The sequence below is a fragment of the Pseudomonas sp. NPDC096950 genome, from assembly GCF_044762525.1.
Classification (GTDB): domain Bacteria; phylum Pseudomonadota; class Gammaproteobacteria; order Pseudomonadales; family Pseudomonadaceae; genus Aquipseudomonas.
Genome location: NZ_JBIWEL010000019.1, coordinates 19234 through 76904, shown reverse-complemented (window position 1 = coordinate 76904; position 57671 = coordinate 19234). Strand labels below are relative to the sequence as shown.

39 protein-coding genes are annotated in these 57671 nt (G+C 61.6%); 9 read left to right on the top strand and 30 right to left on the bottom strand.

The window, feature by feature from the left end; translation table 11 throughout:
* Nucleotides 1-176: 176 nt before the first annotated feature.
* The 6 genes from ACIQY3_RS24730 to ACIQY3_RS24705 form a co-directional block, all read right to left on the bottom strand.
* Nucleotides 177-812, bottom strand: coding sequence for a hypothetical protein (locus ACIQY3_RS24730; RefSeq protein ID WP_054050265.1), 636 nt, complete (start codon nt 810-812; stop codon nt 177-179).
* Nucleotides 813-894: 82 nt separating this feature from the next.
* Nucleotides 895-2343, bottom strand: coding sequence for an efflux transporter outer membrane subunit (locus ACIQY3_RS24725; protein ID WP_403024842.1), 1449 nt, complete (start codon nt 2341-2343; stop codon nt 895-897).
* Nucleotides 2340-3227 carry an HlyD family secretion protein gene (locus ACIQY3_RS24720; protein WP_123516005.1) on the bottom strand — a complete coding sequence of 296 codons (888 nt, stop codon included), beginning with the start codon at nt 3225-3227 and terminating at the stop codon, nt 2340-2342. The genes ACIQY3_RS24725 and ACIQY3_RS24720 overlap by 4 nt, the downstream gene beginning before the upstream one ends.
* Entirely contained in the window at nt 3224-3433 is a 210-nt protein-coding gene (locus ACIQY3_RS24715) for a DUF1656 domain-containing protein (protein ID WP_054050271.1), read from the bottom strand. The genes ACIQY3_RS24720 and ACIQY3_RS24715 overlap by 4 nt, the downstream gene beginning before the upstream one ends.
* A complete protein-coding gene (locus ACIQY3_RS24710) occupies nt 3430-5502 on the bottom strand; it encodes an FUSC family protein (RefSeq protein ID WP_403024837.1) in 2073 nt (690 codons plus the stop codon). The genes ACIQY3_RS24715 and ACIQY3_RS24710 overlap by 4 nt, the downstream gene beginning before the upstream one ends.
* On the bottom strand, nt 5499-5927 hold the full coding sequence (locus ACIQY3_RS24705; protein ID WP_403024835.1) for a MarR family winged helix-turn-helix transcriptional regulator: 429 nt from the start codon (nt 5925-5927) through the stop codon (nt 5499-5501). The genes ACIQY3_RS24710 and ACIQY3_RS24705 overlap by 4 nt, the downstream gene beginning before the upstream one ends.
* A 171-nt stretch (nt 5928-6098) precedes the next feature.
* On the opposite strand from ACIQY3_RS24705, the gene ACIQY3_RS24700 reads away from it, so the two are divergent.
* From ACIQY3_RS24700 to ACIQY3_RS24690, 3 genes are all read left to right on the top strand, one after another.
* Nucleotides 6099-6275 carry a transcriptional regulator gene (locus tag ACIQY3_RS24700; RefSeq protein WP_403024831.1) on the top strand — a complete coding sequence of 59 codons (177 nt, stop codon included), beginning with the start codon at nt 6099-6101 and terminating at the stop codon, nt 6273-6275.
* 91 nt (nt 6276-6366) lie between these two features.
* Nucleotides 6367-6642, top strand: a complete 276-nt coding sequence (locus ACIQY3_RS24695) for a CopG family ribbon-helix-helix protein (RefSeq protein WP_403024826.1) — start codon at nt 6367-6369, stop codon at nt 6640-6642.
* Nucleotides 6639-6920 (top strand): type II toxin-antitoxin system RelE/ParE family toxin, encoded by a 282-nt coding sequence (locus ACIQY3_RS24690; RefSeq protein ID WP_163907664.1) that lies wholly within the window; start codon nt 6639-6641, stop codon nt 6918-6920. The genes ACIQY3_RS24695 and ACIQY3_RS24690 overlap by 4 nt, the downstream gene beginning before the upstream one ends.
* Nucleotides 6921-6934: 14 nt before the next feature.
* On the opposite strand, the gene ACIQY3_RS24685 is transcribed toward ACIQY3_RS24690, so the two are convergent.
* On the bottom strand, nt 6935-7180 hold the full coding sequence (locus tag ACIQY3_RS24685) for a DUF2789 domain-containing protein (RefSeq protein WP_403024822.1): 246 nt from the start codon (nt 7178-7180) through the stop codon (nt 6935-6937).
* A gap of 118 nt (nt 7181-7298) precedes the next feature.
* The gene (locus ACIQY3_RS24680) at nt 7299-7760 is read right to left on the bottom strand and encodes an aminoacyl-tRNA deacylase (RefSeq protein ID WP_403024819.1); all 462 of its coding nucleotides are present in this window, start codon (nt 7758-7760) and stop codon (nt 7299-7301) included.
* Between the two features lie 197 nt (nt 7761-7957).
* On the opposite strand from ACIQY3_RS24680, the gene ACIQY3_RS24675 reads away from it, so the two are divergent.
* From ACIQY3_RS24675 to ACIQY3_RS24665, 3 genes are all read left to right on the top strand, one after another.
* A complete protein-coding gene (locus ACIQY3_RS24675; protein WP_403024817.1) occupies nt 7958-8491 on the top strand; it encodes an NfeD family protein in 534 nt (177 codons plus the stop codon).
* A gap of 2 nt (nt 8492-8493) precedes the next feature.
* Nucleotides 8494-9252, top strand: a complete 759-nt coding sequence (locus ACIQY3_RS24670; protein WP_403024814.1) for a slipin family protein — start codon at nt 8494-8496, stop codon at nt 9250-9252.
* 446 nt (nt 9253-9698) lie between these two features.
* Nucleotides 9699-10073 carry a DUF6124 family protein gene (locus ACIQY3_RS24665; RefSeq protein WP_403024811.1) on the top strand — a complete coding sequence of 125 codons (375 nt, stop codon included), beginning with the start codon at nt 9699-9701 and terminating at the stop codon, nt 10071-10073.
* Between the two features lie 238 nt (nt 10074-10311).
* Here the strand turns inward: ACIQY3_RS24665 and ACIQY3_RS24660 are convergent, their stop codons facing one another.
* From ACIQY3_RS24660 to ACIQY3_RS24630, 7 genes are all read right to left on the bottom strand, one after another.
* The gene (locus ACIQY3_RS24660) at nt 10312-11256 is read right to left on the bottom strand and encodes a sulfotransferase family protein (protein ID WP_403024808.1); all 945 of its coding nucleotides are present in this window, start codon (nt 11254-11256) and stop codon (nt 10312-10314) included.
* The gene (locus tag ACIQY3_RS24655; protein ID WP_403024805.1) at nt 11244-12029 is read right to left on the bottom strand and encodes an aspartyl/asparaginyl beta-hydroxylase domain-containing protein; all 786 of its coding nucleotides are present in this window, start codon (nt 12027-12029) and stop codon (nt 11244-11246) included. The genes ACIQY3_RS24660 and ACIQY3_RS24655 overlap by 13 nt, the downstream gene beginning before the upstream one ends.
* Entirely contained in the window at nt 12026-12631 is a 606-nt protein-coding gene (gene cysC, locus ACIQY3_RS24650) for an adenylyl-sulfate kinase (protein ID WP_403024802.1), read from the bottom strand. The genes ACIQY3_RS24655 and cysC overlap by 4 nt, the downstream gene beginning before the upstream one ends.
* Nucleotides 12615-14132, bottom strand: coding sequence for a TolC family protein (locus tag ACIQY3_RS24645; protein WP_403024799.1), 1518 nt, complete (start codon nt 14130-14132; stop codon nt 12615-12617). The genes cysC and ACIQY3_RS24645 overlap by 17 nt, the downstream gene beginning before the upstream one ends.
* 43 nt (nt 14133-14175) lie before the next feature.
* A complete protein-coding gene (locus ACIQY3_RS24640) occupies nt 14176-21810 on the bottom strand; it encodes an Ig-like domain-containing protein (RefSeq protein WP_403024796.1) in 7635 nt (2544 codons plus the stop codon).
* 53 nt (nt 21811-21863) lie between these two features.
* Nucleotides 21864-22709, bottom strand: coding sequence for a sulfotransferase family protein (locus tag ACIQY3_RS24635; RefSeq protein WP_403024793.1), 846 nt, complete (start codon nt 22707-22709; stop codon nt 21864-21866).
* Between the two features lie 178 nt (nt 22710-22887).
* The gene (locus tag ACIQY3_RS24630) at nt 22888-24480 is read right to left on the bottom strand and encodes a glycosyltransferase family 39 protein (RefSeq protein ID WP_403024791.1); all 1593 of its coding nucleotides are present in this window, start codon (nt 24478-24480) and stop codon (nt 22888-22890) included.
* 194 nt (nt 24481-24674) lie between these two features.
* Between ACIQY3_RS24630 and ACIQY3_RS24625 the strand changes: the two genes are divergently transcribed.
* Both ACIQY3_RS24625 and ACIQY3_RS24620 read left to right on the top strand, forming a co-directional pair.
* Nucleotides 24675-25298, top strand: a complete 624-nt coding sequence (locus tag ACIQY3_RS24625; protein ID WP_403024788.1) for a phage tail protein — start codon at nt 24675-24677, stop codon at nt 25296-25298.
* A 54-nt stretch (nt 25299-25352) separates the two neighbouring features.
* A complete protein-coding gene (locus tag ACIQY3_RS24620) occupies nt 25353-25664 on the top strand; it encodes a hypothetical protein (RefSeq protein WP_403024786.1) in 312 nt (103 codons plus the stop codon).
* Here ACIQY3_RS24620 and ACIQY3_RS24615 read toward each other — a convergent pair.
* From ACIQY3_RS24615 to ACIQY3_RS24545, 15 genes are all read right to left on the bottom strand, one after another.
* Nucleotides 25657-26175, bottom strand: a complete 519-nt coding sequence (locus ACIQY3_RS24615) for a GNAT family N-acetyltransferase (protein ID WP_403024783.1) — start codon at nt 26173-26175, stop codon at nt 25657-25659. The two genes, ACIQY3_RS24620 and ACIQY3_RS24615, sit on opposite strands and share 8 nt — an antisense overlap.
* A gap of 17 nt (nt 26176-26192) precedes the next feature.
* The gene (locus tag ACIQY3_RS24610) at nt 26193-28289 is read right to left on the bottom strand and encodes a biotin/lipoyl-binding protein (RefSeq protein ID WP_403024780.1); all 2097 of its coding nucleotides are present in this window, start codon (nt 28287-28289) and stop codon (nt 26193-26195) included.
* Nucleotides 28290-29609 (bottom strand): efflux RND transporter periplasmic adaptor subunit, encoded by a 1320-nt coding sequence (locus ACIQY3_RS24605; RefSeq protein ID WP_403024778.1) that lies wholly within the window; start codon nt 29607-29609, stop codon nt 28290-28292.
* Nucleotides 29606-30388 carry an efflux RND transporter periplasmic adaptor subunit gene (locus ACIQY3_RS24600; protein WP_403024775.1) on the bottom strand — a complete coding sequence of 261 codons (783 nt, stop codon included), beginning with the start codon at nt 30386-30388 and terminating at the stop codon, nt 29606-29608. The genes ACIQY3_RS24605 and ACIQY3_RS24600 overlap by 4 nt, the downstream gene beginning before the upstream one ends.
* A gap of 273 nt (nt 30389-30661) precedes the next feature.
* Nucleotides 30662-32200 carry an efflux transporter outer membrane subunit gene (locus tag ACIQY3_RS24595; RefSeq protein WP_403024772.1) on the bottom strand — a complete coding sequence of 513 codons (1539 nt, stop codon included), beginning with the start codon at nt 32198-32200 and terminating at the stop codon, nt 30662-30664.
* The gene (locus ACIQY3_RS24590; RefSeq protein ID WP_403024769.1) at nt 32197-33261 is read right to left on the bottom strand and encodes an HlyD family secretion protein; all 1065 of its coding nucleotides are present in this window, start codon (nt 33259-33261) and stop codon (nt 32197-32199) included. Before ACIQY3_RS24590 ends, ACIQY3_RS24595 begins: the two co-directional genes overlap by 4 nt.
* Before the next feature lie 26 nt (nt 33262-33287).
* A complete protein-coding gene (locus ACIQY3_RS24585) occupies nt 33288-34823 on the bottom strand; it encodes an MFS transporter (RefSeq protein WP_403024766.1) in 1536 nt (511 codons plus the stop codon).
* A 219-nt stretch (nt 34824-35042) separates the two neighbouring features.
* Nucleotides 35043-35963: a LysR family transcriptional regulator gene (locus tag ACIQY3_RS24580; protein WP_403024763.1), complete on the bottom strand. Its 921-nt coding sequence runs from the start codon at nt 35961-35963 to the stop codon at nt 35043-35045.
* 200 nt (nt 35964-36163) lie between these two features.
* Nucleotides 36164-37030: an ABC transporter permease gene (locus ACIQY3_RS24575; RefSeq protein WP_403024760.1), complete on the bottom strand. Its 867-nt coding sequence runs from the start codon at nt 37028-37030 to the stop codon at nt 36164-36166.
* Between the two features lie 20 nt (nt 37031-37050).
* Nucleotides 37051-37914 carry an ABC transporter ATP-binding protein gene (locus ACIQY3_RS24570; protein ID WP_403024757.1) on the bottom strand — a complete coding sequence of 288 codons (864 nt, stop codon included), beginning with the start codon at nt 37912-37914 and terminating at the stop codon, nt 37051-37053.
* Between the two features lie 5 nt (nt 37915-37919).
* Nucleotides 37920-38945 (bottom strand): ABC transporter substrate-binding protein, encoded by a 1026-nt coding sequence (locus ACIQY3_RS24565; protein WP_403024754.1) that lies wholly within the window; start codon nt 38943-38945, stop codon nt 37920-37922.
* Between the two features lie 17 nt (nt 38946-38962).
* Nucleotides 38963-39850 (bottom strand): TauD/TfdA dioxygenase family protein, encoded by an 888-nt coding sequence (locus ACIQY3_RS24560; RefSeq protein ID WP_403024751.1) that lies wholly within the window; start codon nt 39848-39850, stop codon nt 38963-38965.
* A 431-nt stretch (nt 39851-40281) separates the two neighbouring features.
* Nucleotides 40282-41649: an HlyD family type I secretion periplasmic adaptor subunit gene (locus ACIQY3_RS24555; protein ID WP_403024748.1), complete on the bottom strand. Its 1368-nt coding sequence runs from the start codon at nt 41647-41649 to the stop codon at nt 40282-40284.
* Entirely contained in the window at nt 41639-43795 is a 2157-nt protein-coding gene (locus ACIQY3_RS24550) for a type I secretion system permease/ATPase (protein WP_403024745.1), read from the bottom strand. The genes ACIQY3_RS24555 and ACIQY3_RS24550 overlap by 11 nt, the downstream gene beginning before the upstream one ends.
* 42 nt (nt 43796-43837) lie before the next feature.
* Nucleotides 43838-45190, bottom strand: coding sequence for a TolC family outer membrane protein (locus ACIQY3_RS24545; protein ID WP_054050332.1), 1353 nt, complete (start codon nt 45188-45190; stop codon nt 43838-43840).
* A gap of 358 nt (nt 45191-45548) precedes the next feature.
* Here ACIQY3_RS24545 and ACIQY3_RS24540 point away from each other — a divergent pair.
* Nucleotides 45549-57671, top strand: a 12123-nt coding sequence (locus ACIQY3_RS24540; protein WP_403024742.1) for a retention module-containing protein, incomplete at its 3' end; no start/stop codon positions are given.

Genomic DNA, 57671 nt, shown 5'->3' with positions numbered 1-57671 from the left:
GGGCGAGAGGGCTTAATGATTAAAGGTTAAAGAGTGTCTATGGACAGGAGGCGGGGGTTGAGAGTTTCAGCGCTCATGAAATCGCCTTCGCGAGCAGGCTCGCTCCCACAGGAGGACTGCGATCAAATGTGGGAGCGAGCCTGCTCGCGAAGGCGTCAATCCTGCCGACAAAAAATTCAGGAATACTGCATTTCAATCTCATCCAACTGATGATCAAAGCTTTTGAGCCGCGCCGTCCACGTATAGACCAGCACTTCGAAATCCCGATTGATCACCGCCCCGCCCGTCACTTCCGCACGCGGGTCGCAGAAGTCCAATTGATAGCGCTCGCGGGCCATGGCGTTGGCGACATCGGAGAGTTCGCGGGCGTTGTTGAGCCAGTGCCAGCCTTCTTCGGTGACTTGCTTGTCCAGCGCCAGGCATTGGGTCTTCAAGGCTTCGAGGCTTTTTTCCAGCGGTGTGCCGGTGAGTTCGCCCATGACTTCCTGGAACGTGCGCCCCGGTTGCCAGTAGCTGCCCCAGAAATATCGGTCGAATACCGTTTCGACCCGCCGCAGCGCGACCTTGGTGTCCCAGATCAGCACCAGGGTCTTGCCTTGTTCGAGGTGTCTTCGTTTGATGCGCGTGCCCTGGACCGAAGCCCAGGCGACCACGACGATGGACATCACGGCAATCAGTGCCGCCGCGCTGTCGAGGAACACCAGCGCCTTGTCGATCTGGTGGGCGAGCATGATGCCGTAGAAATAGGTGGCCGACAGCAACACCAATGCCGCAATAGCGCACCAGAAGCCGGGAGCATAAGGGTTTTTCATTATTAGAGTCCCCATGACCAACGCGAGCCTTGATTGACGGGATCGTCGTGCGATCCCGTCAAGTCAAAGCATAGCAACGGCCTCAGGGTTTGCCGGGCTGTGACGCTTGCGTTCGTCCGCTTTCCCAACCGCCGCCGAGGGCGAGGAACAAATCGATCTGGCTCATCGCGACCTGAGTGTTGGCCGACGCCAGTTGCGCCGTGACATCGGTGTAGGTGCGAGTGGCTTGCAAGTCTGCCAGGAACGACGCGCGGCCAGCCTGGAAGAAGCGGTGGGTCTGGTCCGCCGCCAGTTGCGCCGACTGCTCGGCATCGGCCAGGGCATCGCGGCGTTGCAGTAGCGCGGAGTACTGGGCAAGGCCGGTTTGCGTTTCGCGGATCGCGTTGAGCACCACGCCGTCGAAGTGCGCCAGCGCGCCTTGGGTCGAGGCTTCGGCTTCGCGGATTCGGGCGCGGGAGCCATTGGACGGCACGGTCCAGCTCAGCAACGGGCCGAAACCCCAGCGATTGGTCTGCGGTTTGCCGAGGTTTTCCAGGGTGCCGACGGTGCCGATGGACGCGCCGATGCTGATGTCCGGGTACAACTCGCCGGTGGCGATGCCGATACCGGCGGTCGCGGCGGCCAAACGACGCTCGGCCTGACGTACATCCGGGCGGCGCTTGAGCAGCGTGGCGCCGTCACCCACCGGCAACAATTGCGCAATCTTCGGCAGCTCGGCGCAACTGGCGGTGCCCGCCGGCAGTTGATCCAGCGGTTTGGCCAGCAGCATCGACAAGCGGAACAACCCGGCCTGACGCGACGCCTCATAACGCGGCATGTCGGCGCGCAAGGATTTGAATTGGGTTTGCGAGCGGGTGACCTGGGTTTCATCCCCACGCCCGGCATCGCGCAGACGTTGGGTCAACGTCGTGCTCTGGGCTTGCAGGTCGAGGGAATGCTGGGCGATTGCCTGTTCTTCGTTGGCCGCACAGACTTGGGTGTAAGCCCGAACCACATCGGCGACCAGGGTGATACGCGCCGTGTCCGCCGCCGCTTGGGTGGCATCGGCGTTGGCCTTGGCCGCCTCGATGCCGCGCTGCAAGGTGCCGAACAGGTCGAATTGATAAGACGTGGTAATGCCAATGTCGCCGACGTTGGCTACCGGTACTTTTTCTGGCAGCAGGAAGGCTTCGCCGGACTCCTGCAAGCGCTGGGCGCCCATCTTCACGCCACCGCTCCAGCCGCCCGCCGCTTGCGCTTCATCCACTTGCGCACGGGCCCGGGACAGGTTCGCCGCCGCCACGCGCAGGTCGGTGTTGGAGGCCATGGCCTGCTGCACCAATTGATCGAGACGCGGGTCCTGATACAAGCGCCACCAATCGCTGGGCACCGGCACCGACACCACATCTTTGTCGTTAGCCGCCAGGTTGCCCTGGAAATCGTCACGGTGCACGGCAGCTTCGCCCGGCAAGTGATAATCCGGCCCGACCACCTGACACGCCGACAGCAACAGGCCTAACCCGGCCACCGCCAAAGCCGAGGCTTTGCTCATTTCGCGGGCTCCTCGGTTTTATCGTCGATGATCGACACCGTCGCGGTACGGCCGGCAATCATGCGGAAATCCGCTGGCACGTCGTCAAAGGCGATCCGCACCGGAATCCGCTGGGCCAGCCGCACCCAACTGAACGCAGGGTTAACGTTGGGCAACAGGTTGCTGCCGCTGCTGCGGTCGCGGTCTTCGATGCCGGCAACGATGCTTTCCACATGCCCGCGCAAGCGAGCGCGGTCGCCGATCACGCGGATATCCACGCCTTGGCCGACGTGAATGCCGTCGAGTTTGGTTTCTTCGAAATAGCCGTCGATGTGGAATGAATTGCTGTCCACCACCGACAACACCGGCCGTCCGGCGGTCACGAATTCCTGGGCGCGGGGCGCACGATCGTTGATGTAGCCGTCCACCGGGCTGCGGATAGTCGAGCGGTCGAGGTTGAGCTGGGCGCTGTCCACCGTCACCAGCGCTTCGGACAGGGCCGACTGCGCACGGGCGACTTTCGACAGGCTCTCTTCAAGCTGCTCGCCCGGCACCAGATTGCCGAGGCCACGGTTACGCTTCGCCTCGCGCTGGGCCTGGGCCAGGGTTTCTTCGCGATCGGCCACGGCAGCTTTCGCCTGGCGCAGGGCCAGTTTGAAACGGTCCTGGTCGATGCTGAACAGCACTTGGCCGCGTTGCACCAACTGGTTGTCGCGCACTTGCACTTGCTGGATCAGCCCAGACACGTCCGGCGCGATCTGCACGATGTCGGCACGGATGTGCCCGTCCCGGGTCCAGGGCGCGAACATGTAATACATCACCATGCGCCAGACCACGACAACGGCGAAGCTCACGATCAGCAGGGTCAGCAGGACGCGACCAATGGTCAAAAAAGGTTTTTTCATGTCATCAGGTATCGACTGAGTGAGTCCACGGCGCCGAGCAGCAAAGCGTAGAGAGCCACGTTGAACAATGCCCGGTGCCAGACCAGACGGTAAAAGTGCAGGCGCGTGAGCACCCCGTGCACCAACAGGTAAAACAGGTAGGTAATGCCCATCAGCACCAGCAGCGTGGGCAGGAATACGCCGCTGATATCCAGATCACCGATCATAAAGGCGCTCCATCGATGCCATGGGGAAGCGGTTCTTCGAGTGCGCCGGTGCCGACGAATTCCACACCGGGCAGCAACGCCAGGCGCAGACCACTCAAGGCGTGCAGCAAATGTAGCCGGGCGCCGTCGTCGCATTCGATGTTGAGGGCACGACGGGTGCGGTCGAGGGTCATCAGCAACGGACTCGGTGCCGGCAAACGCTCGCCGGCCTTGAGGCACGCCTTGAAGTACTCGCCGACTTCCGCCACCACTTGCTGCAGCAACACTTGCGGCACGCCGAACACGCGCGGGGTGTAGGCCAGCAGGTCGAGCAGGTTCAGGGCCACCCGCACTTCCCTCAGGGCGACACCGGTGTCCTGGCCGATCAGACCCAGCCGCGGCAAGTGCTGCATCAGGCGATCGAGCATCTGCACGCCCAACTTGCGGTGTTCGGACAAGGTCGCCGGTTCGGTGAGGCTGACGATGTCGCGCCAACTGAAACGGGTCAGGCGCTTGGCCGCCAGTTCCGCGCCGAATGGGCGTGCAATCAGCGTCCAGACAAAGGCAAACAGCAAGCCAATCGGCCCGGCCAGGTTGGAGTTGGAGAAACTGAGGAAGTCCGCGTCGTAGGCGCCCTGGATGCTGATGAAAGACGAGGTATTCACCAGCGTCAGCAGCATGCCCAGGTAAAACTGCGGCTTGACCGTCAGGGTGCCGATGCAGATAAACGGCACGGCAAACGCCAGCACCAGCATCGGAAAGTCATGCAGGTTGGGCAGGACCAGAAACAGATAAAGGCTGGCGAACAACACCGACATCGCGGTCCAGAAAAAGAACCGGAAAATCTGCGGCGCCGGGTCGTCCATCGAGGCGAAGAAACTGCACGCCACCGCCGCCAGAATCACCGCGCCGCCGCCGTCGGTCCAGCCGAGCAGAATCCACAGCACCGACGCGACAATGATCGCGCTGACCGTGGACATCGCCGAATAAAACATCAGCCCACGGTCCAGAAACGGCGTCAGCCGACCGAGGCGCCAGTGGCGATACACCGCGCGCCAATTGTCCTGGCTTTCGCACCGGATGGCGTATTGCAGGCTGCGGCAGTCCTGCCACAAATCGATCCACTCACCGAGGCGATACAGGGCATTGGAAAACAGCAGCTGTTTGCGATCCTCCAGCGCTTCGGAACTCGGTTGCAGCGCTTCGAGTTGATCTTTCAGCGCTTGCCAACGGTCGAGGTTGGCGTCTTTGTGGTCGAGCCATTCGGTGGTCGCGGCCAGCAGCGGCGCGAACTTATCCACAAGCTCCGGGGTGCGACGCTCCAACGCGTAGAGCGCGTCATCGAGGGCATCGATCACCGGCAACAGGTGAATCATCCGCCCGCGCAATTCCTTGGTATTGCGCACGGTTTGAGGCCGCGCGCCTTCGTGGGGCAATTGGCCGATCATCAGTTCCAGGCTGTTGAACGTCGTCACCATCGCCGACCGCAAAGCGCTGACTTCCTCCGGCTGCACATTGCGACTGAGAAACCGCAGGCTGTAGGTCGAGGCATCGGCGAACCATTTATTCACCGAATCGTTGAACACCGGCGCCAGCCGCCGGGGCCAGAACATCGCGCCGACCACTGCGGCCACGGCGATGCCGAGGAAGATTTCTTCGGTGCGCGCCTCGGCGATGTCCCACACCGCCAACGGGTTATCCAGCACTGGCAGGGCGATCAGCGGCAAGGTGTAACCGGCGAGCATCAAGGCGTAGCTGTTGGCGGTGCGCAGGTGCAGGGACAGGAACAACAACGTCCCGGTCCACAATGCGATGATCACCACCAGCACCCACGGGCTCTGGACAAACATCGGCACAAAAAACACCGCCGCCGCCGCGCCCATGAACGTACCGACCGCGCGGTACAGCGCCTTGGAACTGGTCGGGCCGACAAACGGGCTGGAAACGATATACACCGTGGCCATCGCCCAATATGGACGCGGCATCTGCATGAGCATGGCGATGTACAACGCGATCATCGACGCGGCGAAGGTACGCACGCCGTAAAACCAGTCCCGCGCCGGGGGAACGCCTGTCCAGAAACCGCTCAAGATTGGACCACCGACGGATAGCTCGCGGCTTCAAACGCCCGTAGCACACGCAGCGCCGCTTCAAGATCGCCTTGTTCGATGCCTTCCAGCACTTCGTGACGCAAACGCACCAGCTCGACCTCAACCGCTTGCACCAACTCGCGACCGGTGTCGGTCAGGCTCAGGCACTTGGCGCGGCGGTCGTGGGCGTCTTCCGTCCGGCGCACGTAGCCCGAATGGCACAACTGATCGAGCAAACGCACCAGGGACGGACTCTCCATCCCCGCCGCCTGCGCCACCGTCACCTGCCGCACACCCTCCCCCAAACGCCCGATCATCAACAACGGGACGGCGCAGGCTTCGGAGATTCCATAATTGACCAGCGTGGTCTGGCAGATCTTCCGCCAATGCCTGGCGGCCACCACCATGGCACTGCTGATGTTCATCTGGAGAGCGTCGAGGTTTTTTGGCACGGGGGAATGACACACTGTTAGTTTGCTAACTATCAATATCGCATTCGAGGGAAAGGGCGGTCAAGTTTTGAAACAATTTGGCGATCAACGACAGCGTCTTTGGCACGCATTCTTTGAGCAATCAGATCAATTGGGGAACTTGTAATGGACATTAAATCCATCCGAACCGATCAGGAACTCAACAGCGCGCTTTTGCGCATTGAACAGCTATGGGGAGCGCCACCGAACTCACCTGAAGGGAATGAACTCGATACGTTGGCGATGCTGGTTGATAAGTATGAAGACGAGCATGTTCCAATTCCGACGTCCCATTCCTTGTAAGACACCACACGTCGCGTAGATTTTCGGTCGGGTCAAATTTTGTACTAACGACGTATATACTTCGTCAGCACATCAGTTGAGGAGGCAGACCATGTCAAAACAAGCCGTTTTCACAATGAAACTTGAACCGGAATTGCGCGAGCAGTTCATGGCTGAGGCCGAAGCCTCGCATCGCCCTGCTTCGCAAATCGTTAGGGACATGATGCGTCAGTTCGTTCAAAAACAGCGAGAGTCGCGTGAGTACGAAGCGTTTTTACAACGCAAAGTAGACATCGCTCGAGCGTCCATGGAAGCGGGCGAAGGCCTGACGAATGACGAAGTTGAAGCAGAATTTACTGCCAGGCGAGCTAGGGCTGCTGAAGAATGAGGGTTATTTGGACGCCAGCAGCAGCACAGGATCGTGCGGACATTTGGGACTACCTCCACGCGGTGAATCCGAAAGCAGCCATCGCAATGGATAACCGCTTTACCGATTCAATTTCACGACTTTCCAAATACCCCGAAAGCGGCCCTGCCGGAATAATCGCAGGCACTCGAGAGCTGATTCCGCATCAGAGCTATCGCATTATTTATGAGCTGGGACAGGACGCGATCTGGATACACGCGCTGGTTCACACGTCCCGACAGTGGCCGCTGGAGAGTTGAAGAACTCCCCCGTTTCACACCCCCCGCCCCTTCCTCATCAACACATCCAACTGATCCACCACTTCCGCCCAATCCGCATCATCCAGAATCTCGTCCCGCAAAAAGGCAGCTTGGCTCTCGCTCCAGAAAAACGCGTCCGCCAGGTGCAGTTCAGGTTTGAGTGGGGAATGGGTGGCGATGAATTGGTCGATGCTGACCGGGTCGTTGTCCAGGCCGAGTTGTTTGAACAGGGAGGGCAGGCTGTGGGTTGGGGATTCCATGTTGGGCTCCTGGGTGTCTGGAAAATTATTCGCGAGCAGGCTCGCTCCCACAGTTTTACCGCATTTCCCTGTGGGAGCGAGCCTGCTCGCGAAAGCGGCCTTACGAACACCGTGATATTTAATGACTCAACTCGCAAACCTCCGCATGCGGCACCATTTTCAGAAATTCCGGCATGCTCATGTGCAGCAGGTTGTTGTGGTTGCCGGCTTCCAGATAGATATCTTTCTGCCGGGTCAGCAATGGGTCGATGAGCATGTCCAGGCCATAGGATTCACCCAGCGCCGGCACCGCGCCGCGTTCGCAGTCGTTGAACAGGTGCGCCAGGGTGCTTTCCCGGGTGATCTGCCATTCGCCGCTGCCGCGTACTTTGCTCAGGTCCAGGTGACGGCTGGCGGGGAGCACGGCCATCAGGTAATGCCCGTGGTGGTCGTCGAGGATCACCGATTTGGCCACCCGTTCGGCAGGAATGCCCGACACGCGAGCCGTTTCGAGGCTGCTGGCCGAGTGCGGGTGGGTGACGATGTCGAATTCGCATTGAGCCCGATTGAGGCTCTCCTGCACGGTTCTTGCCATACGCATGATGCACCTCGGTGTCCGCTGCAACGGCAAACGGACGATGGTTAACGCTGTTTTCTTCCACTAAAAGTCTAGGCCCGCCGACGCCTTCGCGTGGGAAATCTGCCCACCGGAATCACCGCAAAAACTGGTCAAAATTCGTACAACTCGCAGCTCAGCTAGACTCTATACAGAACCATCCAACTCTCGCGGAGGGTCACGTGAACATTCGTTGCTGTGCCGTGGCGCTGCTGTTGACCGTGAGCGGACCGGTTTTCGCGGCGGACAACGTCGTGCTGTTCATTGCCGATCCCCTCGGCCTGTGGCTGATTGCGTTTGGCATCGCGTTCCTGGTGGCCGAGGTCACCGTGCCTAATTACGGCGTGATCGGTCTCGGCGGCCTGGTGATGTTTGTCGCCGGCGCGGTGATTCTGACCAACACCCAAGTGCCCGTGCCGCTGATGATCGGCCTCGGACTGATCAGCGTCCTGCTACTGATTTTCCTGGTGATTCATGCCCTGAAAACCCGCCCGCGCCGCATCGTCAGCGGCGATGCCGGGCTGGTGGGCAGCGTGACGCCGGTGATGGCGTTGCAGGCCAACAGTGCCTACAACGGCTGGGTGCATTTGCAGGGCGAAAAATGGCAAGTGCTGAGCGCCACGCCGCTGCAACCGGGGCAAAACGTCCGGGTCGTGGGACGCAAGGGATTACTGCTACAAGTGGCCGCGGCTGACGCGGCGCCGGCGGGAGAATAACCATGGGCCTGCAACTGGGTTTTGCCGCGCTGCTGCTGTTGGTGATTGTGCTGGCGGGGTCGACCTTTCGCATCCTGCGTGAATACGAGCGCGGCGTGGTGTTCCAGCTCGGGCGCTTCTGGCAGGTCAAGGGGCCGGGCCTGATTTTGCTGATTCCGGCGGTGCAGCAAATGGTTCGCGTGGACCTGCGGACCATCGTCCTCGACGTCCCGCCCCAGGACGTGATTACCCGGGACAACGTGTCGGTGAAGGTCAACGCGGTGCTGTACTTCCGCGTGCTCGATCCGCAGAAGGCGATTATCCAGGTCGAAGACTTTCTCATGGCCACCAGCCAATTGGCTCAGACCACGTTGCGTGCGGTGCTGGGTAAACATGAACTGGACGAACTGCTGGCCGAGCGGGAGCGGTTGAACGTCGATATCCAGCAAGTGCTCGACGCCCAGACCGACAACTGGGGCATCAAGGTGGCCAACGTTGAAATCAAGCATGTGGACTTGAACGAGTCGATGGTGCGCGCCATCGCCAAACAGGCCGAGGCCGAGCGTGAACGGCGGGCCAAGGTGATTCATGCCGAGGGTGAGTTGCAGGCTTCGGAAAAACTGATGCAAGCGGCGGAAATGCTTGGGCGTCAGCCGGGGGCGATGCAGTTGCGGTACATGCAGACGTTGAGTTCGATTGCCGGGGACAAGAGTTCGACGATTGTCTTTCCGTTGCCGATTGAATTGCTTAAGGGGATGGCGGATTTGTCTTCGAAACCGTGAGGAAGATCAAAAGATCGCAGCCTTCGGCAGCTCCTACAGGGGTTCGGCGTACACCTGTAGGAGCTGCCGAAGGCTGCGATCTTTTGATCTTTCCTACAAACACCCTTGTCCGGCAATTTCGTCGGAGATTTCCTTCAAGTTGTAGCGGCGTTGGTGAACTTGTTCCGGCCCGGAGCCAGGTCTAGTCTGGCTTTGTCACTGAATAAACGGTGACACGGACGTGCAAGTCCGGGTAAAAACACCAACAATTCCTAGCCTATAGGTATTCATCGAGCACTTTGTGTTCGCTGTCCTCGCTTTATGGCGGCTGTGTGCGGGAGATCTTCGGATCTGCCGAGGTTTTGTTGGTCGGTCTCTTACTCGGTCTTGCACCCCGCACATAGCTGCCACCCTACCTTCGCGTGCAAGCGGACCGGGTCAGCGTCTTTTACATAAAGAGGCTAATCATGTTCAAAGAGACTCCAAATCCTCCAGAAAACTCTGGAGCCGATTCCCCCGAAGCACTCGACGCCACAAAAATGAAAGAAGCCGCCGACCGCGCCTTCGCCCATTACTTCCCCCCGGCCGAAGAAAAACGATCCAAGCGCCGTAAATACCAGCTATTCGCCGTCGCCGAGGGTATCAACGATCCCGAAGCCATGCTGGCCAATGCTTCCGAAGACTTGATGTCTATCAGCGCGATTGCGGCGGATTTGGCGGACGATGTGGAAGGCACACGCCGCTCTGTCGCCCTGGCGATCAGTCGTCTATCAGATGGCGTGCAGTTGTTGGTGGAGCGAGTGCTGGATCACCATGAGTCGATGGCTGAGAGCAAGGTTTAGTCAGGTAAATTGGCGGTGAAGTGACCACCGCTTTCGCGAGCAAGCCCGCTCCCACATTTGCACCGCATTCCCCCTGTGGGAGCGAGCCTGCTCGCGAAGAGGCCATAAGCTTCAACATCAATGGTGGCTGACACACCGCTTTCGCGAGCAGGCTCGCACCCACAGGGGATTGAGGTCGGACACACAATTTGTATTCACCGAAGATCACCCTGTGGGAGCGGGCTTGCTCGCGAAGGCGTCAGACCTGCCGACTATTTTCCAAAGCCTGATACGGCCCTAGCGCCCAACACCCCACCCGCTCAACCAACAGCGCCGAAGCCTCGCGGCGCTTGCTGTCACTGTCCCCGACAAACACCTCTGTAGGCTGTTTGGCATGCAGCCCCACCGCCGCAAACACCTGCTCTCGCTGCACATCATCCAACCCAAAAAACCCGGCCAACCGTCCCGCCATCGCCCCTGGCAACTCACTGTAATTCACCGCCAACCCGCCAAACTCCCGGCATTGCACCAACCCCAAACCCAACAACCGCCCCAACCGTCGCGCGATGTAATCCTCACGACCATCGAATGGCTGGTCATCATCCAGCCCGCTAGCCCCAATCATCCCCGGCACCATATGCATCCCCGGCCGGCGCAGATGGGAAACGGCAATTTCCAGCGGATCGCGGTACAGAAACATCCAGGGCGTGTCCGGAAAACACTCGCGCAACAGAGGTAACTCCGCAATGTTCCACGCATCGAGTTTGATCACCAACCGTTGCTCCGAACCTACGCGACGCTGGCCATAAGCAGACAACAACCCTTCAATCGCCCTACGCCGCTCAGCCGCCGGCAAGTCACTGCGCAGCAACGCATCGAGCGGCGGCGCTTCGCTGATGACGATGTGATCATCGAGCCGCGCAAGCATCTGACTGATCAACGTCGAGCCACACCGCGAAGCGTGAAAGATAAACGCACTTGGCGCCAATCCCGGACTTGTCACCTGCCAATCACTAAGAACAGCCAACGGCGTTTGCCGACGAAACGCCTGGTTAAACGGCAACCGCAGCGCATCATCCACGGCCTCGCGAAAAAACGGCTGATGCAGCGGCGTATCGCCAAACCAACACCAATCCACCTGCCATTCGCCGGCCTGCTGCCAGACCCGAATCGGCAGCCAACCTTCCAGGTTCAGGCGTTCCATTGTTCATTCCATTGGCGACGACCGTTGCGCATCGCGGCGCGCAATTCTTCCCGGGAAAACACCAGGCCTCGCTCAGCCGCCATCTCTAAAACACGGACGATGAAAACCTCCGTGTCTGCCAAGCCCTGCAACACATTCGAAAGCTGCGGATCACTCGCCACCAAGCGCTGAAATTGCAGCAAAGCCCCGTCCCCGACATCAGGCGCAGGGGTGGTCGGTAGCCCCTCAAGAATTGCCTGTTCCAGCCAAGGACCAGGACGGCAATCGAGCACCAGATGAACCCGCGCCGAACAATCGCGATTGTCCACGCGATGGGGCCGTGACAAATCAAGAAACCAACACTCCCCCGCCGCCATCGGCATGCGCTGGCCATCGAGCATAAAGTCCACCTCAGGCGGACTCAGCAACGGAATGTGCAGGCGCAAATCGGCGTCCGGCTCGCCCAGGTCATAGTCGCGATGTTCATGAATTTGCCCGCCCGGCCCGAGCCGCAACAGGCGTGCCGAAACGATGTCCAGCGGCAGGTCGCGCAAGCCTTGCTGCCAGCGCATATCGCGCCGCCACGGTGCACGCAACAGCGGTGCACCCAGGCCCGGCGACAATTCAGTCAACGCATCCGCCGCCGAAATCAGCGCCACGCCGCTCCAGTCGCCGGAGAAGTAAGCCGTGTTGAAATGACCGTGCCATTCGTGTTCACCAATCGCCGCCAACGCCTGCAACAGCAACGGCAAATCCACCATCACTGGCAAGCGAGAAAACGCGGGTCGACTCATCGTTGTGGCAGCACCGCGCATTCGCCGAGCCAGGTCAGCAAGCGATCAAGACACGCCTCCACCGACTGCACCCCGGTATCGAGCACCAGCGACGCGGACGGCGGCGATTCGTAAGGCGCGGAAACGCCGGTGAAACTCACCAGATCGCCGCGACGGGCGCGGGCGTAATGACCTTTGGGGTCGCGCTGCTCGCACACCGCCAGGGAGGCGCTGCACCAGACTTCGCGGTAATCCTCGCCGAGGCGCTGGGCATACATCTCCCGCAGTTCCACCAGCGGCGCAATCATCGCCAGGATCACAATCTGCCCGTTCTCCACCAGCAATGCGGCCAGTTCACTGGCACGGCGGATGTTTTCCTGACGATCGCTGTCGGTAAAGCCCAAATCGCGATTGAGCCCGACCCGCAGCCCGTCGCCATCGAGCACCACGCTTTGCACGCCGCGTTCGAACAACGCGGCGTGCAGTGCCTGGGCCAGGGTTGATTTGCCCGCCGCCGGCAAACCGGTCAGCAAAATCGCCGTGCCGCGATGGCCGTTGCGGGCCTCGCGTTGTGCACGGCTGATGCTGGCGGTCGGCGCCAGTAAATTACTGGGCCGGGGCATGGGCCGCCACCGGCACCGCAATGTTGCCCGACGCCCACGCGGCTTCACGATTGGCCAACGCCGTAGCGATGGACTGGACTTCGGTGGATTGCACTTCATCCGGCATCGGGTCGAGCCCGGCGCTGGCGAAGATCTGGCCGTAAGCGTTGCGCAGATCGGCGTAGGACAGGTCCCGACGCAAGTCCGCCTGCAAGGTGTTCAGTTCACCTTGGATCAAGTCCAGTTCGCCAATGCCGGCCGCCTGATGACGGTTACGCAACTGCCCGAGGATCTGCCCGTCGATGCTCGACAGTTCCTGGTTGGTCTGGAATTGATGCAGCGCTTCCTGATAGTTGGCGTTGGCCACGTAGAGCTGCGCCAGCACGGCGATGGACATCGCCTGACGCCGGGCCTTGGCCACCTCTTCGCCGGCCTTGGCCACGTTGATCGCCGCCGGGGCGGAAATCACGTTGAACAGGTTCCAGGTCAGCTTCACGCCGTAGTCGGCCCACTTGTCGTTGACCAGAAACGAGTTGCTGTCGTAATGCCCGCCGGCCGAAAACTCCAGCCCCGGCAACAGCCGCAGCATGGCTTTGCGGGTTTCGGCGGTGCTGATGCGGGTCTGGTAATCCTGCTCGCGCAATTCCGGACGGCTAGCCAAAGCTTCGTGTTCGAGGCTGGCCATGCCGACTTTCAGTTGCGGGATCGCGTAATCGTCCGGGGTCGCCAGTTTCAGATCGGTGCCCATCGGCAGGTTGATCAGGGTCGACAGTTCGGTCTTGGCCAGGGACAGCGCGCGGCGCTGCTCTTGCAACTGGCGGGTCGCCTCGATCAGCGAGCGCTGATAACCCAGCGCCACGACCGGGTCGCCAATGCGCTGTTCGCTCATGCTCTGGCTGTTGCTGCGCGCGGTATCGACCCGCGCCATCAGGCTGTCGATCTGCGTGAGCAGGCGTTCGGCGGCCACGGCGCGCCAATAGGCCGAGCGCACGTCCTGGACGATGGTGTTGATCACTTTGCGCCGGCGTTCCTGAACGATCAGGCGTTGGTCGCCCTGCTGCTTGGCGCTGATGTAGCTGACGCCGAAGTCGAGGACGTTCCAGACCATGGTCAGGTCGGCCACGCGACGGTCGCGGTCCTGGGACGTCGATGGTTCCAACGACTGGGTGCCGGTGAGCACGCTCTGGCTGCTGGAGGCGCCGACGTTGCTACGCCCGACATAGCCTGCATCCAGGGCCATGCGCGGCAGCATGTCGAAACTGGCGAGGTCGAGTTGGCGTTTGGCCAGGGCCTCTTCCATGATTTTAAGCCGGCCTTCGAGGTTGTACTTCACCGCGCGGGCCATCGCCTGGTGCAAGGTCAGCGGGCCACTGAGCGGCTCCTGACCGGTGTACATCGTCTGCATATCGCTTTTGGCACGTTGCTCGCTGACGCTGCGTTCAATCGGCTCACTTTTGACCGCACATCCGCTGATCGCCAACGCCAGCAGGCTGGCGCCGAATAACTTATGACTTCTTTTCATCCCTGGATCGCCCCTAGGTGCCGCACTGAATTATGTGTGTGTTTCAAGCCTGCATTTCGCTGATGCCGACTTGTTGCAAAGCGGCGGCCAGGCTGTTGACCTGCCGTTGCTCGGTGTCTTTGAGTTCTTGTAATTGCTGGCCCAGGGTCGGCGCGCCAAACACCCCGCGCAGGCCTTGGGACACATCGCCGCCACGAATCGAATGACTGCTGAAGGAATTCAGCGAATCACGCTCGGCACCGGTGTCCTGATTGAACAGGCTCGACAACGTACTGGTGCCGAACACCCCACCATCGCCGCCGCCAAACCCGAGGAAGCCGTGGCCCGAGCCATCGCCCGTGCCGCTGTCGCTGCTGCTGAACACCTGGGCAATAAAGCTCGGCGCCAGCGCCCCGCGGTTGATGAAGATGTCGCCCAATGGCCGGATGCCGTCCCCCAGCACCCGGTCTTCGAACAGCGGTGCAAACGTCAGTGGCGAGGCCAGCGTGCCGGTTGGAGCGGCGAAGATGACCGGTTGCAGCGGCAGGTGCGGCTGCTCAAGTACGACCACCGGTTGCGAGACGCGGAACTCCGGATCCGGCGGCACCACCACAACCGTCGTCGACGGTGCCGGTACGGTGTTGATCGCGTAGCCGTTCGATTGGCTGGTGCCGCTGCCGGCGTTGCCCGAACCGTCCGTGACGCCCGCGACGTTCAGGCTGATCGCGTTACTGGCGTTGCTCAGGTTGCTGGTCGGCGTCAGGGTCGCGGTCCAGGTTTTACCGCCGTCGTTGCTCGACAGGTTGGACAAGGTGCCGTTGGCCACGTTGACGTCGGACAGGTCGAAGCCACTCACCGCTTCATTGAAGGTGAAGGTCACCAGCGACGTCTGGCCCACGCCCAGGTTCGGGTTGGCCACGACGACCGTGGCGGTCGGCCGTTCGCCGTCGATCACGTAGTTGTTGGACACGGTCACCGTGTCGCCGGTGTTGCCCGCCAGGTCGGTGACGTTGCTGGTGTCCAGGGCAATGAAGTTGCTCGGGTCGGTGATGTTGGCGGTCGGCGTGAAGGTGCCGGTCCAGGTCTTGCCGCCGTCGCTGCTGGCCAGGTTGGTCAGTTCGCCATTGGTGACGCTGAGGTCCGACAGGTCGAAGTTGTTCACCGCTTCGCTGAAGGTGATGGTCACCAGCGTGGTTTGGCCCATGCCCAGGTTCGGGTTGGCGACCACGATGGTTGCAGTCGGCCGCGTGGCATCGAGCGCGTAGTTGTTGGAGATCGCGATCCCCGCCCCGGCATTGCCGGCGGCGTCCGCCACGTTGCTGCTGTCGAGCAGGATCAGGTTGGTGGTGTCGTTGATATTGGCCGTCGGGGTCAGGGTCGCCGTCCAGGTTTTGCCGCCGTCACTGCTGAGCAGGTTGGACAGGTTGCCATTGGCGACGCTGAGGTCCGACAGGTCGAAACCGGATACTGCTTCGGTGAAGGTGATAGTGACTGTGGTGGTCTCGCCGATGCCCAAGCGGTTGTCCGCCACGACGATGGTCGCGGTCGGCCGCGCGGTGTCGATGGCGTAGTTGTTGGAATCGGTCACGCCCACGCCGCTGTTGCCCGAACCGTTGATCACGCCGGTGTTGTCGAGGCTGATCAGGTTGGTGGTGTCGGTCACGTTGGTGGTCGGGGTGAAAGTCGCGGTCCAGGTGATACCGCCGTCGCTGCTACTGACGTTGCTCAACGTGCCGTTGGCGATGGTCAGGTCGGCGTTGGTGAAACCGCTCACGGCTTCGCTGAAGGTGATGGTCACCGCAGACGTTTCACCGGCCTTGAGGGCATTGTCGGCGACCACGATGGTCGCGGTCGGCACCTGGGTTTCTACTACGTAGTTGGCGGAATCGGTGGTGCCTGCGCCCGCGTTGCCGGCCACATCAGCGATGCCGGTGTTGTTAAGGGTGATCACGTTGGTTGCGTCCGTCACACCAATGGTCGGGGTGAAGGTCGCGGTCCAGGTGATGCCGCCGTCGCTGCTGCTCACTGCGCTCAACGTGCCGTTGGCGATGATCAGGTCACTGTTGTCGAAACCGCTGACCGCCTCGCTGAAGGTGATGGTCACCAGCGAGGTTTCGCCCGGTTTCAGGGTGGTGTCGCTCAACACAATGGTGGCGGTCGGGCGCTGGCTGTCGATTACATAGTTATTGGAATCGGTGGTGCCGCTGCCGCTGTTGCCGGACAGATCCTGAACGCCGGTGTTGTCCAGGCGCACGATGTTGCTGGTGTCGGTGATGCCGGCCAACGGCGTCAACGTGGCGGTCCAGGTAATCCCGCCGTCGCTGCTGCTGACATTGCTCAGGGTCGCGTTGTCGATGGTGAGGTCGCTGTTATCGAAACCGCTGACCGCCTCACTGAAGGTGATGGTCACCTGAGTGGTCTGGCCAACGCCCAGGGCCGGGTCGGCCACCACGATGGTCGCGGTGGGGCGCTGGGTGTCGATGGCGTAGTTGTTGGAGTCGGTGCTGCCGCTGCCGGCGTTACCCGAAGCATTTTGCACACCGCTGTTGTCCAGGGTGATCAGGTTGGTCGCGTCGGTGATGGCGCTGGTCGGCGTAAACGTGGCCGTCCAGGTGATGCCGCCGTCACTGCTGCTCACGGCGGTAAGTGTGCCGTTGGCGATAGTGAGGTCGGCATTGCTGAAACCGGTCACGGCCTCGCTGAAAGAGATGGTCACCAGCGAGGTTTCACCGATGTTCAGCGCGGTATCGGCAACCACGATAGTGGCCGTCGGCAGCACGGTGTCGATGGTGAAGTTGGCCGAGTTGGTGGTGCCGGTGCCCGCGTTGCCGGCAATGTCGGTCACCCCGGTGTTGTTGAGGACGATCAGGTTAGAGGTATCCTTGACGCCGATTGTCGGCGTGAAGGTCGCGGTCCAGGTGATGCCGCCGTCGCTGCTGCTCACCGCACTCAAGGTGCCATTCGGCACGCTCAAATCGCTGTTGTCGAAACCGCTGACCGCTTCACTGAAGGTGATGGTTACCAGCGAAGTTTCGCCCGCACTCAGGGTCGGGTCGGCGACTACGATGGTGGCGGTCGGACGCAGGCTGTCGATCACGTAGTTGTTGGAATCGGTGGTACCTGAACCAGCGTTGCCGGCCACGTCCGCGACACCGGTGTTGTCCAGCGTGATGAGGTTGGTCGCGTCGTTGATGCTCGCGCTTGGCGTGAAGGTCGCGGTGTAGGTGATGTTGTCGCTGGTGGTCAGCCCGGAAAGGGCGCCGTTTTCGACGGTGAAGTCGGCGAGGGTCAGGCCGGTCACCGCTTCGCTGAAGGTGATGGTCACCAGCGAAGTTTGACCCGCCGCCAGGGTTGGGTCAGCCACCACGACGGTCGCGGTTGGACGCACGGTGTCGATGGTGTAGTTGTTCGAATTGGTGGTGCCGCTGCCGGCGTTACCCGAGGCGTTTTGCACACCGCTGTTGTCCAGGGTGATCAGGTTAGTGGCATCGGTGATGGTGTTGGTCGGCGTAAACGTGGCCGTCCAGGTGATGCCGCCATCGCTGCTGCTCACCGCTGTCAGCGTGCCGTTGGCGATGGTCAGGTCAGCGTTGGTGAAGCCGGTTACCGCCTCAGAGAAGGTGATAGTGACCAGCGAGGTTTCGCCGATTTTCAGCGCATTGTCGGCGACCACGATGGTCGCCGTGGGCGCCACGGTATCGATGGTGTAGTTGCCGGAGTTGGTGGTGCCCGCGCCCGCGTTGCCGGCCAGGTCAGCCACGCCGGTGTTGGCCAGGGTGATGACGTTAGTCGCGTCATTGATGCCGGCGGTCGGCGTGAAAGTCGCGGTCCAGGTGATGCCGCCGTCGCTGCTGCTCACTGCGGTCAACGTGCCGTTGGCGATGCTCAGGTCAGCGTTGGTGAAACCGCTCACGGCTTCGCTGAAGGTGATGGTCACCAGCGAGGTTTCGCCTGCGCTGAGGCTCGGGTCGGCGAGGACGATGGTCGCGGTTGGGCGGACCGTGTCGATCGCGTAGTTATTGGAATCGGTGGTGCCGCTGCCGGCGTTACCCGACGTGTCGCTGACCCCGGTGTTGTCCAGGGTGATCAGGTTGGTCGCGTCGGTGATGCTGGTGGTTGGCGTGAAGGTCGCGGTCCAGGTGATCCCGCCGTCGCTGCTGCTCACTGCGGTGAGTGTGCCGTTAGCGATGGTCAGGTCGGCGTTGGTGAAACCGGTCACGGCCTCGCTGAAGGTGATGGTCACCAGCGAGGTTTCGCCGATTTTCAGCGCGTTGTCCGCGACCACGATGGTTGCCGTGGGGCGCACGGTGTCGATCGCGTAATTGTTGGAGTTGGTCGTACCGGTGCCGGCATTGCCGGACTGATCCTGCACGCCGGTGTTGTCCAGGGTGATCAGGTTGGTCGCGTCATTGGTGCTGGCGCTTGGGGTAAAGGTCGCGGTCCAGGTGATCCCGCCGTCGCTACTGCTCACCGCTGTGAGCGTGCCGTTGGCGATGGTCAGGTCGGCGTTGGTGAAACCGGTCACGGCTTCGCTGAAGGTGATGGTCACCAGCGAGGTTTCGCCGATTTTCAGCGCATTGTCCGCCACCACGATGGTTGCGGTCGGGCGCAGGGTGTCGATGGCGTAGTTATTGGAATCCGTGGTGCCGGTGCCGGCATTGCCGGACAGGTCCTGCACGCCGGTGTTGTTCAGGGTGATCAGGTTGGTCGCGTCATTGATGCTGGCGGTTGGGGTGAAGGTCGCCGTCCAGGTGATACCGCCGTCGCTGCTGCTCACGGCGGTCAACGTGCCGTTGGCGATGCTCAGGTCGGCGTTGGTGAAACCGCTCACTGCTTCGCTGAAGGTGATGGTCACCAGCGAGGTTTCGCCAATGCTCAGCGCGTTGTCGGCCACGACGATGGTCGCGGTCGGGCGCACGGTGTCGATGGCGTAGTTGTTCGAATCCGTGGTGCCGGTGCCAGCGTTGCCCGCCGTGTCGCTGACCCCGGTGTTGGCCAGGGTGATCAGGTTGGTGGTGTCGTTGATGCTGGCGGTTGGGGTGAAGGTCGCGGTCCAGGTGATACCGCCGTCGCTGCTGCTCACGGCCGTGAGTGTGCCGTTGGCGATGGTCAGGTCGGCGTTGGTGAAACCGGTCACGGCCTCGCTGAAGGTGAAGGTCACCAGGGACGTTTCGCCGATTTTCAGCGCGGTGTCCGCCACCACGATGGTCGCCGTCGGGCGCTGGGTGTCGATGGCGTAGTTGTTCGAGTTGATCACACCGAGCCCGGCGTTGCCGGACAGATCCTGCACGCCGGTCTTGTCCAGGGTGATCAGGTTGGTGGTGTCAGTGATGCCAGCGGTCGGCGTGAAGGTCGCCGTCCAGGTGATGCCGCCGTCGCTGCTGCTTACCGCTGTCAACGTACCGTTGGCGATAGTCAGGTCGGCGTTGGTGAAACCGGTCACGGCTTCGCTGAAGGTGATGGTCACCAGCGAGGTTTCGCTGCTGTTCAGCGCGGTGTCCGCGACCACGATGGATGCCGTCGGCGCCACGGTGTCGTGGATCACGTAGTTGTTGGAGGTGCCGGAACCGGTGCCGACGTTACCCGCCAAATCCTGCACGCCCGTGGTGTCGAGGGTGATGGCGTTGGTCGGGGCGTTGATGTTGCCCGCCGCCGTCAGGGTTGCGGTCCAAGTGATGCCGCCGTCGCTGCTGCTGACTGCGCTCAGCGTGCCGTTGGCCACGGTCAGGTCGGCGTTGGTGAAATTGTTCACGGCCTCGCTGAACGTGATGGTCACCAGCGAGGTGCCGCCGGAGTTCAGGTTGGTGGTGCCGACCACGATGCTCGACACCGTCGGCGGGGTCACGTCCGGTGCGTAGTTGGTATTGACCACACCGCCGTCGTTGAAGATGTTGCTCACTGGGGCCGGGGTGCCGCCTGTGCCGCCGCCGCCCGATGCCTGTCCGCCCGAACCGCTGCCGCCGGCATTGCCGGCCATGGCGCCGAAGTTGGCCGCCGTCATCAACAGGGTGCCTTTGTTCCAGATCGCGCCGACGCCTTTGCCGCCCGCGCCACCCGGGTCGCTGGAACCGCCGTTGCCACCACCGCCGCCACCGCCACCACCGGCCGCAACGTTGTTGGAGATAACGGATGTACCGACCACCGTCAGGGTGCCGGTCGATGCGTTGTAGATACCGCCAGACGCCGAAGCGCCGGCCCGGCCGGCCTTGTCCCAACCGGAGCCACCGCCGCCACCGCCGATGGACACGGTGCCGTTGGTCGCCGTGCCGCCGTTGCCGCCGTTACTGTAATTCGAGGCGCCGAGGCCGCCGGCGCCACCGGTGGTCGTACCGCCGTGACCGCCCATGTAATTGGAGTTGTAGGTGCCACCATTACCACCGCTGCCCGCACCGCCGGCCGTACCGGCATACACGCCAGTGCCGAAACCGGCGGTGCCGCCATGACCACCGGTTTGACCACCCAGCGCACCGCCACCACCGCCGCCGCCACCGACCGCGCCGCCGACGTAAGGAGCGGTGACGCCACCGCCACCGCCGCCGCCAGAGGCCGCGTTATCGGTCACCGTGACGTTTCTGAGGGTCAGGTTGCCGGAGTTAAGAATACCGCCGCCCATCGCCCCGGTGCCGTCCGTCCCCGCCGCAGCCCCTGCACCGACCGCCATGCCCTGCTTGATGATCAAGCCGTCGAAGGTCGCCGTGACACCGGAATTGACCTGCACCACGCGGGTTTTGTACTGACCGTTAAGGGTAACGTCGGCGACGCCGTCGTTATTCAAGTCACCATCAATCGTAACGTTCTTGGTGATAGTCAACTGCGTGTTCAGCCCGACGATCATGCTGGTGTTGAAGGTGACGGTGTCGCCGGCCACGGCATTGGACAGGGCGGTGCGCAAGGAACCCACGCCGCTGTCGCTGTTATTGAGCACAGTCAGCGTCGCCAGGCTGTACTGGTAGCCGGCCATGGACGCGGATGACAACACGCTGCGGCTTTCGATACTGCCGGTGGCGATTTCCAGGTCCCAGTCGCCGCCCACACCGGTACGGTTGGTGGACGCGGCAATATCGCGGCCGGTGAGTTGTGCCAGGGAATCGACAAAACTGACGCCGCGTTCACCGGCGCCGGTATTACAGGCGTAGATCAGGATGTCACCACCGACGTTCATGTCCTTGCCGATCTCGGCCAGCACGTCGCTGCGCGCGGCGACGTTGTCGGCCGACAGGTAGCTGTTGCCCAGCCACAGGTCGCCGGCATTGCCGTGGGCGATGATCTGCACCGAGCTCACGCCCTGGTGGGTGTCGAGGTAAGCGGCGATTTGCTGCAAGCCGTCCTTGGTGGCATCCAGCGTCACCACTTCGGTGCCCGGTGCGACGCCTTTGAGCAGGCTGTCGGTGTCCTTGATGCGCGAATCGACGAACACCACGCTCTGGCCGGGTACGGCAGTCGGTGTGGCTGCCGGTGCGGGGGTCGCGGCAGAAGCGTTGTCGGCCTGGCCATGGGTGTCTTTGCTGGCAGCCGGGTGATCGGCCGCCGGCGGCTTGGCGGTGTCAGCCGTGGGGTGACTGTCGGGCTGGGCCGCATCGGCCACCGTGGCCGCGACCGCGCCGTCGAACAGCATGCGCGGTTCCAGGGACATGATCATCGGCGATGCCAGTACGCGAGCGCCCTGGGCCTTTTTCGACTTGCCGTTGTTCCACCACATGCTGCTCACCCGAACTCGAACTTTTATGACGGCCAAGAAAAAGCCGCGATCAATTAATTGATCGCGGCGTCGGATTTCATACGAATGACATTGGCGGCGCTGGAGGACCCATCGTGCCAGAAGGACAGTTCTGCATATTTGTCGAACAAGTCCGGCGGCAGGATCGTGCGCCTGGACTCCAGCGCCACCTGGCGCTTGACCCGATGCAACCCTGAAACGCCGAGGGCCTGGTCAAACTCCGGAGCGTCGTAGACGAGGTTGTTGAAGTCATGCTCGAACCACGGCTCGCCGATGAATTCGTAGACCAGCCGAAGGACCCGTTCGGGCGCCTGGCTGAGCAGGTCGTAATCGACAATCAACAAGGAGTCGGCGTTTTCGCCGTAATAGGCTTCCTTGAGCGCTGTCCAGGCAAAACCCACCAAGCGATTGCGCTGGGCCAGGGTTTCACAACGGCTGTAGACGGTATTGCGCTCGACTTCGTCGTTGAACAGCTTGGTGTTCTCGAACGGGTTGGCGCGGTACAGGCGTTCGAGGCTGTCCATCACCCAGGCGACGTTGCGCACACAAGCGATGGTCTTGGCCTTGGGAAACAGGTCCTGCAGCGCAGGCAGACGCGAGCACCATTGGCGGTTGGTATCGAAGATAACGGGCTTGTCGGCCTGGTCGGCGTAGTAGGAGTCGAACAACCCACGCAGCAGACGGCGACGCAGAGGCGTGTCGATCACCGCACCGAACTCGCTGCCGGCGCTGCATTGTTCGAGGACGCTGGTAAAGAGGGTGCCAACGGGGCTGCTCATGCCCGCATGAAAACGCGGGTTTTGCAGCAATATGGCGGCCAGCAGGGTAGACCCTGAGCGTGGCAGCCCGGATATAAAGTGATACTGCTGCAATCCCTTCACCCTAGTCGGAAGTCCCTTTATATGTCGAAGCGTAGTCTATGCAGCATGGGTCGACTAGTGGTGTTTTGATATCAATTTGAAGCTAAAAATACGGGCTTGGTCTGAAAGCATTGAGCCAGATGGGTTGAAACGTTTCAGCGACCTCTAAAACCATTTGATCGGGGATGAGAAGTCCGGTTTAACGCTTTCTGGTTGCCATCAGAAACAGCCGTGCACGGTTGTTGCCGGACTCCGTTTCACTGACTTTTTGCCAGCCTGCGGGTATCGGGGCGAATTCGTCTGGCTGGTCGGCAGTGCTGATCAACCATACCCGCCCCGTTCCTGGCGGCAGTTCACTGAGGTGGTCGAGGTAGATTTTTTCAGCGTTGTCATCCACCAGCGTGCCAAACCCGTAGGCATTCGGACGGCTTGAAGTGCCATCGGCCTGCGGAGGGGTGTAGAGCATCGGTGCGGCATCGGTACGGTTGTAATAGACGTAGGGCATGTACCAGAGCAGGTCGCTGATAACGATCTGGTCGCCCTCGACGTAATGCTGATTGACGAACGCCACCATCACGCTGGGCTGATCACTCACATCCACCGTGGCATTGGTCTTCAGCCCCACCAGTTGGGTGCCGACCAACAGCACCAGCAGCCCCAGCGCCAACACGCGAAAGCCATCCCATAATCGGTCGATGGCCAGCCCCATGATCATCGGCAGGCCCAGCGCAAAAGCAGTCAGGTAGCGTTCGATAAACACCGGCGAAATAAACGAAACGCCGTACACCAACAGCAGCGGCAACAGGGTGTAGAGGGCCAGCAAGGCACTCCAGCGAAAGAGGCTGCGATCCCGCACAACGGTCACCACGATCACCCCCAGCAACAGCAGCGGCAATGCGATGAAGATCGGCCACGGCAAGGCATCGCCATCGTCCTGAATCAGGTAATCCCAGACCATCGCAGGCAGTGAACTCAGGGTCACCGCAGTCTCCCAACCCACATCACCATTGGCTTTGAGCTCATCCATGTGCTGAAGCAGATCGATCAGGCCGGGCAACCAGGGCATGAACAGCGCGACTATCGCAACGTTGGTCAGCCACCAGGCCGGGCGGGTGACGAGTTTCACCGGATGAGCGGGATGCAGGCGCAGAAGCAACAGATACGTCCAATGCACAATCACGCACAGGGCCGTGAAGTAGTGGGTGTAGAACCCGGCGCTCATCAGCAGCGCATAGATCACCAGATAACGCGTGCGCAGCGGGTGCTTGACCCAATACACCAGCGCAATCGTCGCACCGAGCAACCACAGCCCGAGCAACGAATACATCCGCACTTCCTGGCTGTAACGCACCGCCGTGGGCAGCAGCGCCAGCAATAAACCGGCGAGCAGGGCAGCCCGGGGATTGGCCACCAACCGCACTAGCCAGAAACCCAGCGCCACCGTGGCAATGCCCGGCAATGCGCTCAAGCTGCGGATGGAGAAAATGCCGTCGCCAAACAACTCGATCCAGCCGTGCAGCAGCATGAAATACAGCGGTGGGTGCACGTCATGGGCGGCGTGAAACCAGATATCGCCCAGGGAATATTGGCTCATCAGCAGGCTTGAGCCTTCGTCGCCCCAAATAGCGGCAGCGGTGAGGTCGTAAAAACGTACGGCCGCGGCCAACGCCAGAATCAGCCAGAACCCATAATCGGCCAGCCATTGCGGCAGCGGCGAAATCACCGTGGCACGAGTACGCCCGGCACGCCCATCCGGCTTGCCGGCAAGCTCTGTTTCCCTGCGGTACTCCATGAAACATCACCCGCCTGGTCGAAAAAGCCCAATCACTCCAGAACACGCTCGGGAGTTGTCGTTCGATGCTGCCCCCATCTCTGCAAGAACGCAATCCGGCGACATTTGCACCAGCGTCTACTCTGAGTACTGGCCCAAGCAGTAGCGTCGGGCCAGTACGGCACCCTCCAAAAAACCACATGGATATACAAACTATGGACGTTTTTCTCGGAACCATTCTTCCCTTCGGCTTCTCGTACGCCCCCAGCGGCTGGATGCAAGCCAACGGGCAGACGCTGCCAGTCAGCCAGTACCAGGCATTGTTCGCTTTGCTGGGTGTGACCTATGGCGGCAACGGGTCGCAAAACTTCATGCTGCCCAACCTGTGCGGGCGCTTGCCGATGCACCAGGGCCAGGGCATCAACCTGACAAACCGGGTACTCGGCGAAGTCATCGGCACGGAAAATACCAGCCTGCTGGTCTCCAACCTGCCGCCGCATGCCCCGGTCATCACCGCCACCGCCACGTCGGCCCTGACGGCTTCCACCACGGTCAACCTGGTCAGTGTGCCAAGCACCCCCACCACCACACCGTCGAATGACAATGCCTACATCGGTGCCTCCGCAACCACGGGGCCGAGCTCCGCCGCAATCTTCTCGACCGCACAAGGCGCCAATCCGATTGCGCTCAAGGGTGTCAACAGCACCGTGGGCGGCACCGTCAACGTGACCGCCACCGCGCAAACCATCGGCAACGGCACGCCACTGGGCATCGTCAACCCTGTGCTGGTGTTGAACTTCTGTGTGGCCCTGCAGGGGCTTTTCCCTTCGCGCAACTGACCCTGGCGTCGGGGCCCAGGGCCCCGACCCTCCATTTTTTCAGGGAGCAGATTCATGCTTGATCAGATTACCGGCGACCATTTCCGCCAGTTGCTCGGCACTTCTCAGCCGCTCTATCTGAGCGATGGCAGCGAGCTACCCGTGATGATCGTGTCCGTGGTGGACAAACCCAATGCACGCATGTCGGCCACCGGGCGCATGCCGTTTGGCGTGGAACTGAGCAGCCCGGCACAGACGACCTTTATCGACGGTCCCTGCGCCATCGAGCTGCCAGAGCTGGGCCGCATCGAAGGCATCGTTGTGTCTCGCACCCCGGAACTGGGACGCGACGCCAGCCACACTTACTTCGACATCACCGTCAACTGAGCACCGCCGACTGCGGCTGGCCCGGATACCAGACCAGCCGCTCGGCCGCCACGTTGCTTTCCTCGACCTGAAACCCCAGCGCCAGATAATGCCGGCGCGCATGGGGATTGTTCGCCCAGACCACCGTCGCTACCGGGCAGCGCACCTGTTCGGCGGCTTTCTGCACACCTTGCAACACCGTGCGGCCATAGCCCTTGCCCCGCGCCGCCGGAATAAACGCCAGGTACAGCACGCGAATTTCATTGGTGCCGAAATCGGCGGTCAGCGCGCCAATCGGTGTGCCGAGTTTTTCCACCACAAAGTGCATGGCGTTGGGATAAGACTCCCCGGTGCCCTGCTCCTGCACCTTGAATTGCTGGGCAATCACTTCTTCCACCAGCTCTTGCTCGCCATCGATCCATTGCAGATCGGGCCGTGCGGCGTGGTAAAGGTTGTGCAAAAACGGCCCGTCGGTGGCACCGGACGGACGTACCACCAGATCACCCACATCATTGGAATTGTTGTTCAGCATTGCGATCTCTCCGTGCGCTAAAAACCACTCTCCCTCACACCCAACGCGGCCATCCGGCGCCAGGCCGTTCCCAGCAATGACTCACTGCGACCTTGCACCACCACCACACCGCGCAACGGCTGTGTCGGAGTAGCGATGGTGTCCAGCGTCGTAAGGCGCACCGCGTATTGAGCCTGAACCGGCTCGGGCCGCTGGTTCTGGTCGCGGCGTACGGCAATCGGTCCGTGGTGGTCTGACGTCAGCGCTTCCTGCTCAATGAAACCGGCACCATTGGCGTCGATTTCACTCAGCTGCACGGCGACCGCCGGGTGCATCGGATCTTCGGCGATAAAACGCCCATGCGCCCCGGTCGCGACCCGCCACAACTCGGCCTCCGCCAGATAACCGCGCAATCGAGCGCCTTCCTCGACGACCCTGGCCAGCGGTTCCTTGGGTGACAACCAGCGTCCGGCCGTCAATTGTGGCAACAGGTCCCGCACCTTGCCGGCCTGGGGTGCCCGGATCAGCAAGCGCTCGCGTTGTGCCGCCAAGCCGCGATATTCGGCCACCGCCTCGGCCAGACGCTGCTCGACAATCCCGGCATCGGCGGCGGTTTCACTGCGGCTGGCCTGACGGCGCATCTGCAATTGCTGGATCTGGATTTCCCGTCGGACGATGGCCTGGCGTGAGTCGAGATCGGGCGTCTCCAGTTCAATCAACACGTCGCCCTGGGCCACCAGTTGACCATCGTGGACATTCACTTGCTTGACCCGCGCCGCCACCGGCGCATGCAACGTACTGACGCGGCCCGCCTCCAGCATCACCGGCAATTCCACTGCACTGCGCCACGGCACGGCCAGCAGCAAGACAATCGCCACCAGCCCCAGGGTACTCAGCAACACCCGAGGCGCGTGGGCCTGATCGCGGCGGGACCACCACTCACGCCATTCGCGCACGATCGGCAGGAAGATGAACCACACCAGTTCCACCATCATCAGGAAGATGCCGAGCAGCTTGAAGAACAGGTGATACACCGCCAGCGCAATCCCGAAAAACAGCACCGCACGCCACAACCACGAGCCGTAGCCCCAGATCAGCAGACGCCGTTGCATCGACGGCGACCAGGGTTCCGGCGCCGGCGCGCCGTAACCAAACAAGGCTTCGCGTAATCGCCAGCGGCATAGGGCAAAGGCCCGGCCCTGAAGGTTGTCGACTTCCCAGAAATCGCTGAGCAAAAAGTAACCATCGAAACGCATGAACGGGTTGAGGTTGATCACCAGCGTGGTGATCCAGGTGGCGCTGGCGAGCATGAACGCTGCGGTGCGTCCGGGACCGTCGGGTAACAGCGACCAGGCCAGCAGCGCGATGCACGCCAGCACCAGTTCCGCCAGCACGCCGCCGGCACCGATCAGCAACCGCGCACGCCGATCATTGACCCGCCAGGCATCGCTGACATCGGTGTAGAACATCGGCAGCATCACCATGAACGCCACGCCCATGCTTTGCACCCGGCAACCGGCGCGCTTGGCCATGAATGCGTGGCCGAACTCGTGGCACAGCTTGGCGAAGAACAACGCAACCCCAAACGCCAGCGCGCCACCGAGGCTGAACAGATGCGGAAACGTCGCGATAAAACGCTGCCAGTCCCGGGACACCAGAAACACGCCGAGCATCAGGGTCGCCGGCAATCCAATACGTAACGCATACGGCCCGAAACGCTCCAGCCACGGCCAGGCGCGATTGAGAAACGCGTCCGGGCGCCACAGTGGGATGCGGAAAAACAGGTATTGATGCAACAGGATCTGCCACAGCGACTGACGTTGCGCGGCGGCTTTCAGGCTGTAGCTGGCGCGTTGTTGCGGGTCGAGGGCGCTGATCAGGTCATGGCCGCGCAAAAAGGTCAGCAGTTGATCCAGTTCGGCGCCGTCCAGCGGCAAGCCTGGCTCGCGGTTGGCGGCACGCAGGACTTGCTCGGGATCGCCCAGGGACCAGTGGCGCAGCAGACGCATCGCCGCCGCACCCAATTTGAAATAGCGCCCGCGCACCGGGTCGGCCAGGGTCCAGCGCGGCGAGCCGTCGAGGGCCGGGGCTGCCGCTTGCAGTTGCAGGTCTGCCCGCAGGCTCGGCAGGCTCATCTACAGGCCCACGCTTTGACGCAACCCGGCCAGTGGCCGACGCAACAGGTACAACGCCAGCGGCGCGCGGTCGCCAAAGATTTTGGCAGTGCCACGCAAGCCGATACGCGGCGGTGCTGCGTCGAAATTTGCGTCCAGTCGATACGCCAGTTGTCCACCGGCCGTGGGTTGCGCTTCGTAGGCCGAGCGTTCGAGTTTGGCCTGGTGCCGTTGCAGCGGATCGCTGTCGAGAAACAGTGAAACCTGCGCGCCTGGTTCCAGGGCAATCGCATCGCCGACCGCCAGTTCGATACGCAACTCGGCCTGGTTCGGGTCGGCGATTTCCATCAAGCGCTCGCCGGTCTGCACCGGTTTGCCGGTCCAGCGTTCGGCGTCGGCAAACACCGCAATGCCGTCCCGCTCGGCGCGCACTTCGCTGCGTTTGAGCAGTTCGCGAGCGTAGTCCCGTTCGGCGCGTTTTTGTTCGACCCGTGCCGCCAGCAAATCGATTTTCGAGCTGGATTCAGCATCGGCGAAGGAGCGCTGGGAGTTGGCCTTCAGTTCGGCCTCGGCCACGCCCAAGGCGCGCTGCGACACATCGGCCTGAGCCGTGAGGGTGGTGTTTTCGAATTTAAGCAGCAGGTCGCCGGTTTTCACCGTTTGATTGGGTTTGACCAGGAACTCGGTAATCACCCCGTCCAGCGGCGCAGCAACCACTCGGCCACCCAGCGGCACCACTTCGGCGGGCGCCAGCACCGATTGGCGCACCGGGATCAACAACGCCAGCAGCGCCACCGCCACCAGCGCTACCTGACGCTTGCGGGTCCAGCGCAGCCGCCACGGTTTGCGCGGTTGCAGCGCCAGCCAGGCATGGCTGTAAGTGTCGCCGAGTTGCGAGAGCAAAACTTGTTCGGAAGGGTTCCATGGCAGGTCTCGGGCCAGCCACAGACCGCCAAAGACTTGGCCTTGATGATCCACCAGCGGCAACCAGAACACCTGGGCGGCGGAAAGACTTTGCCAATCGGCGCGGATCGATTCGCTGAGCCCATCCTGCGGAATCACCCGCGCCTGTTTCAGTACTTCAAGCTTGAACAACTGCGCCACGGCCTGCTCGACGAACGCCACGAACGGCGCATTCGGGTCCACCGCACTCACGCCGGTCACAGCCTGCACCTTGCCGGCAATCAACAGCGCCGCATGGCGAAAGCCGAACAGCGCCTGGCTGTCATTGACCAGGCTGTAGGCCAGTTGCGCCGAGGTACGGGCCGCGCGGGTCAGGCGTTCGAGGTCGAGAAACCGGGCGAAGACCTGCTCGGCACCGCCGCTGAGGGGAGCGTTCACTTGAGCTCCGCGAAGCGCGCCGTTCCGCTCATGCCGGCCAACAGGCCCGTGGCGTTGGGCAGCGTCGCCACCAGCAGCAAGGTCTGGCTGCCTTCATCGATCCGCGCACCGAGGCGCTTGACCGTGGCGTCCAGCGGCTGACCGGTTTCATCGGGGACAAAACTGAAGGTCTGGCCGGGCTTGAGCTTGCCCATCCAGCGCGATGGAATCAGCAGATGAATTTCCAGGGTGCGGTTATCCACCACATCCAGCAACGGCGCGCCGGCCGCCACGCTTTCATAACGCTGGACCTTGCGCTCGACGACCTGCCCGTCAAACGGCGCCAGCACGCTGCAACGCTTGACCTGCACCTGATAAACCTGGGATTGCGCCTGAGTCTCGCTGACCTTGGCCTCAGCCCGCGCCACTTCAAAACGCCCGACGGAATTCAACGCCGCCAATTGCTTGTTGTGCGCCAGTTCTTCACTGGCCCCACGGCTGGCAGCCTGCGCAGCGTTCAGCTGGGCCTGAAAACCCGAGCAATCGAACTTCGCCAAGGTATCGCCCTTCTTGAACGACTCACCCTCGCTGAACGGCAACTCGACAATCCGCCCCGGCAACTCGCTGGCGAGCACCGCCTGATCCCGAGCCCGCAACACGCCACGGGCCTCGCTGCTGGCCTGCGCCGCGCCACCCACCGCGCTGTTTTCCAGCAACGGATCGTCTGGGGCAGGGGTTTGCGCCTGTACTGCGCACGTTACAAAGGCTAATCCGACAACCCAATTTCCAAAACGCGGCATAACCGTGACTCCCTGACGGATGGTCGGAGTCTACGACAGCGGGGGTTTGCGTCAAGCGAATAGCCATCATTGCTGAAAGAGAGCGATAGGCGATTGGTGTTCGTTTCCTTACAAACCGCCAAGAAGCGTCCTACGGCCTGCTCGGAATGCCGTCCATTGTGGGTATGGACGGATCACATTCTTTACCCACCCTTGTACGCAGCGATTAAGTTCGGCTGGCCGTTAGGGGCGCAAAAACCGGCTTCGGCCGGTTTTTCAATTTTTGCGAACTGACTATCGCTGCGCAGTCTCCACCACCGGATAAACCGACTCCCATCCCCCACCCAACGCCTTGTACAACCCCACCATCGCCAACGACACGCCCGTCGAGCTCTCAACCCATTGCTGCTGAGTCGCCAACAACTCGCCCTGCACCGTCAGCACGTTGACGAAGTCCACCACGCCTTCCACGTATTGCTGTTGTGCGGTGCGCAGGGCGATCTGGTTTTGGCGCACGGCTTCGGCGAGGCTGTCGCGGCGCAGTTGGCTGGCGTTGTAGGCGGTCAGTTGGTCGTCGATCTCATGCCAGGCGCGCAGCACGGTTTGTTGGTAGGCAATGGCTGCCTCCTGTTGCTGGGCTTCGCGTAGGTTGAGCACGCCGCGCAGGCGACCGCCATCGAACAGCGGCAGGCTGAATTGCGGGCCGATGCCGAACGAGCGTGAGCCCCAGGAGCCGAAATCGCTCAGTTGCATGGCTTGGGAACCAATGTTGCCGGACAGCGTGATTCGCGGATAGAAATCGCCCTTGGCCACGCCGATGCTGGCGGTCGCGGCATGCAAGCGCGCTTCGGCCTGACGGATGTCGGGGCGGCGTTCGGCCAGTTGCGACGGCAGGCCGATCGCGACTTGACGAGGGGTTTGCGGCACCGGGCCGTCTGTGGATAACTCGGCTTGCAGCGCTTGCGGCGGCTCGCCCATCAACAGGCTCAAGGCGTTGATCAGTTGTGACTGACGCTGCTCCAACGCTGGCAGGCGCGATTCGATGGCCGCGACTTGGGCGGCGGCTTCGGCGACGTCCAGGTCCGTCGCGACGCCGTCCGCCAGACGCAGTTGCGAGAGCTTCAAGCTATGCCGGGCGACGTCGAGGTTTTGCTCAGTGACGGCGCGGGTGTTCTGTACGCCGCGCAACTGAATGTAGTCCTGGGCGGTTTCGGCCAGCACCGACAACAGCACGCCACGGCGATCGTTTTCGGCGACTTCGAGAGTCGCGTCGGCGGCTTCGGTTTCGCGGCGCACGCGGCCCCAGAAGTCCAGTTCCCAGGACGCGGAGAAACCGGCGTCCCAGAGGTTGAAGGCCGAGCGGCCGTTTTTACCCGACGGATCGCTCAGGCCTTCGCCGCTGTTGCGTTCGCGTCCGTAGCTACCGGTGGCGGCGGTCGTCGGATAGCGGTCGGCAGTGATGACTTGGCGGGCGGCGCGGCTTTGTTGCAAGCGGCTGCTGGCGAGTTTGAGGTCGAGGTTATCGGTCAGGGCGCGTTGGCTCAGGGCTGAGAGTTTTGGGTCGTGGAAAACTTCCCACCAGCGTTCGTCCAGGGTTTGGGTAACCGCTTGGCTTTCGGCGGGCTTGGCTGGTTTTGACCATTCGGTGATTTGCTGTGGTTGGGGTTTATGGAAGTCTGGGCCGACGGTGCAGGCGCTGAGGCTCAAGACCAACAGGGTGAGTTGAGGCAACTGACCTCTTCGCGAGCAGGCTCGCTCCCACAGGGGAATGCATTTCAAGGTGGGAGCGAGCCTGCTCGCGAAGGCGCCAGACAAGCCAATAAATTTCCTCATCGCTGAACCACCTCATGCTTATCCACGCTGGCAGTATCAATCCGCGCATCCACCGACATCCCCACCCGCAACCGCTCAGCCAACGGCTGTCCCGGATCCAGCACAATCTTCACCGGAATTCGCTGCACCACTTTGGTGAAGTTGCCCGTAGCGTTGTCCGGTTTGACCGAGGCGAACGTCACCCCGGTGGCCGGCGCGATGCTTTCGACGCGACCACTCAACAGTTGGCCGCCGAGGCTGTCGACGCGCACCTGCACGTCCTGCCCCTGCTGCACATCTGTCAGTTGTGTCTCTTGGAAATTGGCCACCACGTAAGCCTGGGCCAATGGCACCACGGCGAGAATCTTGCTCCCCGGCGTGACATAAGCACCGACCCGCACTGCCCGCTCGCCGACCATGCCGTCCTGGGGCGCGACGATCCGCGTGTAGGACAGCTCGTAACTGGCAATTTCCAGCGCCGCTTGCGCGCGTTTCAACCCACCTTCGGCGGCATCGCGCTGGGCGGTGAGGATGTCCACCTGCTTGCGTTCCGCCGCCAACACCGCCGTGGCGTTGGCCAATCGAGCGGTCGCCTGATCGATGCGCGTGCGCGCCTGTTGCGCGTTCTGCACCGTACCGGCACCGACGCCCGCGAGGTGGTCGTAACGATTCAATTCATGCTCGGCGAAAGCCATTTCCGCCTTGGCTGACACCACCGTGGCCTGGGCCTGGGCGATGACCGATGTCTGGCGTTCAAGAGTCGCCCGGGCGTTTTGCAGCTGTGCCCTGGCCACCAGGGTTTCGGCGTCGGCGGCCTGGGCGGCGGCGCGCAAGTCGCGGTCATCGATCAACGCCAGCAATTGCCCGGCCTTGACCTGCTGGTTGTCTTCCACCAACACCTCTTTGATAAACCCGGCGACCCGTGGCACGACCAGGGTGAAGTCCGCCGAGACAAAAGCGTCGTTGGTGCTCTGTTGTGTGCGTTTGCCGAACAGGCCTGGCGCGACCAGGTAAATCAGCACGCCGACCGCGATCGCTGCGGCGACGCCGACAGCCACTTTTTGCTTGGTAAAAGTCGTCATAAAAACCTTCTGGTTCAGTGAAGCGTTCAAGTCGGCGCACGCGGTGGATACATCCGCGTCGGCAGCCAGAAAATCAGCAGGATCAGCGCCGCAGCGACGCCCGCCATGCACAGGTAAAGATCGGAAGCGGTCAGCACCACGGCCTGCTCGTGCAGTCGATGAGCAAGGCCGGCGCTGTCGCTGTCGGCCAGGGGTGAGTTGCCGAGGTTGTCCACCAACATGGTCGAGTGGAAATGCAGGCGGGCAGTGGTCAACGCCTCGATGATGCCGGTGGCGATCACCGCAGCCAGGCCTTTGACGGTGTTGAACCAGGCCGAGGCGAACGGGCCTTCCATCGGTGAAATGCTGCCGGTGGCCAGCATCAGCAACGGCAACACCGCCATCGGTTGACCGAAGATTTGCAGCAGTTGCAGCACGTAGAAATCATTGCGAATCCACACCGACGTCAGCTGCGAACCGCCGAGGCAGGACAGCACCAGCATGCCCAGGCCAATCCCCAGCACCCAACGGCAATCGACCCAACGAAAGTTGCACAACGCCGCCACCAACGGCAGCGCGATCAACTGCGGCAGCGCCGCGAGCAGCATGATCGGCGCGGTCTGGATCGGCCGATAACCCTGGACTTGCGCCAGGTAACTGGACGGAATCACCACCACCGCCAACAGCACCACCAGCACCCCGGCGAGGGTCAGCAAGGCGAACGACAGATTGCGAATGCCGAGCATCTGCAACTTGAAGAACGGAATCGGCTGCGACCATTCGTTGATCAGGAACAGCACCAGCAATAGCAAGCCGCCGCCGAGCAAAAAGCAGATCAGACTCGATTCGAACCAGTCCAGACGATTGCCCTGCAGGATGCCGATCACCAGCATGCAGATCGCCGGGAAACCCAGCAGCAAACCGCGCCAGTTGAATTGCTTGAGGCGCTCCAGGCGCAGTGGGTCCTGGGGCAAACCGTAAGCCACGGCGGCCATGGCGATCAGGCACGGCACGATGATTTGCCAGAAGGTCCATTGCCAGCCGACGTACTCGGTCCACAACCCGGCCAGTGGCGTGCCGAGGCCCGGGCCGAAGGTCGCGGTCAGGGCGTATCCGGCGAGGCCATAGAGTTTGACGTTGGCTGGCAGGAAACGCAGGGCGACGGTCATCAACATCGGCGGCAACGCCCCGCCCGCCAGGCCTTGCACGATGCGCATCAGCAACAGGCTTTCGTAGTTCGGCGCGAACGGGCACAACACGCCCAGCAGCGTGAAGAGACCGATGGCGTAGAGGGTGAAACGCCGCAACGAGAACGTCACCGAGCACCAGGGCGCGAACGCCATGGCCGCCACCGAGGTCGCGGTGTAACTGGCGACCAGCCAGGTGCCTTCGTCGTAACCGATGGCCAATGCGCCGCGAATGTCGGCCAGGGCAACCTTGGTCACCATCTCGTTCAGGCCCGACACCAGCACCGCCAGCAGCACGCCCACCAGGCCGATGATGATCCGCAGACCGAAGACCGGTGGCGCAGCGGCGGCAGGGCTGGTCGCGGCGAGAGGGGCCGGGGCCGTGAGGGAAGTCATGTACTGCGAGCTCCGGGAAGGGAATACCGGGGCATTTTATGGAGGGTTTGGCGTTACGAAAATTGACTTGTTGGCAGGTTATAAGTGCGTCAGACGCAATGATGACCAACCCTGTGGGAGCGGGCTTGCTCGCGAAAGCGGTGGGTCAGTCAGTATGGGTGCTGAATGTGCTGGCCTCTTCGCGAGCAAGCCCGCTCCCACAGGGGATTTGTGTTGGCTTCAAGTGGGTTGCGCGGCCAGCCAGGTTTCATCGCAACACGCTTTGAGGGTTTCGCGCATCCAGCGGTGGGCCGGGTCCTTGTCGTAGCGGGGATGCCAGGCCTGGGTCAACATCAGCGTCGGCAATGGAATCGGCAGGGTGAACGAGCGCAGTTTCAGACCTAACCGCCGTACGCTCAGCAGCGCTTCTTTCGGCACCGGCAGCAGCAGATCGGAATCGGGCAGCGCAAACATTGCCGCGTGGAAACTCGGCGCGATCACCGCCACCCGCCGCTCCAGGCCCAGTGCATTGAGCGCCGTGTCGATTGGCCCACGGGCAATCCCGCGACGGGACATGCTGATATGCGCAAACCCGGCATAACGCTCGGCGGTGATTTCTTCATCGAACAGGGGATGGTCTTCTCGCGCCAGGCCGACGAACTGGGTGGAAAACAGGTTCTGGATCTTCACCTCCGGCATCAACGGGCGATTGTTGCTGATGCTCAGGTCGATCCGCCCTTCGCGCAGCGCCTCATCGTCGCCATCGCCTTCCGGGACGAAGCGCAGCTCGCAATGCGGGGCCTGACGCTCCATGGTGTCGAACAGCTTGCCGCCATACACACCGACGAAAAAATCATTGGCGCGAATGCTGAAGCGACGACGCAAGGTGCCCAGTTCCACCGCATCGGCGGAGCGGAACAGCAGCGCCGCTTGCTCGACCACGTCGCGCACCTGCTCGCGCAGTGCCAATGCCTTGGGGGTTGGCACCAGGCCACGACCGGCGCGCACCAGGATCGGGTCGCCGATGGCTTCGCGAATGCGGGTCAGGGTGCGGCTCATGGCCGCCGGGCTGAGGTTCATCCGCCGCGCGGCGCCCACCACACTGCCCTCATCGAGCAAGGCGTCGAGGGCGACCAGCAGGTTCATGTCCGGGAGTTGCATGCTGAGCACTCATGACTGATCAGGATTGATTCAGGCGCAATGCTAGCAAACATCCTCAGAGTAATGTGTTGACCGGTCCGGCCCCTTCGCGAGCAAGCCCGCTCCCACAGGGTTCTTCAGTGGATGAAATTTTGTGCAGGACCAAAAAACCTGTGGGAGCGGGCTTGCTCGCGAAGAGGCCCGGCCAGGCACTACAAAACTCAGCGCTGCATCCCCCACCGCTTCACCGTCACCCGCTCCAGGGTGTCAAACACCAGGTTCTCCACCAGCAACCCAATCAAGATCACCACCGCCAACCCGGCAAACACTTTGTCGGTGTACAGCTCATTGCGGTTCTGAAAAATATACCAACCCAAACCACCCTTGCCGCTGGTCGCGCCAAACACCAATTCAGCCGCGATCAACGTGCGCCAGGCAAACGCCCAGCCGATTTTCAACCCGGCCAGGATCGACGGCAGCGCCGCCGGAATCAGGATGAACAGCACGAAGCGCATGCCCTTTAGGCCATAGTTGCGACCGGCCATGCGCAGGGTTTCCGAGACACCGAGAAACCCGGCGTAAGTGTTCAAGGCCAAGGCCCAAAGCACTGAATGCACCAGCACGAAAATCAGGCTGTTCTGCCCCAGGCCAAACCACAGCAGCGCCAGCGGCAACAGCGCAATCGCCGGCAGCGGGTTGAACATCGAGGTCAGGGTACTCAGCAGATCGCGACCAAACTGCGTCGAGACCGCCAGCGTGGTCAGGGCAAACGCCAGGACGATGCCGATCAGGTAACCCTTGAGCAACACCACCAGGGAAATCCAGACTTTGCCCAGCAATTCGCCGCTGAGCAGTCCGTCGTAGAGTGCGCTGCTGGTTTGCAGAAAACTCGGCAGCAGCAAGTCGTTGTTCTGAATGCGGGCAACTACTTCCCACAGCACCGCGAGCAAAATCAGGATCAGGCTTTTACGAATCCAGGCCTGTTGCCAAATGCGCTGGCCGAGGGGCAATTCGCGCTCCAGCGGTACGCTCGTCAGGGGCTCCAGGACGGTTTCAAATTCTTTGCGTGCAGATGACAACTGGCTCATCGGGCAATCCTCTCAATGGCTCAGTAAGCGATGCGAATATCGGAGAAATCCAGCTCGCGCTCGGTTTCCGGGGACTGGCCTTCATCGAACAACAACCGATGAATGCGCCGCGCCGATTCCTGGAACGCCACGCCACCGAGGCTGTGCAAATCGTATTGATGGCTGTGAACTTCCGCCCGCACCCGCCCCGGATGCGGCGACAGCAACAGGATGCGGTTGCCCACCACCAGCGCTTCTTCGATGGAGTGCGTGACGAACAGCAGCGTGAACCGCACCTCCTCCCAAAGCAGCAGCAATTCTTCCTGCATCTTGCGTCGGGTCAACGCGTCGAGGGCGGCGAAGGGTTCGTCCATCAAGAGGATTTTCGGCTGCATCGCCAACGCACGGGCAATCGCCACCCGCGCCTTCATGCCACCGGACAAGGTGTGCGGGTAGGCATCGGCAAACGCCGCCAACCCGACCTTGTCCAGGTAGTGCAGCGCTCGCTCTTCAGCCTCTTTACGTTTGAGGGTTTTCGACGCCAGCAGCGGAAACATCACGTTCTGTTTGACGGTTTTCCACGGTGGCAGTTGATCGAATTCCTGGAACACCACGATCCGGTCCGGACCCGGTGCATTAACGGCTTGGCCTTGAAGGCGAATCTCGCCCTCGCACGGCTGGATAAACCCGGCCACCGCTTTGAGCAACGTCGATTTACCGCACCCGGACGGGCCGAGCAGCACAAAGCGGTCCGCCGGATCGATCTCGAAACTGACTTGATGGGTGGCCCGAACCACACGCTGCGGCGTGCGGTATTCGAGGCTGACGTGATCGACCGAGAGCAGCGCTTCGGCTGCCGGTGCGATCGGGTTGCTGGCCGTGTGGCCTTGCAAAGGGGCGTTCATGTCGATCAGCTCCCTTGCAGCGGTTTGGCATCCTGGAAGAAGTAGTCCTTCCACGAATCCGGTTTGTTTTTGATCGCGCCGACGCGGTAGAGGAATTCCGCCAGCGGGTAGGTATTTTTCGGCGTGACGCTGAATTCGAACTGCGGGTTGTCGATGATTTTCAGCAGCGCAGCGCGGTCGATTTTCGCTTTGGTCACACGGATGTAAGTGTCGGCTGCCGCACCTTTGTCGTTCTGGGCGAACTCGGCGGCTTCGGTCAACGCTTCGACGAAGGCCTTATAGGTTTTCGGGTTCTCGTCACGGAATTTCTCGGTGGCAAACAGCACTGTTGGCGAGTTCGGGCCAAGCAGGTCGTAGGTGTTCAGCACCACATGGACGTTGGGATTAGCCAACGCCTGATCCTGGAATGGCGGGTTGGAGAAGTGCCCGGTCAACTCGGTGCCGCCAGCAATCAGCGCAGCGGTCGCGTCCGGGTGCGGAACGGCGATGGTGTACTTGTCGAGGCGATTGAATTCCTTGTCGCCCCACTGTTTGGCCGCCGCGTACTGCAGGAAGCGCGACTGCACCGAAACGCCAACCGCCGGCACCGCGATGCGGTCCTTCTCGGTGAAGTCGGCGATGGTTTTGACCTTGGGATTGTTGCTTACCAGGTAGTACGGGAAGTTACCGAGGGACGCCACGGCTTTGACGTTCTGCTTGCCGTGGGTGCGATCCCAAATGGTCAGCAACGGACCGACGCCGGCCCCGGCAATGTCGATGGAGCCGGAGAGCAACGCATCGTTGACCGCCGCGCCGCCCGAGAGCTGAGTCCAATCGACTTTGATGTCGATGCCTTCCTGCTTGCCGTACTTCTCGATCAGTCCTTGATCACGCACCACGTTGAGCAACAGATAAACGATACCGAACTGTTCGGCGATACGGATTTCACCTTCGGCGTGGGCCACGGTCGGCGCCACCAGGCTGCCGGCGATCAGGCTGAAACCCAGACCGATGGCCGCCGCCAACGGCGCGAATGGAAGACGTTTGGACATGATGGTTCTCCGGCAAATCAGAAAGGCGCGTCGCCCTGGATGGTGGTGCGATACAGCTTGCGGCGCAGGTAGCTGGGGCAACCGGCGGCAAGGTGGATCAGCGAACGGTTGTCCCAGAACACCAGGTCGTGGGGCTGCCACTGATGGCGGTAGATGTTTTGCGGCAACACGCTGTGGGCGTAGAGCTCGTCGAGCAGTTGTTTGCTCTCGTCTTCCGGCAGGCCAACGATGCGCGTGGTAAAGCCTTCGCTGACAAACAACGCCTTGCGTCCGTTTTCCGGGTGGGTGCGCACGATCGGGTGCACGACTTCGGCCACCTGGGCGAGTTGCTCCGGGGTCAGGGTCGGGCGCCAGTTGCCTTCGAATTTGGTTTCGCTGTAGCGCGCTGTGTAGGAATGCGCGGCGGATCGACCTTCAACGGCTTTACGCAGCGCGTCGGGCAGGCCGTCCCAGGCTTTGTGCATGTCGGCGAACAGGGTGTCGCCGCCCTCGGACGGCAGCTCCTGGGCGTGCAGCATCGAGCCGAGGCTCGGCAACTCTTTATAAGAGAGGTCGGAATGCCAGAACTTGCCGGCGTCACCGAGGCCGACGGACACGCCGTTTTCGACGATGTTGGAAACGATGAGGATTTCCGGGTGCCCGGCCAGCAGGAACTGCTTGAGCACATGGATCTGCAACACGCCGAAGCGACGGCTGAATTCGATTTGCTGTTCGGGGGTAATGCGTTGGTCGCGGAATACAACGACATGATGATCCAGGTGCGCACGGTGGATGCGGGCGAAATCCTGATCATTGATCGGGCGGGACAGGTCCAGACCGATGATTTCAGCACCCACGGCGCCGCTGAATGGGCGGATGTCGAAGGTTTGCGGCGCGATGGTTTGAGATGCAGAGACGGCTGACATTTAAATCACTCCCACGCACGGCACGCTCAAGGGCGCGCGCGTCGATCAGAAACTCACGGAGGTCCCGTGTTGGTTCGTGTCGTGCGGCGCGCCGATTGGTCGGCGGGTACGCAGGAGAGTGACTTTATAGATATAAGAATTGAAATTTAAATACCGTTAGTGAATAACGATATGGCTTTTCTCTAACTCCGATTGTTCCCCACGCTCTGCGTGGGAATACATCCCGTGACGCTTCGCGTCACAGTGGACGCGGAGCGTCCATGGCGGCTTTCCCACGCGGAGCGTGGGAACGATCAGTATGGCTTTTGAGAGGTTGCGTTTTTGAGGTCGCCTTCGCGAGCAAGCCCGCTCCCACATTGGTTCTGTGATTGACACAAATCCAATGTGGGAGCGGGCTTGCTCGCGAAGAGGCTCTTAGCCGCACCGAAGAACTACCGCTCGTGCAAAGCCTCAGCCCGCGCCCGAATAATCGGCTTGAGCAGATAACTCAGCACAGTCTTCTTGCCCGTGATGATATCCACCGACGCCACCATCCCCGGAATAATCAGCAACGGCTTCTCATCCGTCCCCAGGTGACTGCGATCCGTACGCAGCTTGATGATGTAGTAAGTAGTCTTCTTGTCTTCATCAGTGATGGTGTCAGCGCCGATCTGCTCAAGCTTGGCTTTGAGCCCACCGTAAATGGTGTAGTCGTACGCGGTGAATTTCACCGTCGCCTCTTGCCCCGGATGCAGGAAGGCGATGTCTTGCGGACGAACCTTGGCTTCCACCAGCAAGGTGTCGTCCAGCGGCACGATCTCTACCAGGTCACTGCCCGGCTGGATCACGCCGCCGATGGTGTTCACCAGCAATTTGTTGACGATGCCGCGCACCGGCGATGTCACCAGGGTCCGGCTCACGCGATCTTCCAGGGCCTTGCCGGTGGCTTGGGCCTTGTTCAGGTCGGTGCGGGCTTCGTTGAGTTGGGTCAGGGCTTCGCTGCGGAATTTGCCGCGAGTCTCATCGATCTTGCGCTGCACTTCCTTGATCGCCGATTCGGCGCGGGGAATCGCCAGGGTGGTCGCGTCCAGTTGCCCACGGGTTTCCACTTCGGCGCGTTTGAGTCGCAGCACTTCCACCGGCGACACCGCGCCCTGGGCCACCAACGGCTCGGACATGTTGATTTCCTGGCGTTGCAGCGCCAGCCCGTTGCGGTACTGGGACTGTTTGGAGGTGAATTCGCGCAACTCTTGCTGACGCTGGATCAACTGCTCCTGCAAACCACCGATTTCATCGTGCAATTGCTGGCGACGGCTGGTGTACAGCGACTCTTCGCTGGCAGCCTGGCCAGGAACGGCTTTGAGCACGTCCGCCGGGAAATTCAGCGGACGGTCATCCACCTCGGCGCTCAAGCGCTCAACCCGCAGCAGCATCGACAGGCGATCGGCCTCGGTTTCGCCCACGTTGGAGGCGAACCGCGTGTCGTCCAGACGAATCAGCGGCGCGCCAGCCTCGACGATCTGACCTTCCTTTACGAACAGCTCGGAGACGATACCGCCCTCAAGGTTCTGGATTTTCTGGATCTTCGACGACGGAATCGCCCTGCCGTCGCCCTTGGTCACTTCGTCGATGACCGCGAAGTTGGCCCACAGCATCAGGAATACGAAGAAAGCGATGATCGCCCAAATGGTCAGCCGCACTACACGCGGCGCATCTTCGATCAGCGCCTTGTTCACTTCCGGCAATGGCTGGCCTTGCAGCGAGGCGGAGCCTTTGAAGTAACGGCGGACGGAGTCCTTGAAACCCGACTTAAGCAACACTGATCTGCCCCTTCTTCAACGCTTCCATCACGGCGGCTTTCGGGCCATCGGCGAGAATCTGTCCACGGTCGATCACCAACAGGCGATCCACCAGGGACAGCAGCGATGCCCGGTGCGTCACCAGCACCACGGTTTTGTTTTCAATCACCGCAGCGAGGCGTTGCTTGAGGCGTTCTTCGCCGGTGTTGTCCATCGCACTGGTCGGTTCGTCGAGCAACAGGATCGGCGGGTTGAGCAGCAGCGCACGGGCCAGGGCCACGTTCTGGCGCTGGCCGCCGGAGAGGTTCTGCCCACGCTCGCCGACTTGCAGCTCGTAACCTTGCGGGTGCAAACGGGCGAATTCATGCACGCCGGCCAGTTCGGCGGCTTGCAGCACCAGTTCGTCTTCTACATAACGCGCACCGGATACCAGGTTGTCGCGCAAGGTGCCCGCGAGCAATTGAATGTCCTGGGGCACGTAGCCGATGTTGTGGCGCAGTTCGCTGACATCGATCTGGCGGATATCAACGCCATCCACCAGCAAGGCGCCGTCGTCCGGTTGATAGAGGCCTACCAGCAATTTCGCCAGGGAGCTTTTGCCCGAGCCGCTGCGGCCGATGATGCCGATTTTCTCGCCGGGCTTGATGATCAGGTTGATGTTCTTCAGCGCCGCGTTTTGCTGATTCGGGTAGGTGAAGTTCAGCTGACGGCATTCGATGGCGCCTTGCAGCACCTTGCGGCTCAACGGGCGCTCTTCGAAGTTGCGTTCTTGCGGCAGCTCCATCATCTGGTCCACCGACACCATGGTCACCCGCGCTTGCTGGTAACGGGTCAGCAGACCGGACAGCGAGGCCAACGGGCTGAGGGCGCGACCACTGAGCATGTAGCAGGCAATCAGGCCGCCCATGCTCAGGTGACCGTCAATAATCTGGTACACGCCGAAGACGATCATGATCACCCCGGCCAGTTGCTGAATCAGCAGGGTGATGTTCATCGCCAGGCCGGAAAGCATTTTCACCCGCAGCTCGAGGCGGCTGAGGGTGCCGATGGTCTGTTCCCACTGGTATTGGCGTTCGCTTTCGGCGTTGTTGACCTTTACCGCGTCGAGGCCGGCGAGGGTTTCGATCAGGCTCGACTGGCGCTCGGCGCCGAGGGCCATGGTTCGTTCCATGGTCGCCACCAGCGGCTTCTGCAACGCGTAACCGATCAACAAGGCAATCGGGAACGCCAACACCGGAATCCACACCAGATGCCCGCCAAGGATCGCGATGACCATGAAGATCAACAGCGTAAACGGCAGGTCGATCAGGCTGGTCAGGGTCAGCGAGGCGAGGAAGTCCCGCAGGCTCTGAAACTCGTGGATGTTCTGGGCGAAGCTGCCGACCCGGGCCGGGCGGTATTTCATGGACATGCCGACGATGCGCTCGAACAGCGTGGCCGAGATGATCAGGTCGGTTTTCTTGCCGGCCAGGTCCAGGCAGAGGCTGCGCAAGCTTTTAAGGATCAGGTCGAACAGGTAGGCGCCGGTGATACCGATAGCCAATACCCACAGGGTCGATTCAGCCTGGTTCGGCACGACGCGGTCGTAGACGTTCATCACAAACAGCGGCGCGGCCATGGCGATGATGTTGATCAGGAAACTGGCGGCGATGGCGTCGGCATAGAGCCAGCGCGAACGCTTGAGGGTGTCACGGAACCACGAACGCGCACGCGGGATCAGCGTGCCGTGGTTAACGTCAAATTTATGCTGCGGTTGGGCGAAGAAGACTTTGCCGATGTAGTCGTCGGCCAGCAGTTCGCGGCTGACGACACTTTCGCCGCCATCGCTTTCGCTGAGCAGCACGCGGGCCTGGCCTTCACCCTGCCAGCCAAGCAGCACCGCGCTGCGACCGTCCTTGAGCAGCAACAGCGCCGGCATCGCAATTGCCGGAATATCTTCCAGCTTGCGTTGCAGCACCCGGCCCTGCAGACCGGCGCGAGCGGCTGCGCGGGGCAGCAACTCGACGCTCAGGCGCTGCTTGGGCAGCGGCAGGCCGGTGGTCAGCATTGCGGCGCTGGCCGGTTTCTGGTGCAGCGTGCACAGGGCGAGCAGGCCATCCAGTAACGGATCGTCATGCAGCGCGCGTGGATCATTAATGAGTTGAACTCGACTGACTTCTGATTCCACGCTCGGCACTCTTGGCTAACTATTGAACAATGAAGGTCCTGCTCAATTCATGCCGGGCAATTGGACCTTTGGCTTCACGTCGTTCTGCACAACGGATGCCAACGGTGCGACCACTCCCTGGCTCTTGAGCAACTCGCCCATGGTCGCCTTGATTCGGTATTGAGTAAATAACTGAATGTTTTTGATGTCCGCCAGACGACGGGACGCGGTGAACAGTTCGTTTTCACTGTCGAGCAAGTCGAGCAAGGTGCGCTGACCGAGGCTGAACTGCTTCTGATAAGCCGTGCGCACTGCGGTGCTGCGATCCACATATTGCTGGGCGATTGGCACTTGGGCGTTGGCGTTGTTCAAGGCATTCCAGGCCAGGCCCAGTTCTTCGTTCAACACGCGCAAGGCGTTGTTGCGGATGTCCAGCGCCTGGTTCGACAGGTAGGACTTGGATTCCAGGTCAGCCTTGTTGCTGCCACCGGCAAACAGGTTGAAGCGCATGCGCAGCATGGCTTGCCATTCGTTGCTGTGACCGTTCTGGCCGTCGAGGTCGTTGTCGGCGGTGCGGCCCAGCTCAGCGTCGAAACGCGGGTAGAACGTCGACTTGGCGGCGTCGTATTGCTTTTCGGCGGCGGCGATGTCGGACTCGGCGGAACGCAGGATCGGGCTGTTTTCCAGCATCTGCGTGCGGGCTTCGTTCAGGTTGGCCGGCAGCAGCGCCAGAAACGGTGCAGGACGCTCGAGCTGATCGGGCATCTGGCCCACGGCGCTGAGGAAGTTGGTTTCGGCGTCGGCCAGGTTGGTTTGTTCGGTGATCAGGTTGTTGCGGGCCTGGGCCATACGGGCTTCAGCCTGGTCGAGGTCAGCGCCGCTGCCTACACCGCGGGAGGTGCGCAGTTTGATCTGGTCGAAAATGCGTTCGTGGCTCTTCAGGTTTTCTTCGGCCAGGCGCACGAATTCGCGGCGGGTCAGCACGTCGAGATAAACCTGGGCCACGGTCAGCGCGGTGCGCTCGGAAGTCCCCAGCAAGGAATAAGCACGGGAGTTAACGGTGGCTTGTTGACGCCCCACTTCGCTGGACGTCGCAAAACCGTCAAAAACCATTTGCGAGAGACGCAAACTTGACTCGCTGCGGTTCAAGGTTTCCCAGTGGTTGCTACCGGTATCGGCACGGGTGGTGACGTTATCCGTGCCTTCGCGACCATAACCGCCCAGCAGATCGACCCGTGGCAGGTATCCACCTTTGGCGGCCTTTAACTGATAATCCGCGGCCAATCGGCTATTTACCGCTGCCTGGATCTCCGGATGGACATCCAGCGCCTGTTGCATGGCTTCTGGAAGGCTTTGTGCCTGGGCAAAACTGGCGGCGAGGGCGAAAGGTAAAGCCTTGAACAAAGACGAACGCATGTAAGAAATATCCCAGAACTTCTTGTCTTGAATCACAGCAAATAGGGGCGCTGCGTCGGATGATGGCAACCGGAATGACCGTATGTCGGAAAGTTCAAAACAGGAACTGGATCACACGCTGTAGGACAGGTCGCCGCTTAAATATCAATGTGACATTACTGGGGCGATTGTTTAGGATGGCACCCATAAGGTCAATAGTTTGGCATAAACTAAATAGCGAAAGAATATAGCCAAATAATTGACGAATTACAGCGTCAAGCTTATGCACTAAATTTTAAAAGTACGTCCAGACTGCTTTGGCGAATTCGCCATCAGGTCCATGGAAGTCAACTGAACGTGACACCCGGAGAAGTCTTCAATGAGCAGTGTTGTTGCCATCGTCAAAAGCATTGTTGGTCAGGTTTTCGCGGTGTCCCCAGAGGGCGTCCGTCGCGTACTCGTTGAAGGCGATCGGCTGTTTGTCGGCGATCAGGTAGACACCGGTGCTGCTGGCGCCGTCACGCTCGAATTGGCCGATGGCCGGACCCTGGACCTGGGCCGCGACACTCAATGGAGTGGCACCGATCCGGATTCCAGCACTGACCTGGCAGAAGCCACTGCACAAGCCGCGCCATCGGTTGAAGAGCTGCAGCAAGCCATCGCTGCCGGCGCCGACCCGACCAAAGACCTCGAAGCCACCGCAGCCGGTCCGACCGCAGCAGGCGGCGACGGCGCGGCCGGTGGTGGCCACAGCTTCGTGATGTTGGACGCAACCGCTGGCCGGGTAGACCCGACCATTGGCTTCCCGACCGCGGGCATCGGCGCTGCTGGCGCAGCCACACAGAACACCATCGGCGGCCAGACCACCAACAACGCCAACATCGTGCAGGCGTCGACCCTGAGCCTGAGCGCCACGCCGACCATCACCGAGGCCGGTGGCGTGCTGGTTTACACCGCGACCCTGACCCAGGCACCAACCAGCGACCTGACCATCACCCTGTCCAACGGCTCGGTGATCGTGATCCAGGCTGGCCAGACCACCGGCACCGTCAACGTGCCACTGGCGCCGAACGACACCGTCTATAACGACCCGACCCAGATCGACGTCACCGTCACCGGCATCGCTGGCGGTGCCGGCATCGTGGTCACCACGCCGACCGTGCCGGCCACGACCCAGGTCACCGACACCATCGACACCACCACTGTCACGCTGACAGCAGGCGGCACCGTGACTGAAGGCGGGCAGATCACTTACACCGCGACACTGACCAACCCGGCGCAGACGCCGGTTACCGTCACGCTGTCCAATGGCTCGACCATCACCATTGAAGCGGGCAAGACCACTGGCACCGTGGACGTTCCGACGCCAGCTAATGATGTCTACCAAAACGGTAGCACCGTCACGACCACGATTACCGGCACAACTGGCGGTAACTTCGAGAATCTGGTGCCGAATCCGGCGCCAGCGGTCACGACCATCACCGATTCGGTTGACACCACCACTGTCACGCTGACAGCAGGCTCGACCGTTACCGAAGGCGGCCAGATTACCTACACCGCGACCCTGACCAACCCGGCTCAAACCCCGGTGACCGTCACGTTGTCCAACGGTTCGACCATCACCATTGAAGCCGGCAAGACCACCGGCAGCGTGGACGTTCCGACGCCAGCCAATGACGTTTACCAAAACGGCAGCACCGTCACGACCACGATTACCGGTACAACTGGCGGTAACTTCGAGAACCTGGTGCCGAACCCGGTGCCAGCGGTCACGACCATTACCGATTCGGTCGACACCACCACTGTCACCCTGACGGCGGGTTCCACCGTCACTGAAGGCGGTCAGATCACTTACACCGCGACACTGACCAACCCGGCGCAAACCCCGGTGACCGTCACCCTGTCCAACGGCTCGACTATCACCATCGAAGCCGGCAAGACCACCGGCAGCGTGGACGTTCCAACGCCAGCCAATGACGTCTACAACAATGGCAGCACCGTTAGCACCACGATCACGGGCGCAACCGGCGGCAACTTCGAACAGTTGACCCCAAACCCGGCGCCAGCTGTAACCACCATCACCGATTCGATCGACAACACCGGCCTGAGCCTCACCGCCACCGGCACCGTCGTCGAAGGCGGCCAGATTACCTACACCGCGACGCTGACCAACCCGGCCGGCACGCCGATGACAGTGACCTTGAGCAATGGCTCGGTCATTACCATCGAAGCAGGCAAAACCACCGGCAGCGTTGTCGTCGATACCCCGCCGAACGACGTCTACAACAATGGCAGCACCGTCAGCACCACGATCACCGGCACCACCGGCGGCAATTTCGAGCAGCTGACCCCGAGCACCGAGCCGGCGCTGACCACCATCACCGACTCGAAAGACACCACCACCCTGAGCCTGAGCGCGACTGAGTCCGTGGCTGAAGGTGGTTCGATCGTCTACACCGCCAATCTGACCAACGCCGCCGGCACTCCGGTGACCGTGACCCTGAGCAACGGCGCGGTAATCACCATTGCTGCCGGCGCTACCAGCGGCTCCGTGACTGTCGCGGCACCAGCCGATGACGTCTATAAAGACGCCGGCAAGGTTGAAGTCACCGTTAAAGATGCCACCGGCGGCAACTTCGAAAACCTGGCCACTGACCCGGCGCCCGCAGTGACCAATGTCACCGACACTATCGACACATCGGTTGTTACCCTGACCGCGACGTCGACTGTCGCCGAAGGCGGCACCGTGGTTTACACCGCCTCCGTCGGCGCTCCAGTGACAGGTGCTCCAGTCGTCGTGACCCTGGCCAACGGCCAGACCATCACTATCGATATCGGCAAAAGCTCCGGCACCGTCAACGCTGTCGCACCGAACGACGTGCTGAATGGCCACGCGCCGCTGACCACTTCAATTACCGACGTGAGCGGTGGCAACTACGAAAACCTGGTCGCCAACAAGGCGCCGGTTTCGACCGAGGTCACTGATACCGCCGACACCACCACTCTGAGCCTGAGCGCAACTGACTCCGTGGCGGAAGGTGGTTCGATCGTCTACACCGCCACCCTGACCAACGCTGCTGGCACTCCGGTCACCGTGACTTTGAGCAACGGCGCGGTGATCACCATCGCCGCTGGCGCCACCAGCGGTAACGTCACCGTCGCGGCGCCTGCCGATGACGTCTACAAAGACGCCGGCAAGGTTGAAGTCACCGTTAAAGATGCCACCGGTGGCAACTTCGAAAACCTGGCCACTGATCCTGCTCCAGCGGTGACCAATGTCACCGACACCATCGACACGTCGGTTGTGACCCTGACCGCCACCAGCACAGTGGCCGAAGGCGGCACCGTGGTTTACACCGCATCGGTCGGCGCACCTGTGACTGGCGCGCCGGTCATCGTGACTTTGGCCAACGGCCAGACCATCACCATCGACATCGGTAAAAGCAGCGGCACCGTCAACGCCGTCGCCCCGAACGATGTGCTCAATGGCCACGCGCCGCTGACCACCTCGATCACCGACGTGAGCGGTGGCAACTACGAAAACCTGGTTGCCAACAAGACGCCGGTTTCGACCACCGTCACTGATACCGCCGACACCACCACTCTGAGCCTGAGCGCAACTGACTCCGTGGCCGAGGGCGGTTCCATCGTCTACACCGCCACCCTGACCAACGCCGCTGGCACCCCAGTGACCGTGACCCTGAGCAATGGCGCGGTGATTACCATCGCTGCCGGCGCCACCAGCGGTAACGTCACCGTCGCCGCGCCTGCCGATGATGTCTATAAAGACGCCGGCAAGGTTGAAGTCACCGTTAAAGATGCTACTGGCGGCAACTTCGAAAACCTGGCCACTGACCCGGCTCCGGCGGTGACCAATGTCACCGACACCATCGACACTTCGACCGTCACCCTGACCGCCACCAGCACAGTGGCCGAAGGCGGCACGGTGGTTTACACCGCATCGGTCGGTGCTCCCGTAACCGGCGCCCCGGTCATCGTGACCCTGGCCAACGGCCAGACGATCACCATCGACATCGGTAAAAGCAGCGGCACCGTAAACGCCGTCGCGCCGAACGACGTACTCAATGGCCACGCGCCACTGACTACCTCGATCACCAATGTCAGCGGCGGCAACTACGAAAACCTGGTGGCTGATAAGACACCGGTTTCGACCACCGTCACTGACACTGCCGACACCACCACCCTCAGCCTGAGCGCAACTGACTCCGTGGCTGAAGGCGGCCAGATTACCTACACCGCCACGCTGACCAATGCGGCCGGCACTCCGGTGACCGTGACCCTGAGCAACGGCGCCGTGATCACTATCGATGCCGGCAAAACCACTGGCACCGTGACCGTCGCGGCCCCGGCCGATGATGTCTACAAAGACGCCGGCAAAGTTGAAGTCACCGTCAAAGACGCAACCGGTGGCAACTTTGAAAACCTGGCTACTGACCCGGCTCCGGCAGTAACCAACGTCACCGACACCATCGACACTTCGACCGTCACTCTGACTGCTACCAACAGCGTCGCCGAAGGCGGCACGGTCGTGTACACCGCATCCGTCGGCGCTCCAGTGACCGGCGCTCCGGTCATCGTGACCCTGGCCAACGGCCAGACCATCACCATCGACATCGGCAAGACCACCGGCACGGTCAATGCGGTTGCCCCCAACGATGCGCTGACCGGCCACGCACCACTGACCAACTCGATCACCGACGTGAGCGGCGGCAATTACGAAAACCTGGTCGCCGACAAAACGCCGGTTTCGACCACGGTTACCGATACTGCTGACACCACCACCCTGAGCCTGTCGGCGACCGACTCGGTCGCCGAGGGCGGTTCGATCGTTTACACCGCCAATTTGACCAACGCCGCTGGCACCCCAGTGACCGTGACCCTGAGCAACGGCGCGGTGATCACCATCGCCGCCGGCGCCACCAGCGGTTCCGTGACCGTCGCGGCCCCGGCTGATGACGTCTATAAAGACGCCGGAAAAGTCGAAGTGACCGTCAAGGATGCAGCGGGCGGCAACTTCGAAAATCTGGTCACCAATCCAGCGCCAGCAGTCACCGATGTGACTGACACTGTCGATACCTCGACGGTCAACCTGACCGCGACATCGACCGTTGCTGAAGGCGGCACTGTGGTTTACACCGCATCGGTCAGTGCACCGGTTACCGGTTCGCCGGTTGTGGTGACCTTGTCTAACGGCCAGACCATCACCATCCCGGTCGGCGCGAGCAGCGGTTCCGTCAACTTCGTAGCCCCGAATGATGCATTGGCGGGCGGCGGTTCCCTGAGCGTCAAGATCGACGACGCCAAGGGCGGCAACTACGAGAAGCTGGATGTTGACGCCAAACCGGCTGAAACCTCGGTGACCGACACACCAGACACCACGAACCTGAGCTTGAGCGCGACTGATTCCGTGGCTGAGGGCGGTTCGATCATCTACACCGCGACCTTGACCAATGCGGCCGGCACTCCAGTGACCGTCACCCTGAGCAACGGCGCCGTGATCACCATCGACGCTGGCAAAACCACTGGCACCGTGACCGTTCCAGCACCGGCTGATGACGTCTATAAAGACGCCGGCAAAGTTGAAGCGACGATTTCCACTGCTACCGGTGGCAACTTCGAGAACCTGGTGCCGAGCACTGCTCCAGCGGTGACCACTGTCACGGACACCATCGACACCTCGACCGTCACCCTGACTGCAACCAACAGCGTTGCTGAAGGCGGGACCGTCGTTTACACCGCGTCGGTGGGCGCTCCAGTAACGGGCGCTCCAGTCATCGTGACCCTGGCCAACGGTCAGACCATCACCATCGACATCGGCAAAACCACCGGCACCGTCAACGCCGTCGCGCCGAACGACGCGCTGACCGGTCATGCGCCACTGACCAACTCGATCACCGACGTGAGCGGTGGCAACTACGAAAACCTGGTCGCCGATAAAACACCGGTCAGCACCACCGTCACCGACACACCGGACACCACGACCCTCAGCCTGAGCGCGAGTGATTCCGTGGCTGAAGGCGGATCGATCGTTTACACCGCGACACTGACAAACGCTGCCGGCACTCCGGTCACCGTGACCCTAAGCAACGGCGCCGTCATCACCATCGCCGCCGGCGCCACCAGCGGCAACGTAACCGTCGCGGCCCCGGCCGATGACGTCTACAAAGACGCCGGCAAAGTGGAAGTCACCGTCAAAGATGCAACCGGTGGCAACTTCGAAAACCTGGCCACTGACCCGGCGCCAGCCGTGACCAACGTCACCGACACCATCGACACCAGCACTGTTTCGCTGACCGCCACGTCGAGCGTCGCGGAAGGCGGCACCGTGGTTTATACCGCGTCCGTTTCAGCGCCGGTCACCGACGCGCCTGTCGTCGTCACGCTGTCCAACGGCCAGACCATCACCATTCCGGTCGGCGCGAGCAGCGGCTCCGTCAACTTCGTGGCCCCGAACGATGCCCTGGCGGGCGGCGCTTCACTGAGCGTCAAGATTGATGATGCGAAGGGCGGCAACTACGAGAAACTGGAAGTTGATGGTAAACCGGCGGAAACCTCGGTTACTGATACTCCGGACACCACGAACCTGAGCCTGAGCGCGACTGACTCGGTCGCAGAAGGCGGTTCGATTATCTACACCGCGACATTGACCAATGCGGCCGGAACTCCGGTGACCGTGACCCTGAGCAATGGCGCTGTGATCACTATCGACGCGGGTAAAACCACCGGTACCGTGACCGTTCCAGCACCAGCCGATGACGTCTACAAGGACGCCGGCAAAGTCGAAGCAACCATTTCCACCGCTACCGGTGGCAACTTCGAGAACCTGGTGCCGAGCACGGCTCCAGCGGTGACCAACGTCTCCGACACCATCGACACCTCGACTGTCTCCCTGACCGCGACCAACAGCGTCGCCGAAGGCGGGACAGTCGTTTACACCGCGACTGTCGGCCAGCCAGTCACCGGCAGCCCAGTCACGGTGTCGTTGGCCAACGGCCAGACCATCACCATCGACATCGGAAAAACCACCGGCACCGTCAACGCCGTCGCACCAAACGACGCCCTGACCGGCCACGCACCACTGACCAACTCGATCACCAACGTCAGCGGCGGCAACTACGAAAACCTCATTGCCGACAAAACCCCGGTCAGCACCAACGTGACCGATACCACCGACACCACCACCCTGTCGCTGAGCGCGACCGGCGCGGTGGATGAAGGCGGCCAGATCACTTACACCGCAACCCTGACCAATGCGGCCGGCACGCCAGTGACCGTGACCCTGAGCAACGGCGCCGTGATCACCATCGACGCCGGCAAAACCACCGGCACCGTGACTGTCGATGCACCGAAGGACGACGTCTACAAAGATGCCGGCACCGTTGAAGCGACCATTAAAGGCGCGACCGGTGGCAACTTCGAGAACCTGGTCAGCAGCGACACCCCGGCGGTCACCACCGTCAATGACACCATCGACACCAGCACCGTATCGCTGACCGCCACCGCGAACGTCGCCGAAGGCGAAACCGTGGTCTACACCGCGTCCGTTACCGATCCGGTGACCGGCGCGCCGGTTGTGGTGACCCTGTCCAACGGCCAGACCATCACCATCCCGGTGGGTGAAACCAGCGGCAGCGTGAATTTCATCGCGCCAAACAGCCCACTGGCGGGCGGCACGTCCCTGAGCGTCAAGATCGACGGCGCCACCGGTGGCAACTACGAAAAACTGGAAGTGGACGGCAAGCCAGCGGACACCGCTGTCAGCGACACGCCTGACACCACGACCCTGAGCCTGAGCGCGACCGACACCGTGGCCGAGGGTGGCTCGATCGTCTACACCGCCACCCTGACCAACGCTGCCGGTACTCCGGTGACCGTGACCCTGAGCAATGGCGCAGTAATCACCATCGCCGCCGGCGCCACCAGCGGCACCGTGACCGTCGTGGCCCCGGCCGATGACGTCTACAAAGACGCCGGCAAGGTTGAAGCAACCATCAAGGACGCCAGCGGCGGCAACTTTGAAACCCTGGCCACCAATCCGACGGCGGCCGTGACCAACGTCACCGACACCATCGACACTTCGACGGTCAACCTGACCGCGACTTCCACCGTCGCTGAAGGCGGGACCGTGGTTTACACCGCGTCCGTCACTGCACCAGTGACCGGCGCGCCAGTCGTCGTCACCCTGTCGAATGGCCAGACCATCACCATTCCGGTCGGCGCGAGCAGCGGCAGCGTGAACTTTGTTGCCCCGAACGATGCGTTGGCAGGTGGCGGCTCCCTGAGCGTCAAGATTGACGATGCGAAGGGCGGAAACTACGAGAAGCTGGACGTTGATGGCAAACCGGCGGAAACCTCGGTTACTGATACTCCGGACACCACCACCCTGAGCCTGAGTGCGACTGACTCCGTGGCTGAGGGTGGCTCGATTGTTTACACCGCGACATTGACCAATGCGGCCGGCACTCCGGTGACCGTGACCCTGAGCAACGGCGCCGTGATCACTATCGACGCGGGCAAAACCACCGGCACCGTCACTGTTCCAGCACCAGCCGATGACGTTTATAAAGACGCCGGCAAAGTCGAAGCGACGATTTCTACCGCTACCGGCGGTAACTTCGAAAATCTGGTGCCAAGCACAGTGCCAGCGGTGACCAACGTCGCCGACACCATCGACACCTCGACCGTCAAACTGACGGCTACCGATAGCGTTGCTGAAGGCGGGACCGTTGTTTACACCGCAACTGTCGGTCAGCCAGTAACCGGCTCGCCGGTCACCGTGACCCTGGCCAACGGCCAGACCATCACCATCGACATCGGCAAAACCAGCGGCACGGTCAACGCCGTCGCGCCAAACGACGCACTGACCGGTCATGCGCCACTGACCAATTCGATCACCAATGTCAGCGGCGGTAACTACGAAAATCTGGTGGCTGATAAGACGCCGGTTTCGACCACAGTTACTGACACTGCCGACACCACCAACCTGTCCTTGAGCGCTACCGATTCGGTCGCTGAAGGCGGCTCGATCATCTACACCGCGACCCTGACCAACGCTGCCGGCTCGCCGGTCACCGTGACTCTGTCGAACGGTGCCGTGATCACTATCGATGCAGGCAAAACCTCTGGCACCGTGACCGTTCCAGCTCCGGCTGATGACGTTTATAAAGACGCGGGCAAAGTCGAAGCGACGATTTCTACCGCTACCGGCGGTAACTTCGAAAATCTGGTGCCAAGCACAGTGCCAGCGGTGACCAACGTCGCCGACACCATCGACACCTCGACCGTCAAACTGACTGCTACCGATAGCGTTGCTGAAGGCGGGACCGTTGTTTACACCGCAACTGTCGGTCAGCCAGTAACCGGCTCGCCGGTCACCGTGACCCTGGCCAACGGCCAGACCATCACCATCGACATCGGCAAAACCAGCGGCACGGTCAACGCCGTCGCGCCAAACGACGCACTGACCGGCCACGCGCCACTGACCAACTCGATCACTGACGTGAGCGGTGGTAACTACGAAAATCTGGTGGCCGACAAGACGCCGGTTTCGACCACAGTTACTGACACTGCCGACACCACCAACCTGTCCTTGAGCGCTACCGATTCGGTCGCTGAGGGCGGTTCGATCATCTACACCGCGACATTGACCAACGCTGCTGGCACTCCAGTGACCGTGACTCTGTCGAACGGTGCCGTGATCACTATCGATGCAGGCAAAACCTCTGGCACCGTGACCGTTCCAGCTCCGGCTGATGACGTTTATAAAGACGCGGGCAAAGTCGAAGCGACGATTTCTACCGCTACCGGCGGTAACTTCGAAAATCTGGTGCCAAGCACAGTGCCAGCGGTGACCAACGTCGCCGACACCATCGACACCTCGACCGTCAAACTGACTGCTACCGATAGCGTTGCTGAAGGTGGCACCGTCGTTTACACCGCGACAGTCGGCCAACCAGTAACCGGCTCGCCAGTGACTGTGACCCTGGCCAACGGCCAATCGATCACCATCGACATCGGCAAAACCAGCGGCACCGTGACCACCATCGCGCCGAACGACGTGTTGACTGGTCATGCGCCGCTGACCAACTCGATCACCAACGTCAGCGGCGGTAACTACGAAAATCTGGTGGCTGATAAGACGCCGGTTTCGACCACAGTTACTGACACTGCCGACACCACCAACCTGTCCTTGAGCGCTACCGATTCGGTTGCCGAGGGCGGATCGATCATCTACACCGCGACCTTGACCAACGCTGCCGGTTCTCCGGTCACCGTGACTCTGTCGAACGGTGCCGTGATCACTATCGATGCAGGCAAAACCTCTGGCACCGTCACTGTTCCAGCGCCAGCCGATGACGTTTATAAAGACGCCGGCAAGGTCGAAGCGACGATTTCTACCGCTACCGGTGGCAACTTCGAGAACCTGGTACCGAGCACGGTTCCTGCGGTGACCAACGTCTCCGACACCATCGACACCTCGACGGTGACCCTGACCGCCACCAACAGCGTCGCTGAAGGCGGCACTGTGGTTTACACCGCGTCAGTCGGCGCTCCGGTGACTGGTTCGCCAGTGACTGTGACCCTAGCCAACGGCCAATCGATCACCATCGACATCGGCAAAACCACCGGCACCGTCAGCGCTGTTGCCCCGAACGACGTGCTCAATGGCCACGCGCCACTGACCAATTCGATCACCAATGTCAGCGGCGGTAACTACGAAAACCTCGTGGCCGACAAAACCCCGGTCAGCACCACCGTGACCGACACCCCGGACACCACGACCCTCAGCCTGAGCGCGACTGACTCCGTGGCTGAAGGCGGTTCTATTGTCTACACCGCGACCCTGACCAATGCCGCCGGCACTCCGGTGACTGTGACCTTGAGCAACGGCGCCGTCATCCTCATCGCCGCCGGCAAAACCACCGGCAACGTGACCGTCGCGGCCCCGGCTGATGACGTTTATAAAGATGCGGGCAAGGTCGAAGCAACCATCAAGGATGCCACCGGCGGCAACTTCGAAAACCTGGTCAAAGACCCGGCGGCCGCAGTCACCAACGTCACCGACACCATCGACACCAGCACCGTATCGCTGACCGCTACGTCGACCGTCGCTGAAGGCGGCACCGTCGTCTACACCGCGTCCGTAAGCGCGCCAGTGACCGGCGCACCGGTCGTCGTGACGCTGTCCAACGGCCAGACCATCACCATCGACATCGGCAAAAGCAGCGGCACGGTCAATTTCGTCGCGCCGAACGATGCCCTGGCTGGCGGCGGCTCGCTGAGCACCACCATCAAGGACGCGACCGGCGGCAACTACGAAAAACTGGACGTCAACGGCGACCCGGCCAAAACCACCGTCACGGACACGGTGGATAACACCAACCTGTCGCTGACGGCGACCGACACCGTGGCTGAAGGTGGCCAGATCACCTACACCGCGACCCTGACCAACGCTGCCGGCACTCCAGTGACCGTCACGCTGAGTAACGGCGCCGTGATCACCATCGAGGCTGGCAAAACCACCGGCACCGTAACCGTCGCTGCTCCGGCTGATGACGTTTATAAAGATGCGGGCAAGGTTGAAGTTACGGTCAAAGATGCAACGGGTGGCAACTTCGAGAACCTGGTGCCGAGCACTGTTCCAGCCGTCACCAACGTCACTGACACCATCGACACCTCGACCGTCAAACTGACTGCAACGGGCACCGCTGCTGAAGGTGGCACCGTCACCTACACCGCGACTGTCGGCCAGCCAGTGACTGGCTCTCCAGTTGTCGTGACCTTGGCCAATGGCCAAAACATCACCATCGACATCGGTAAAACCACCGGCACCGTGACCACCCTCGCGCCGAACGACGTGTTGACTGGTCATGCGCCGCTGACCAACTCGATCACCAACGTCAGCGGCGGTAACTACGAAAACCTCGTGGCCGACAAAACCCCGGTCAGCACCACCGTGACCGACACTGTCGACACCACCAACCTGTCGCTGAGCGCCACTAATACCGTGGCTGAAGGCGGCCAGATTACCTACACCGCGACCCTGACTAACGCCGCTGGCTCGCCAGTGACCGTGACCCTGAGTAACGGTTCGGTGATCACCATCGACGCGGGCAAAACCACTGGCACCGTGACCGTTCCGGCGCCAGCCGATGACGTTTACAAAGACGCCGGCACCGTCCAGGCAACGATCACCACCGCCACCGGTGGCAATTTCGAAAGTCTGGTACCGAGCACTGTTCCGGCAGTGACCAGCGTCACCGACACCATCGACACGTCGACCGTCAAATTGACTGCGACCGACACTGCTGCTGAAGGTGGCACCGTCACCTACACCGCGACTGTTGGCCAACCAGTGACTGGCTCTCCAGTGACCGTGACTTTGACCAATGGCCAAAACATCACCATCGACATCGGTAAAACCACCGGCACCGTGACCACTGTTGCGCCGAACGACGTGTTGACTGGTCATGCGCCGCTG

What these genes read in the sequence shown, in the direction of transcription:
- ACIQY3_RS24690 (WP_163907664.1), top strand. Translation starts at nt 6,639, where the DNA reads ATGAGGGTTATTTGGACGCCAGCAGCAGCACAGGATCGTGCGGACATT.
- ACIQY3_RS24640 (WP_403024796.1), bottom strand. Translation starts at nt 21,810, where the DNA reads ATGTGGTGGAACAACGGCAAGTCGAAAAAGGCCCAGGGCGCTCGCGTA.
- ACIQY3_RS24590 (WP_403024769.1), bottom strand. Translation starts at nt 33,261, where the DNA reads ATGACGACTTTTACCAAGCAAAAAGTGGCTGTCGGCGTCGCCGCAGCG.
- ACIQY3_RS24715 (WP_054050271.1), bottom strand. Translation starts at nt 3,433, where the DNA reads ATGATCGGTGATCTGGATATCAGCGGCGTATTCCTGCCCACGCTGCTG.
- ACIQY3_RS24620 (WP_403024786.1), top strand. Translation starts at nt 25,353, where the DNA reads ATGCTTGATCAGATTACCGGCGACCATTTCCGCCAGTTGCTCGGCACT.
- ACIQY3_RS24700 (WP_403024831.1), top strand. Translation starts at nt 6,099, where the DNA reads ATGGACATTAAATCCATCCGAACCGATCAGGAACTCAACAGCGCGCTT.
- ACIQY3_RS24680 (WP_403024819.1), bottom strand. Translation starts at nt 7,760, where the DNA reads ATGCGTATGGCAAGAACCGTGCAGGAGAGCCTCAATCGGGCTCAATGC.
- ACIQY3_RS24570 (WP_403024757.1), bottom strand. Translation starts at nt 37,914, where the DNA reads ATGAACGCCCCTTTGCAAGGCCACACGGCCAGCAACCCGATCGCACCG.
- ACIQY3_RS24575 (WP_403024760.1), bottom strand. Translation starts at nt 37,030, where the DNA reads ATGAGCCAGTTGTCATCTGCACGCAAAGAATTTGAAACCGTCCTGGAG.
- ACIQY3_RS24580 (WP_403024763.1), bottom strand. Translation starts at nt 35,963, where the DNA reads ATGCAACTCCCGGACATGAACCTGCTGGTCGCCCTCGACGCCTTGCTC.
- ACIQY3_RS24665 (WP_403024811.1), top strand. Translation starts at nt 9,699, where the DNA reads ATGTTCAAAGAGACTCCAAATCCTCCAGAAAACTCTGGAGCCGATTCC.
- ACIQY3_RS24585 (WP_403024766.1), bottom strand. Translation starts at nt 34,823, where the DNA reads ATGACTTCCCTCACGGCCCCGGCCCCTCTCGCCGCGACCAGCCCTGCC.
- ACIQY3_RS24545 (WP_054050332.1), bottom strand. Translation starts at nt 45,190, where the DNA reads ATGCGTTCGTCTTTGTTCAAGGCTTTACCTTTCGCCCTCGCCGCCAGT.
- ACIQY3_RS24625 (WP_403024788.1), top strand. Translation starts at nt 24,675, where the DNA reads ATGGACGTTTTTCTCGGAACCATTCTTCCCTTCGGCTTCTCGTACGCC.
- ACIQY3_RS24560 (WP_403024751.1), bottom strand. Translation starts at nt 39,850, where the DNA reads ATGTCAGCCGTCTCTGCATCTCAAACCATCGCGCCGCAAACCTTCGAC.
- ACIQY3_RS24660 (WP_403024808.1), bottom strand. Translation starts at nt 11,256, where the DNA reads ATGGAACGCCTGAACCTGGAAGGTTGGCTGCCGATTCGGGTCTGGCAG.
- ACIQY3_RS24615 (WP_403024783.1), bottom strand. Translation starts at nt 26,175, where the DNA reads ATGCTGAACAACAATTCCAATGATGTGGGTGATCTGGTGGTACGTCCG.
- ACIQY3_RS24720 (WP_123516005.1), bottom strand. Translation starts at nt 3,227, where the DNA reads ATGAAAAAACCTTTTTTGACCATTGGTCGCGTCCTGCTGACCCTGCTG.
- ACIQY3_RS24565 (WP_403024754.1), bottom strand. Translation starts at nt 38,945, where the DNA reads ATGTCCAAACGTCTTCCATTCGCGCCGTTGGCGGCGGCCATCGGTCTG.
- ACIQY3_RS24610 (WP_403024780.1), bottom strand. Translation starts at nt 28,289, where the DNA reads ATGAGCCTGCCGAGCCTGCGGGCAGACCTGCAACTGCAAGCGGCAGCC.
- ACIQY3_RS24685 (WP_403024822.1), bottom strand. Translation starts at nt 7,180, where the DNA reads ATGGAATCCCCAACCCACAGCCTGCCCTCCCTGTTCAAACAACTCGGC.
- ACIQY3_RS24645 (WP_403024799.1), bottom strand. Translation starts at nt 14,132, where the DNA reads ATGAAAAGAAGTCATAAGTTATTCGGCGCCAGCCTGCTGGCGTTGGCG.
- ACIQY3_RS24695 (WP_403024826.1), top strand. Translation starts at nt 6,367, where the DNA reads ATGTCAAAACAAGCCGTTTTCACAATGAAACTTGAACCGGAATTGCGC.
- ACIQY3_RS24670 (WP_403024814.1), top strand. Translation starts at nt 8,494, where the DNA reads ATGGGCCTGCAACTGGGTTTTGCCGCGCTGCTGCTGTTGGTGATTGTG.
- ACIQY3_RS24630 (WP_403024791.1), bottom strand. Translation starts at nt 24,480, where the DNA reads ATGGAGTACCGCAGGGAAACAGAGCTTGCCGGCAAGCCGGATGGGCGT.
- ACIQY3_RS24655 (WP_403024805.1), bottom strand. Translation starts at nt 12,029, where the DNA reads ATGAGTCGACCCGCGTTTTCTCGCTTGCCAGTGATGGTGGATTTGCCG.
- cysC (WP_403024802.1), bottom strand. Translation starts at nt 12,631, where the DNA reads ATGCCCCGGCCCAGTAATTTACTGGCGCCGACCGCCAGCATCAGCCGT.
- ACIQY3_RS24730 (WP_054050265.1), bottom strand. Translation starts at nt 812, where the DNA reads ATGAAAAACCCTTATGCTCCCGGCTTCTGGTGCGCTATTGCGGCATTG.
- ACIQY3_RS24725 (WP_403024842.1), bottom strand. Translation starts at nt 2,343, where the DNA reads ATGAGCAAAGCCTCGGCTTTGGCGGTGGCCGGGTTAGGCCTGTTGCTG.
- ACIQY3_RS24600 (WP_403024775.1), bottom strand. Translation starts at nt 30,388, where the DNA reads ATGCCGCGTTTTGGAAATTGGGTTGTCGGATTAGCCTTTGTAACGTGC.
- ACIQY3_RS24705 (WP_403024835.1), bottom strand. Translation starts at nt 5,927, where the DNA reads ATGAACATCAGCAGTGCCATGGTGGTGGCCGCCAGGCATTGGCGGAAG.
- ACIQY3_RS24595 (WP_403024772.1), bottom strand. Translation starts at nt 32,200, where the DNA reads ATGAGGAAATTTATTGGCTTGTCTGGCGCCTTCGCGAGCAGGCTCGCT.